Source organism: Brucella sp. JSBI001, assembly GCF_026014005.1.
Classification (GTDB): domain Bacteria; phylum Pseudomonadota; class Alphaproteobacteria; order Rhizobiales; family Rhizobiaceae; genus Brucella; species Brucella anthropi.
The window spans coordinates 2,458,300-2,515,970 of sequence record NZ_CP110339.1 but is presented as its reverse complement, the minus strand read 5'-3'; the positions used below and the strand labels follow the sequence as shown (position 1 = coordinate 2,515,970).

Genomic DNA, 57,671 nt, shown 5'->3' with positions numbered 1-57,671 from the left:
CAGAACGTCCCTCCCTTAGATCCTCTTGCAAAGCTGAAAAGTCAGACAGTCCCGACTGGCTTTCGACAACGATCTCCCCATCAAATATGGCTTCGTTCACGCTCGTACCAACAAGATCTCTGGCAATCTGCTGGCCAAATTTTTCAGTCCAATCCAGTCCCCCACGCGAATAAAGGGCGACCTTGCCCCCCGCAATATGAGCCTGGATGCGATAACCGTCGAACTTGATCTCGTGAAGCCAGCGGTTTCCATCTGGAGCAACTGATACGAGCGTAGCGAGCTCAGGTTTGACGAAACTCGGCATCGGTCGCTTCTTCGCATTTTTGATATTTGCGCCCCCACCATCCCCTTGAGCGTTCGACTTTTTGTTGATCGAACCAGTTTTCGATGACCATCCTGGCGCTTCGTGTTCGACATCGGCGATGGCGCGGCCGGTTTTTACCGATTTCGGCATCTCTACAAGAATGTCAGGTTCACCAGGATTTCTGGAAAATTCGTCCTCCCCCTTGATGAGGAGCCAATTCTCTCGCTTCTCGTCTGGCTTTCCGTGCATCCGGATCAAATGCCAGCGACCTTTGAGTTTTTCCCCTGTGAGCTCGAACTCAAGATGCCCTTTCTTGTATTGCTGATGTGCATCAGCAGTGGATTTCCAACGCCCTGTATCCCAGACGATAACTGTACCACCACCGTACTCGCCTTTAGGGATCGTGCCTTCGAAGTCCGCATATTCAAGCGGATGGTCCTCCACATGCACGGCCAGTCGCTTTTCGCCAGGAACAAGGCTTGGACCTCGCGTCACCGCCCAACTTTTCAGCACGCCATCCATCTCAAGGCGAAAATCATAATGCAGTCTGCGAGCATCATGTTTTTGCACGACAAAGAGCTCGCGTTTTGTGCGCGAAGACTTACCGCGCGGCTCGTTAGTCAGGGTAAAATCGCGTTTCCTGCGATAGGTTTCGAGTGACTGTCCCATGATCAGCCAGCCTTTTTTCTAGACTTTGTTCCAGATGCCGCCCCGGACTTGGCTTTGCCTTTTATTGCTTTGGTCGCCGCCTGCCCGACCCGACCTAGGTTTGCACTCTTGCGAAGAGCCTCCTTGAGATCGATAACCTCGGCAGTCTTCGGCGCAGCCGGCTTCTTGAGCGGCTTCCCCTCAATCTTCGCCTTTATCAAATCTGCCAGTGCTGCATCGTACCGGTCATCGAAGCCTGCGGGGTCGAAACTGCCCATCTTGGTGTCGATAATATGCTGCGCCAGGTCGAGCATTTCTTGATCGAACTTGAAAGTGCCCAAGTCGGCAAATGCCTCCGCTGCCGCTCGTACCTCATATTCGAAATTGAGCGTCGTGGCTATGAGACCATCATCGTCGGCACGGATCAGAACTTGTCGCGCGCGGCGGAAAAGGACAGTCTCGGCAATTGCAGCTACATTTTCAGATTTCATACCCTCGCGAACGAGTACGAAACCATCGCTGTCGCCGACTGGGGCAAGATAATATGGCCGGTCGAGATAGACATCGTCGATTTCGTCGCATTTGACAAATCGGGTGACATTCAGCGTCTTGTCGCTTTCGGGAATGGCCGCGGCGATTTCCGCTTCGTCGAAACTCAAATAGGTGCCCGACGACACTTCATAACCCTTGACCTGATTTTCCCGCGGCACCGATTTGCCCGTGTCACCGTCAACAAATTCCCGGTTGAGGCGGTTTCCGGTCTCGCGATTTATAAGATTGAATGACACACGATCAGACGTTGATGCCGCGGTGAAAAGTGCAACGGGGCACAAAAGCTGATCAATTTTCAGCTGCCCTTTCCAGTTTGCACGGCGTGCCATCGATTTGGCCCTGCTTCCGCTAAGCGCCATCTTCGCCTGGCCTGGTACCACCGGTACGCTTCAGATAGTGTGCATATGCGAAGCCGCTTACGAGAAGCAGTGGCGGTCCCACCAGAACAATCCAAAACAACAACTCACCCATCTCACTCTCCCTATGTTTCGTTGAAGACATAGATTTGCTGCGTGAGACAAACTCGGAGAACGCCGCAATTGTTCCGATATTGCTTAGCGACGCGTAATTATAAATATTCTATCTATAATGATAATTGAAGAATCCATGATGTTATCAGAGTTATCTAGAAAAAGCTCGATCACACCTAGCTTTTCAAAAGGGATGAAATCGATCCTTTTGGCAGATATTGAAAGAGCAAAGCCTTCAAAAAATTACAGCATACGCCAAAATGGCACTTTTGCCATATGTCATACATTTCACTGTACCTGTGCACTACCGGCACTTTTGCCATGTCTTTTACCGAGGATCTTTCCACAGCCGTTCGTATAGTTCGGTCTAACCTTTAATCCCGGCACAATACCGCGCTCGAAATGCGGCGTGGGGGTAACTCCACCGTGGGTTCGAATCCCACCCTCTCCGCCATATGCTTCTATAAGTTTCTGATTTTAAGTGTTTTCTTGCTGGTCATCTTCTTGGCCCATCATTCAGCCCATACTGTTCAATTGGATCTTCTCGGTGTAATTTTTTCACGTCAGCGTGTTTCGCCATGAGAATATTCTGATACGCATAAAAGCACATCCGGTGAAATAGTCCTTAATGGTGCAACATATTTGGGCCCAACTGGACCACCCAAACAGCGCTCTATTTTCGCCCGCGCTGGCGCTCAACGCAGGTCTTTGCATCCTTTCCCGGTGCGCATTCGTCTTCCTCTTTTTTCACGCGGTCCTGCTTCTGTGGCTCGGAATTTAGCGGAACGTGAACCGCATCTGGGTCAGACGGCGGCTGATTAGGAGACGGTGGCGGATTGCCTGGCACCTCCGGTTCTTGCGTGCCTGACTGTGTCGGCATACCGGATTCCTGTGCAACTGCTATATTCGGGGCAATCAGTAGTAGCGCAAAAATGACTAAGTTTTTCATTTTCCTACTCCAAGTTTAAATCATGGAACTGCCTCACATCTTCACTCCGCACCTTACGAAAGAAGGGCCTATTGAACCTCGGAAGAGCCTTGTTCGCCGCTGTTCTGAGGAGACACCCCATAATAATAAGGTGTTGCGAAGATAAATCCCAAGATCACAGCAACGGCTAAAATTAAGAACAATACCGACTTACGCATTCATTTCTCCTGTCCAAGACAGACTAAACGAACCGCCACCATTCGGGTTCCGTCCTCTCGACAAACATCTGAAGCGCACTATTTGCCGAAAGCGAAAATAATCAGGGGATCAGGATGTCCAGTTCGGAAGAGACGGAGCCGACAGCAGACGGGCTGAAGGAAAGGCTTCCATCCAAATCAGCCGCCATCCATGAGCTAATCCGACGTGATGGTGAGAAGGAAATCAACCGAGATGCAATGGCGCTTTTCTGGTCAGCCATTGCAGGCGGAATTTCTATGAGCACATCCATGATCGCTCGGGGAATTTTGGAGACTTACCTTCCAGACAGCGATCTTTTCTTCCTTGTGAGCTCCGCAGGATATACGGTCGGGTTCATCATCGTCATCATCGCCAATCAGCAGCTATTCACGGAGAATACGATCACTCCTGTCTTGCCATTTATGACGGAGCCGACGCTGTCTCATTTCGTGAAAATGATCAGGTTGTGGACCATTGTTCTCTTCGGGAACTTGATTGGCGGTGCAATTGCAGCCTTCGTTATGGTTAACATGCCTATTTTCTCGGACGAAGTGACCAGGACGTTTGTTGACATGGGTAAGCACCTTATGGCCAACAGCAGCAATGAACTATTCAGTAAGGGAATAATGTCAGGCTGGCTTATTGCTACGTTGGTCTGGATGCTTCACAGTACAAAGCAGGGGCACATAGCATTAATATTTCTCATCACCTACCTCATAGCTATCGGCGATTTAACGCACATCGTAGTGGGTTCAATTGAGGTGCTGTTTTTACTTATGATTGGAGAAGTCACCCCGTTTGACAGCATCTTTAAGTTCGGGCTCCCAACTTTGTTCGGGAACGTCGTTGGAGGAACGTTCATCTTCGGACTAATTTCGCACGCACAGGTGCGTGCCGACGAATAGTCAGGCGGTTTAGTCATACTGCGCAGCAAGCAGCACCTTTGTTTTTGGTGAAAGGTGCGCTCAAGCAATCCATAGACATTCTTCAAATTCAGTTCTGGGATTTCCAGGCAGAAGCGAATGGGCTGATAGCCATTCTAACGCATTTGATAATCACCACAATTAATTTGCTATGCCGACCTCATTGAGCGTCGGCGATGACAATTGAGGACCCTCCACATCAAGGCGTCATCAGACCAGGGCTCTTGATCTAGGAAACGCAGCAGAGATTGATGCTTGGCAGAAACCAAGCCCCGGCGATGTCACCGCCGCCAGCGGCTCTACGCTTTCGCGCGCCACTGGGATCATCAACCCAGTACAATAATCCTGAAGGGTTCAGCCCTATCAACATGCCCGATTACTTCGATCAGCGCCTCCAAAAGCGCCTCGAACACACTTTCTTGTCTATTGTGAGTCTTATCCATGCCGACCATCTACGCACGGGGTACATACCGTAGCTGACGTGACGATGTGACGTCCTCTTGCTGCAAGCGATAGGCACACAACGGATGCCGCGGTCAGTTGTCGCGCACGTAAGCGTTGCCTGCGGGATGTCTCGTAGAGTTTGCGGTAAACTGCGGCTTCCGTGCTGCGGCTGTTTGGTCTGGACGTGCTTGCCTTCGCACTGTTGATCAAGAGTCAATTGCTCTTTAATTCGTTGCAAGTATCGAGATCAAACCTTGGCCCCCAGTCAAGAGCGCCACCGGGCGGTCAGCACCAAGAAATCTTCCTTTGGAACAGTTATAGCTTCGATGCGTTCCTTAGGAAGGAACAGTAGGGAGGAGGAATGATGAACAATAACGAGATGAAAGCCTGCATTGATGCATGTTTAGCTTGTTATCAGACATGCATCGGAATGGCGTCCACACACTGCCTCGAAGAAGGTGGGGAACATGTCGAACCCACGCACTTTCGAACCATGCTTACTTGCGCCGAAATATGCAGGAGCTGCGCCCATATCATGCTCTTGCGGACGCCTTTGCACCAAGCGGTATGTCGAGCCTGTGCTGAAATATGCGAGGCCTGCTCCAGGAGCTGCGAGGCACTCGACGGGATGGACGAATGTGTCGCCTCTTGTGATCTATGTGCCGCGACTTGCCGGGAAATGGCCGCTTAGTGGCCAGGCATAATATGCAAAAACTCGAACAACTCCTTACTGTTCGCCGTTTCGGTCCGATAATTTAAAAGGAGAATCTTATGGCATGGACCACCGAAAGCATGCTTTCCGAACAGATCTACGCACTGCGCGGAGAGGTCAGCAGCCTATCCTCCCGCCTGTCAGATCATCTCAGCAATTTATCCAGCACGACTGATGACGCGCTCGCATCAACGAAAGACGCTGTAAATGTTCTCGCCGAAGGTGCACGTGAACGTGGCCAACATGTTGTACAATACGCACGAGAAGTCCCAGGCACCGCTCCGCGTGGGTTTCTGTTGGTCTGGTGGCCTTAGTGGCCTACATGCTCATGAAGGGCAGACGCAGCCGTTAACAGTAAAATACAATCGGCGGGCAGCCTACCGCAATAGGCCTAACCGCCGAAACAGCAGCCGGAGGAGAAACCGCGCTAGGGAAGTTATTCCGGTCGTGAACGGAGGCATAGAACGCCCAGTAAAAAGGCCTGCGCACGGCGTTCCAATTAGTATATGCCTTATTCACCCCGGTGATGACTTGAATGCGCGTTACCGACAATCAGGCTGTTTCTTATTGTTTGTCAAATATGTCCTCATAAAGCCTTCAAGAACAGTCAGGGCAAGACAAACAAGGGCCTTTTTCTGAAATCTCGGCGGCTCGGCTAGAATGCCCATCTTGCTCGCCAATTCCACCTAACGTCTGCCCAAGGGAACAGCATCTTCAACCCGGTCTAGCAGCGCGCCCAAGGCCGAACGCCGCCCATTATCCTACGAGCCCAGGGCTACTCGTTCGCCAGAGCGTGTCTGTGCAATCACAGACATATCCGGCTCGCTACCGATAACTGCTTCGATCTGATGCTTGTCCATGAGGCTGAACGCAGTTGCCCAGGCATCGGCTCGCGCTGCATCACGGGCAAGCACAGTCACCCGGCGATAAAGTGCCGCTGAAAATCCGGTTTTTGGGTTGAGCAAATGGTTAAACCGTCCGGACTCATCGAACTGAAAGCCCGTGAAGCTGGATGTCGCGAGCGCCTGATTGCGAATCTCAATATACTCTTCGGCAGCAGCTCCGGCTTCCAGATCGGCGATGCCAATGCGCCATGCCGTGCCGTCAGCTCTTGAACCGAGAGCGCGATACTCCCCCATATCGATCAGTGCATGTTCGACCCCTGCCCTTTGCAACAATGCCGTCACGCGATCGGTGACATAGCCCTGCGCAATACCATTTAAAGTCAGAGACATAGATGGCTTGGAGAATGCAATGCGGTTATCATCGAATAGAACGTGACCGAACCCTACCTTTGCAAGCGCTTCGTCCCAAAGCTGTCGCGATGGTCCGTCGGGAGAAGGACGTTCTTGCGAGAAATGCTTTTTCAGACAGTTCCAAAGGGGCTGTACTGTCGGATCGAAAAGGCCGTCGCTGGCCTGCCAGCATTCATGGCAGATACGCAATACCTCGACCAGATCAGGCGAAGGCGATGCCAGCGCCCCATTGCGATTAAGTTTGGTGAGTTCTGAATCCGAGCGATAGAGGCTGAAGATGTTCTCCAACCTTTCCGCTTCTTGAGCAGATTCACGTAGCAACCGTTCGGCAGTCGAACGATCAGGATGATAGAGTATGATCTTGGCAGGTGCCCCCATCGCCTGGCCACGCCAGATGATGGGCTCAGGAAGGTCGAGTGAAACTGCGTGTTTTGGAATGGCCCAGAACACTACTCCAGCCGCACCACCCGCAAGTACAAGCCGACGACTGAGACGCTGTCCACCTTCAATGCGCATGGCTTTCGGCTCCATGATCGGAGGGCCGCACCGACTGACCGCCGAGAACGTAATCCTCCGGTATTTCGGTAAAAGTGCTAATACGGCCGCCCTTTTCCGCAACGAACTTCTCCGCTGCTTCTCGTGTCGAAAACGGTACGGCCTCCTGTGCCCCCATTCCACCTACAGCAGCGCTTTCAATCACGAAAAAGGCTTTGCGCGCGTCGACCCAGTTTTCCGCTCCCGGCTCTTCCCAGCTTGGCGCTTTCGCCATATCTGAAACGTAGATCGCCGCGATCCCCTTCGGCTCCTCAGGCAGCATCGTAAAGGCGAGCGTATCACGGGCGGAAGAGAACCATACTGCCTCGTTTGTCGGCTCTAGAATGATTTGCCCCTTGGGGCCGGGGTGCTCCAGAACATTCATTCCGCAATATCGGCCCATTGCGCTTTCCGTCAGCGCAAAAGGAGCCATCACGGCATCATTCTTTTCGTCCGGAGAACATCCTGCAAGCAGAACCAGAAACAGGGGGGCAAGAAACAGAGCGCGTTTCATAATTCTTTCCTCGAAAAAACCAGCATGGAAAGGGACAGTGGCAGCATGACCCAGAGGCCGAGCGCTAGCGTCAGAGCTGGAGCCGAGAGTGTGGCGTTACCGGCTATTCCGCCCATGCCAGTTAAAGATCCGGCCTGTCCGAGACCGAAATTGAGAAGCCGGTAAGAGTCGGCTGGATTGAGAAGAAGCAGACCGTTGAGTATGCCACCGCCAACAATGCGGCCCTGATCGAAAACCAGCAGAGCAAGAACTGCTGCGTCATAGATCAGCACGAAGAACAGCCAGACGCCGATGGCGATACCTGCTGCCGTGCTCCGCTCCCGCACCAAGGTGCTTGCAAGAAAACCGATGGCGATGAACACGGCTCCCAGCAGGACCGACGAGATAATAAGTTTGAACAGCGACAGCCAGCTTCCAGCATCCACGCCGGACCCGGTCACGATCAGCGCCACAGCCGCCGCGCCGTACCCGAGCAATGTCGCGAAGGACAGAATAGCAAGCTGACCAATGAATTTTCCAAGAACCAGCTGAAACCGGCTTATCGGATAGCTCAGAAGCAGCAGCATCGTACCGCGTTCCATTTCCCCGACAATCGCGTCATGCGAAATGAGAAGGGCAATGAGAGGGATGAGAAAGATAGTCAAGCTGGAGAGGCTGACGATCACAACGTCCAGCTTGCTCGCGGCAACCGAACTCCCGGTGGGTGCGCTGCCGAGAAAAGTCATGCTCAGGGCTAATGCCGCAAGCAGCAAGGTGGTAGCCAGAACCCAGCGATTACGCAGACCTTCCTGTATTTCCTTGGAAGCAATGATGAGAATATTGTTCATTCCGCTGCCTCCGCGAGGGCCGCTTCCCCGGCATTGAGGAAGTGGGCGTACAGTTCGTCCAGCGTCGGCGGAACGAGATCGAGTTCCATGAGATTGTCGTTCATGGCCACGATTTCACGGACAAGAGCCATCTTGCCTTCCGTCGGAGCTTCCGTTTCGAAGATATCCGGGCCGAGACGATGCCAGCGCAATGCAGCATTGGCGGTTGTCGAAGGCAGCCGGGAGACGTCTGGCGTTTGCACCCGTATGCGAAGCGGTAATTGTGAAATCCGGCGCAACGCATCGATGGAGCCATCAGCAATGATCTTGCCCTTGTTCGCGATGATGACGCGCCCGACCTTGGTTTCCAGTTCGGTCAAGGCATGGGATGACATGAGGATTGTCGTGCCTTTGCTCCGCAATTCTTCAAGGACTTCATAGAAGCTCTGACGCAAGGCGGGATCGAGACCGGTCGTCGGCTCGTCAAGCAACAGAACGGACGGTTGCCCGAGCAATGCCTGAGCAAGCCCCAGTCGCTGGCGCATCCCCTTCGAATAGGTGCCAACCCGCCTGTTCGCAGCATGGGCGAGGCCGACGCGCTCCAGCAACTCTACATTTTGGGCAACCGGCATTCTCTTGAGCCGCGCATAGAAGCCGAGCGTTTCCGCTCCCGTCAGCGCCAGATTGAAAGAGACGTGCTCAGGCAGATAGCCAAGCCGCAATCTGGCGGCAAAGGCACCGGTCGCTGGATCCTCGCCCAACACGCGAACCGCGCCCTTGGTCGGGCGGATTAGACCGAGCATGAGCTTTATCATCGTCGTTTTTCCAGCACCATTATGGCCGACCAGCGCAATGCTTTCTCCAGCGTGGAGGCGAAAACTCGCATCGCTGATGGCATTGAACCCGCCATAGGACTTTGTGACCTGATCAAGAATGACAGTCTCAGTCATTTGGTTTTCCTTTCGCCGGATCGGCCGGATGCGGCGGCTTCATAAGGGGATAGCTATCGACGACACCGCCCGGCAAAAGCGCCGGGAACTGGGTCTGTGCCCAGCGGATTGTCTCGATTGCCGGACTATTGATGAGAATTTTTGCCTGTGGCGCAGTCCACAAAACCTTGTCGATCAGATCATTGGGCCGGTAAGGACTATCTGCGACACCGTCACCATTGAGATCGAAGGCCGGATTATCGCTCCAGTAATTGCCGCGCCCTTTGACCGACCAGTCGAGGTTGCGCGTGCCGACATATTTCAACTGATTGCGGTTGTTGATGAAGGCGTTGCCGCTCATGGCATTGCCCTCGGAACCGGCAGTAAAGTGAATGCCTATGCTGCAGTTCTCGAAACTGTTTTCGGTGAACTTGTTCTTGTTGGCATTGTAAATGAAGACGCATTTTTCCGGACCGAGCCGCGAGGTTTCGCCCGTCTGGGTTTCCGTCTGGTCGTCCGCAGGAAGACCGTGTTCAGCCTTCTGAACACCGGCATCAAGCCAGCGATCTATCGGTTGCATGCGCCCGATCACGCGATTACCGGAAATGACCGAACTGTTTGCATAATTGAGCAACAAGCCATGATCCCGGTCGCCGTCAGACAGGTTGTCCAGCACCTTGAGACGGTTGGTGTACATGATCGCGAAACCAACCGAATTGTTGCGCGAAACATTGCCGATGACCTGACTGTCATCCGTGTACATGTAATGGACGGCGAACCTGACATTCTCCATCACATTGTCGCGAAAGATATTCTTGCGGCTGGCATTGGTATAGATGCCGTCGCGCCCGTAGCGGATGACGTTGCCGATAACCTGTGCGCCGGGCGCATTCCAGATGGAAACGCCGCTACCGGTTTGGGCCATGCGCACGCCTCGACGGCCAACGATCTCATTGCCGCTCGCGATGGAATTTGCGGCGCCGTGCAAATAAATCCCGTAGAGGTTATTGATTAGTCTATTGTTCTCGACGCGTGCGCCCGTGGCGGTTTTGGCCACGAGAATTCCGGAGTTGAGGTCGGGCATGTTATCGCCCGAACCGCGCACTTCCAGCCCGCGCACGATAGCGTCCGGTGCGTTGACCGTTATGGCATTGCCCGAGCCAAGTCCGTCCACAATGGCGCCTGGTTCGCCAGTCAGTTCAATGGCGCGGTCGATCGTAACCGCGCCATTGTGCTTGCCTTTCAGAAGCCGGACGACATCGCCCGGCTCCGCTTTGTCGATAGCCGCCTGTACGCCTTCGCCTGCTACGACATCGATCTGCCGTGCCTGCAAACCGTCGCAAAGAACGACGGTCAGCAGCATTGCGGCACTGAAGGACTGAAACCGGCGGGGGAACCTCATGGCAGTCAGGCCTTCTTCGGTTCCACGAGCATCCGGCCCTTCATTTCCATGTGCATGGCGTGGCAGAACCACGAGCAGTAATACCACCACACGCCCGGCTTGTTGGCCGTGAAGGTGACAGACGCGGTCGCCTGTGGTCCGATCTCCATGTTGACCCCGTAATTGATGATGGCGAAGCCGTGCGTAAGATCTTCGATCTCGTCGATATTGGTGACATACACCGTCACCTCATCGCCCTGCTGGACGGTGAACTCGGTGAGACCGAAGGCTGGCGCGGCAGACGTCATATAAACGCGCACCTTGTTGCCATCCCGGATCACCTCATTGGCGTCCATCAGGTCGAGGCCATCGGCTTTCGCCTGAGTGACAGCATCGGCGAAGAATGGATCCTCACGGTTCCAGAAGTTGACGGGATTGATCTTGGAACGATGAACAATCGTTGCATCGTGCGGTTCGGCAAAACTTGGCCCGTCATGGACAATCACCATCTTCTCACCGGAAATATCGATGAGCTGGTCATTTTCCGGCTTGAGCGGGCCGACATTGAGATAGCGATCCTTGGAGAACTTGTTGAGCGAGATCAGCCACTGACCGTCGGCTTCCTTGGTTTGCCCCATGGAAGTGTGATTGTGACCGGGCTGATAATGCACATCGAGTTTCTGACGGATCGGATCGACCTTTTCACCCTTGAAGGCTCGCTTGGCGTCCTCGATATTCCATTTGCAGATCTGGCTGTCGATGAAGAGCGTTGTATAGGCGTTGCCCTTGCCATCATAAGCCGTATGCAATGGCCCAAGTCCGAGTTCAGGTTCCGCAACCACAGCATCGCGGGGCTTGATCTTGTCGTCGAAAAGTTCATCGAACTTGCGAACGTCGAACACGGTAACGGTCGGCGACAACTTGCCGTTGGCAACCACATGGATACCGTCTGGCGCAGTGTTGATGCCATGCGGGCTGTTCGGCACAGGAATGTAACGCGTATATTTGGAACCGTGACGTCCATCGATGACCGGCACACCGTTGATTTCCTTGAAATCACCCTTGGCAACCGCCTCTTCGATACGCTTCAGGTTGAAGATGACGATCCAGTCCTGCTCGCTCGACATCATTTCGGCGAGCGTCGTACCCTCTTCCGAATTGTAGCAGGTGGCAAAAGCATATTTGCCCTGATAATCGCAGTCGACATTATCCAGATTACCATCGACCATGATCTGCCAGGCAACCTTCATGGTCTCGCCGTCAACGGCCGTGAAGATCGCGTGATATTGCTTGGTATCGGTCAGATTGCTGCCGTCGTTTGGGATCGGCGCGCGATCTTCACCGTTGCAGAAGACATATCCGGTTTTCGGATATTTCTGCACGCGCAAACCATGCACGGTGTGCTGGTTCGGGAGCTGAATGATCTTGTCGCATTTCATCACATCAAGACGGATGCGGCAGACACGCGTATTGGCCTTGTCGTTGGCATAGAGATAACGCCCGTCATAGGTGCCTTCCGTGAAGGACGGGTGCGGGTGGTGCAAGTCACCATTCAGGAAAATGCCACCGCGATCCTTGAGGAACTCTTGGTCCTGCGGCAGAAGGCCTTCGGTCAGCACCTTAAGGCTTTCATTTGTCTGGCCCCAGCCGGTCGCACTATCGCGATTGAACACTGGAATGCGCATCAGTTCGCGCATTGATGGCAAGCCGACAATACGGACCTCACCGCTCTGACCGCTGGAAAAGAAGACGTAATATTCGTCCAGTTCTCCGGGCTTCACCTCTGCACTGTGGCCAGCACCGCCGGCAGCAGCCATTGCCGGTTCGGTTGAACCTGCAAACAGCGCGCCACCAAGACCACTTGCGCCGGCAGCAGCCACAAAGGCTGACGAGCCGAGCAGCTGTCTTCGACTAAGCTGCGTTTTTTTGGTTTCTTCAGACATGCTTCTCTCCTTTAAAAAAGTCAGACAGCAGGACCGGTATCGGCAACGCCTTCAACCGGTTTTCCTTTGACTGAGATGACGGGTCTGGCCGGTCCACCGCCACGTTCGGCAGCCGCTACGAGGGGGGCATTGCGGGCTGCGAATTTTTCACGCTTCACGCGCACCTGGATCATGTGCGGGCAGCGCTGGTCGTCGTGATAGAGTTCCTGACAATGCATGCAGTAAATGCATTCATTGACATTGATCTGCCCCTCCGGATGGATCGCCTCGACCGGGCATTCCTTGGCACAACGGTGGCAGGGCGAACCGCATTCCGGCCAACGTTTCAGCCATTCGAACATGCGGATGCGTCCGGGGATGGCAAGAGCCGCGCCGAGCGGGCACATATAACGGCAGTAGAAGCGCTCGATGAACAGGCCTGCAGTCAGAAGTGTCAGCGCATAAATGACGAACGGCCACTCACGTGCGAATTTGAGAATTATCGAGGTCTTGAACGGCTCGACTTCTGCAAACACTTCTGCCAGCGCAACCGAATAGAGCGACAACCCAAACAGGCCGAGGAAGATCATGTATTTGAGAGGCCAGAGACGCTCGTGCAGTCCCCATGGAAGCTTGACCTGCGGCACCTTCAGCCATTGGGCGAGATTATTGGTAAGTTCTTGCAGGGCGCCAAACGGGCACAGCCAGCCGCAGAAGGGGCCACGCCCCCAGAACAGCAGCCCCGCCGCCACCGATGCCCACAGAATGAAGATCAGCGGCGATGTCAGGAAAAATTCCCAGTTAAAGCCGGTAATCAGGGAGTTGGTGAAGGTCAGGACGTTGACGACCGACAATTGTGCATTGTTGTAGAAACCAAGCCAGACAAGGATGAACAGAAGATAGCTGCGCCGCAGCCAGGTGAAGAAGCGCGGATGCCTAACCAGACTGTTCTGGAAGAAGAAGATGCCGACAAGAACCGTGATGGCAAAAGCGGTGATGACCACATTGGCACGATTCATCTCCCACATCCGGACCCAGAGCGGATTGCCCTCGCCCAGAATGTCGGCTGCATTGGCTTCGCCGACCGGTTGCGGCTGACGCGGTGCATCTGCAGTCGTTGCTGCAGGCTGCGCGGGAGCTGGTTCCGGCTGCTTCGCCAGATATTTTTCCGGCAAACTGTAGCCGAGATCGTAACTGATATTGGCCTTGTCCCGCGCACCGAAACCGCGCTGTACCAGAAGCTGCAGATCCCACGGTTCTGTCACGTCGAAGCCAAACCCGTCAGGCACCTCGAACAGTGCTATCTCGCGCAGACGCGGTGCGCCTTCGGCCATGATATCGCCGATACGGGTATGGTTCTTGTCGCGGAAACGTACGCCCTGCCCGTCCTGCATCAACTCGATGCGGTCAAAGATACCGCCGCGCACATATCCGGAGCCCTTGAAAGAATAGGCTCCGTCGCCCGCAACCAGGATCGCCTGACGTCCTGGCTTCAGCCGCTTTTGCAAACGTTCGAAGCCATCCTTGCCAAGCAAGCTGATACCGATCGATGGCACCGATACTGGCGCAACATAAAGCTCGATGAATTCGTCTTCGGGATTGGTTGTTTCGGGGTTTTCGGCGGCACGATCATGTTTGGCGTCACGGAATGCCTGTGTAACGTCACCAACCGACAGTTTCAGGCTGCGGACCGAACCGTCACCGATCAGTGCCTGCCAGTCCTGCTCATCACGGATCTCCAGATCAACCGTGCGCTGCGCATCGGCTGCGGCGACCTGCACAGGCGCATTACCGAGCCGCCCACTACGAACGAGCCCGACGGCCGAACGAACGACGCTGTCTCCCATGACGAGCACAGTAACCGTGGCACCGCTGACGATTTCCACCTGCGGAGGCTTGTTCTGGCCAGCCGCGACAGCACTCATGTCACTGTCGACCAGCGAGTTCAGCGCAGCCACAACCTTCGCTTCGGGAATGCCGATCAGCACGATCGGCTCTTTGTGGTCGACCAGTTTTATGCCGCGTATGACGCCTTTGGTATCAATGCCGACGACAATATGGATAGGCTTGCCGGAATAACCGATGGAACTGGTGAAATCAGAATTCAAATAAGCATAACCGATTACCTCACCCCGCTTCATCAGTGGTGCGATTGGCGGCTCGCCCTGCGGCTTGCCGATAGCATCGGCCTCTTTGAAGAGCGCGCTTGCCTCAACCTTGGGAAGGTATTTTTCCAGATCAGCGGCGGATGCTGTGGTCTGCCAGCAGAGCGCCAGAACCATCGCCGCCAACGCGACGACCCTGGCGGCTTCTAGTAAAAATGAAAATGGCTGACTGACACTTGGAAAACCCTGTTCCGGCAGTCGGAAAGCAGGCGCGACCATACGGCCCAATAATGCTATTTTCACGTCCAACCTGCATTTGCTCTGCTATTATTTGCGAGCATGTCTTTCGGTTGGAAATTATCGGATCAGACAGAGAGTTCATTGATTTGGAACAAATACAATAAGAAATCACCCAACAACTCGACAAGCAGAAATCCAAAGTGTTAAAGGCTCGCCGACACAAAGCCGAGCAAAGCATCCGAACGCGGCTTTCTAGAATCCTGCTATGAACCTAAGGTATCTCGCCGCGCAGATGGCTCGACAGGAAGCCCAGATTGTCCTGTCCCCAATAAACTTCATCTTCATAGATGTAGGTTGGAAATCCGAATACGCCCTTTTCGACGGCAATCTCGCGATCATTTCGCCATTTTCCCTGGACGTCCTCGTCCTGCTCCCGTGACAGGAGATAGGCCCCGTCGAAGCCTGCGATGTCAGCCACCGCGCGGCGGACATTCGGTTGCCCTATATCCTTCGCTTCTTCCCAGAAGGCATGTTGCAGCGCCCGCACCAACTGCAACCAGTTCTCGCCGGCAAGATAGGCGGCGATCACCAAAAAGGAAGCAGACGTCGGGTCGCCGAGTGCCGGGCGATTTTCCACCAGCAAAGGTTTACCACGAAACTTCGCCCATCGTTTCAGATCACGCGTGCCGTAGGCACGGCGCGCATCGGGACGGTTTCTGGCGAATATTCCGCCATTCTCCTCGATGACAGTCGCCAGATGAGGCTTGATTTCAACCAGATGTCTTGAGGACAGCTCCTCCAACGTATCCAGCCCGAGATATGACCACGGCGATCCGATGGAGAAGAAATATTCGACAGTTTTGGGCACTTTCGATCCTTCAGTTACAGGGAAACAATATTCGGCTCAGTTGAACTTCGGCAGTCCCGGCGGGTTTGTTTCGGATCGGGGAAGCGCTTCTTCATCCAGCTGCCAGTGCTCGAGAATTCTGGCATAGGCTCCATCCTCAATCAGACCATTGGTAGCCACCGTCAGTGCATCGGCCAGACCGCTCCCCTTGCGGGTTGTGATCGCGACATCGGAACGATCCGGCCAACCTGCGCTCAATGTTCCGACCCGCTTGATATTCTTGTCACGCGCTGCAATGAAAACGAGCTGCGCATGAGGCTGCACAATCACGTCGGCCCGTCCTGACCGGAGCGCAAGCAGGCTTGCGGCTTCATCGTCGTAATATTGCAATTCAATCGGTTTCAGACCGGCGGCAACGTTTTCCTCGCTCCATTTGACGAGAATGCGCTCCTGATTTGTCCCCGCACCTACAATGATGCGCAAACCCGCAGCATCCATCGGTTCCTTAATAGAGGTGACCGGACTGTCCGACTTGACGAAGAACCCGTGCAGACCCTGGCGATAAGTCGAAAAGTCGAATTTTTCCTTGCGTTCCTCGGTCACGCCAACGTTTGAAATGACGGCATCATACTTGCCGGAAGCCAGCCCCAGCGGCCAGTCGATCCACGCCACCGGAACGAGATCCAGCTGCAGGCCCAGACTTTCAGCGATCGCAGAAGCATATTCCGGATCGGCGCCGACGACCGTTCGCGCATCAGTGGCATAAGTCGCCAGAGGCGGGCCACCGGGAGCCACGGCCACGGTAAATTTACCCGGCGCAACGAATTTGAAGTCAGCGGGAATGGCTGTGGCCGCCGTCTCATTCTTCTTCGTATGAATACGACCCGGTTGCTCCGGAGAAAGGTCGAAACCGTCTCCTGCCACGGCCGTCAGAACCGGAAATGCCACCCATGCAAGGGCCGCGATCAACAGAGCTCCTGCTCTCATGTAAATTTTCTCCAGTATCACAGAAATATGCGGGTCAGTTTGCGTCCCCTCGAACCGACCCGCCCCTCAACTTTCAACTCATGAGCCGCTCTTCGGCAGTCCCTGCGGGTTGGTTTTGGCTTCGGTGATTGCTTCCGGTCCAAGATTCCAGGTTTCCAGAACCTTCTGATATGCCCCGCTTGCGATCAAATCATTCAGGACATCGGTCAGCGGCTGGGCAAGGCCACTTCCCTTGCGCGTCGTGACGGCAATTTCAGCCGTAATCGGCCAGCCCCCGCTCACAGTGCCGACCAGCTTCGTCTTGCCGTTAATGCCTGCAGAGTAAGCTTGCGTCGCATTTACGCTGAAAACGGCGTCGGCGCGTCCGCTCTGGACGGCGAGATCCTTGACCGCATCATCATCGTAATACTGCACCTCAACGGCTTTCAGACCGGCAGCTACGTTCTGGCGGTCCCATTCCAGCAGGATTTTTTCCTGATTGGTGCCCGCATCTGTGATGACCTTGAGACCGGCAATATCTTTCGGAGACTTGATCTCGCCGATCTCGCTGTCGGATTTCACATAGAAGCCAAGCTCATCCTTGCGATAGGTGGAGAAATCGAATTTCTCCTTACGTTCTTCCGTCACCGTCACATTCGAAATCACTGCATCGAACTTGCCAGAGGAAAGACCCAGCGGCCAGTCAGCCCATGCGACAGAAACCAGTTCCAGCTGGAGGCCCAGACTATCGGCGATGATCTGCGCCAGATCGACGTCGTAACCGATGACGGTCTTGGAATCCGACGCATAGTCATGCAGTGGCAGATGTCCGCTGGTGCTTATGCCGATAGTCAGAACGCCGTCCTTGACGAACTTGAAGTTCCTGATTTCCTCGACACGCTTGGCGATCTTCTCGACGCGCAGCCGGTTCGGCTGTTCCGGGCTGAGATCGAACTTTCCCTCGCTGCGCGCAGCACCGGAACCAAGCAACCCAATAGCGATAACTCCGGCGGTCCAGTAGCCCGCTTTTCTGATAAATGTCATTTCCCGTCTCCTTGTTGTGTCGGTTCTTCCAGCACCGGTTCAAAGAACCTTGGCCAGAAATTCACGTGTGCGCGGATGCTGCGCGTCGTTGAAAATGCGGGATGGCGGACCGGCCTCTACAATCTGCCCGGCTTCCATAAAGACAACCGTGTCGGCAACTTCACGCGCAAAGCCGGTCTCGTGAGTAACGATCACAAGGGTAGTGCCAGTACGGGCAAGTTCCTTGATGACGTCGAGCACCTCACCGACCAGTTCCGGATCAAGCGCCGAAGTCGGTTCGTCGAACAGGATGACCTTCGGACGAAGCGCCAATGCCCGCGCTATCGCCACGCGCTGCTGCTGCCCTCCGGACAATTGACGCGGATAGGCTTCAACCTTGTCACTGAGGCCGACACGCGCCAGCAGATCAAGCGCCAGCCGGACCGCTGCATCCCGCGCAAGACCGCGTACCTGGATCGGCGCTTCGATGATGTTTTCAAGAACTGTCATGTGCGGAAAGAGATTGAAGTTCTGGAACACCATCGCAATATCGGCACGGCGTTTGAGAATGTCCTTTTCCTTCAACTCATAGAGCGTGTCTCCGTCCTGACGATAACCGACCAGCGCGCCATCAACGGCAATGAAGCCTTCATCCACACGCTCCAGATGATTGATCGAGCGCAGCAGCGTGGACTTACCGGAGCCGGACGGGCCGAGAATTGCCGTCACACTGCCTGCCGGAAGGGACAATTCCACATGGTTCAGCACCGTGTTCGGGCCGAAGCGCTTGGAAATATCGTGGATATGAATAGGTGCGCCTGCAGACACTGTGCCGACATCGCGGAAACCCGCGACCGGAACCGTCTTGTGCACTTGTCCCGACAACTCCGAGGTCAGCGGCAAGGAGCGCTTGTAGCGATTGAAGAATGCCTGGAATGGCAGGGGAACCGGATTGCGAACCGCACCCTTGGCGAAATAACGCTCGATATAATACTGCGCCACCGAAAGCACGGTCATGATGACCAGATACCAGACCGTCGCGACCATGAGCAGTGGAATGACTTCCAGATTGCGCCGGTAGATCACCTGAACTGTGTAGAACAGCTCCGGCAAGGCGAGCACATAGACCATGGAAGTGCCCTTGGCGAGACCGATGATCTCGTTGAAACCCGTCGGAAGGATGGAACGCATGGCCTGTGGCAGAACAATTCGCAAGGCTTGACGGTTGCGCGGCAGGCCAAGCGCGGCAGCAGCTTCATGTTGACCCTGATCGACGGAGAGAATGCCGCCGCGTACGATTTCGGCGAAGAAGGCTGACTGGTTGAGGGTCAGGCCGAGAAAGGCAGCTGCAAACGGTGTCAGCAATTGCACCGTCGGGTAATCGAACAATACGCGATCTGTGAGAGGCACACTCAGCGTGATGTTCGCATAGAGGTAACCGAGATTGTTCAGGATAAGCAGCAATACGATCAGCGGTATGGAACGCAACAACCATATATAACCCCAGGAAAGGCCCGAAAGCAGCGGCGACCTCGATACACGGGCTAAGGCCAGCAGCGTGCCGAGAATGGAACCTGATACAGCCGCGAGTGCTGTCAGCAGCAGCGTCCGCCCGAGGCCGACGAGCACCGGTTCGGCAAAGAACCATTCAGCAAAAACGTTCCAGCCCCACTGCGGATTGGTAAAGATCGAATAGAGCACAAGCCCGATCACGAGGGCCGCGAACACACTACCCACAAAGCGTGCTGGATGCTTTGCCGGAACGATCCTGTAGCGCGAATAGTCCTGCTTGCGCTCCACGGGGCGGGTTGCAATCTGCACGTTTGAGAATTCTGTCGTTACTGCCATCTGGTCATTCCTTGGCCTTCAGCCCTGTGATGATGTTCACTGGCTGGCGATATGTTGTCGGTCCGTGATGTGACGATCGTTGCCGCGCCCGAGCGGAGCGGCCAGATGGCCGATCTCCTTTTCAAAAGGCAGCGTCTTGTAAATTTCAGGATCCGCACCTGTGTCGAAAAGCGCCGTATAGCCGTTGTGAAGATAGAGACCGACGGCTTCAGGCTGACGGAAGCCGGTCGTCAGATAGATGCGGGAATAGCCCTGTCTTGCCGCCTGTTCTTCCAGTTCCACGAGAAGCTTGCGCGCCAGCCCCTGTCGCCGCAGATCCGACCGCGTCCAGATGCGCTTGAACTCCGCAGTACGCGCATCAAAAGCCTTAAAGGCACCGCCGCCGATGGTTTCACCGTCCCGGATCAACAGCACAAAATTACCGCCGGGGGGTGCAAACGCCTCGGGCGGATAGCGGTTCATTTCTGCCGCCGCACCTTCCGCGTTGAAATAAGTGCCGTAACGACTGTCATATTCATACAGAAGCTCATCGATGAGCGGCTTCGCACGTGGATCAAGAGAACTGGTGTACAGAAAGATATCGCTCATCATCATCACCGTCTGTTTTCGTTGAGAAAGGCTTCGGCAAGCTGCACCCAATAGAGGGCAGCTGGCGCGATGATCTGATCGTTGAAGTTGTATTCGGCGCTGTGCAGCGGCGCGCTGTCGCCGTTACCGACGAAGAGATAGCTGCCGGGCTTTGCCTGCAGCATGAAAGCAAAATCCTCGCTGGCAGTGCGTGGCGCAAATGCGCTGTCTAGAGCGTCATCGCCGAAGGCGTCGACTGCAACCTTGCAGGCGAATGCGGTCTCCTCAACCGGATTGATGACAGAAGGAAAGCCCAACCTATAGTCGACCTCCGCAACGGCACCAAAACTTTCAGCCTGCGCGCGAGCAAGCGCCGGGATGCGTATCTGCAATCCGCGCCGCACCTCTTCGCTGTAGGAACGGATCGTCAGTTGCAGTTCCACCGAACCAGGAATGACGTTCGAAGCTTCACCGCCATGAATGGAGCCGACCGTGACAACCGCCATTTCACGTGGATCGACATTGCGCGAAACGATGCTCTGCAAGGCGGTAATGAGAGACGCAGCGGCGACAATAGGATCGACAGCATTGTGCGGTTCAGCCCCGTGACCACCCTTGCCGACGATCTTGATGACAGCCTTGTCTACAGATGCCATCGCCGGTCCGGCGACAAACCCGAAACGTCCTGCGGTGACACCCGGCCAGTTGTGCAATCCGAACACCGCATCGGCGGGAAACCGTTCGAAAAGCCCTTCGCTTATCATCTTGCGTGCTCCGGCACCGATTTCTTCTGCCGGTTGAAAAACAAGATCGAGCGTACCGCTGAAATTCCCCGCCTCGGCCAGATATCGCGCAGCCGTAAGCAGGATCGTCGTGTGCCCGTCATGACCGCAAGCGTGCATCACACCTTTGTTTCGGCTGGCATAGGGAAGCCCCGTTGCCTCTTCTATCGGTAGAGCGTCCATATCTGCCCGGATCGCGAGACGGCGCCGATCTTCCCCTCGCACCAAGGTTGCAACCACGCCGGTTCCCGCAACTCCCGTCGTGACGTCATAGCCCCAGGAGGCGAGTTTTGAAGCAATGAGGCAGCTCGTGCGATGCTCGTTGAAGGCAAGCTCCGGATGCTGATGAATGTCATGGCGAAGCGCTATGAATTCATCGAGATGCGCGGCAATGCCTTCTCTGGCGGCATCAAGCCTGTTGCGGGATCGGGAGGTAACATCCATGAAACCGGCTCCTCAGGCTCGCGCAACCTTGTTTACCGGTTGTTCGGCCGCCGACGAATAACGGCTTTCGCGGAACGGCAGCCCCAGATGATCGCGTAGCGTTTCACCTCTCAGTTCCGGGTTGAAATAGCCACGCTCTTCCAGAATCGGCAGTACATGTTGGATGAAATCATCGAGACCTTCCGCAATGACGGGAAAGCCGAGAATGAAACCATCGGCGGCTTCGCTTTCCACCCAATCGATCAGTTCATCGGCAATGGCTTTCGCCGTTCCAATAAAGGCGGTGCGGGGTGTCGCGACGTCGAGTGCGATCTCGCGTAATGTGGCACCGGTTTCCCTTGCCGTCTTCTTGATGCGATCTGTTGTGGCGCGGAAACTGTTCTTGCCGATCTCGCCGAGTTTAGGGAAAGGCTCGTCGAGCGGATAGATGCTGAAATCGTGATGATCGAAGAAGCGACCGAGATAAAGCAGCGCCTCTTCGACCGACACCAGATTACGGATCGCCTGATACTTCGCGTCGGCTTCCTCCTGCGTCCGCCCGACGATCGGGCCAATACCGGGGAAAATTCCTACATCGGAAGAACTGCGCCCCTGTGCAACGGCACTTTGCTTTACCTGCCTGTAGAAAGATCGCACGTCCTCAATCTTGGCACCGTTCGTAAACACCGCATCGGCATGTTTACCGGCAAGCCGGATGCCCGAATCCGACGATCCGGCCTGAAATACCACTGGCTGCCCCTGCCTGGAACGGCTGATATTCAGCGGTCCTTCGACATTGAAAAACCGCCCTTTGTGATTAATGCGACGTAACTTGTTTTTATCGACATAGACGCCGTTTTCGCGATCGCGGACGAAAGCATCGTCATCCCAGGAATCCCAGAGCCCTTTGATGACGTCGAGATATTCGTCCGCGATTTCATAGCGTAGTTCGTGTTCCGGATGCGGGCGCCCGTAATTACGGCCTGACCCCTCCAGCGGGGAGGTGACAGCATTCCATCCGGCGCGTCCGCCAGAAATAAGATCCAGCGAAGCGAACTGGCGCGCGATGGTGAAGGGGTCACTGTAGGACGTCGATACCGTACCTACCAAACCAATTTTTGAGGTGGAAGCCGCGAGTGCCGAAAGGATCGAGATCGGTTCAAAACGATTGAGGAAATGCGGTATCGACTGTTCATTGACGTAAAGTCCGTCAGCAACAAAGGCGAAGGCGATCCCCGCTGCCTCTGCCTTGCGCGCGGCATTGACGAAGAACTCGAAATTGGTGCTTGCATCGGCGGGTCCACTTGGGTGCTTCCATGCGTTCATATGGCCACCGGCCCCCTGCAGCATGACGCCAAACGTGATTTGTTTTCGTTCACTCATGTCTTTTCTCCAAGGAAGAGTTCGACGCCATGCGTCTATCTTGCAGTTCCGGTCGCGCTGCATCCGCACCGAGCAGCTAGACGTTTTCCATGGGGAGCAGCGTAAGCACCCGTCGGCCTGCCGATAAGAAAAGTAATTCTATAATTTTTATATACTTTAAAATTGCAATGCAGCATAAAGCGGCACAATACAGAATATGCCATAGAGTCAATTAGATAGCGTGATTATGACGTCATTCATTCTTGTCCGTGACAAGCTCAAAAGAAAAATCTGACTGAAAAGAGGTGGATTTGGAGACGTCTGTTCCTTGAGGAAGAATGTTTGGTGGCCCACCATTCAAACATGGATACGAGCTATACCTATATCATCATCGCCCTGCTCCCGTTTCTGCTTTGGAGCGCGATTATCTTCGTATTGTCGGAAGCCGACATCCAAGCCGATTGCCGGGACTCCGAGGATATGAATGACGATCGCCCGACCGACGATCAGATGGCCGATATCGTGACCATTCCCTACGGTCTAATTTTCCCGCTTTATTATCATACACCGACCGCATCGCGCGAAATCGGTTAAAACAGCCACTATACTGCGACACTCGGCCAGCCACGGTAAGCTATTAATTCTCTCGATTTCATGCAAAGCATTCCGGCGAAACATCGGCGGAGTGGTTATGCTTACGAAGAAGGGCAAATACGGTCTGAAGGCTCTGGCTCATCTCGCCGCACTTGAACCGGGAGAAAGTGCGTTCGTCGCCGATATTGCCACCCAGAATAATATCTCCAAGAAATTTCTCGACGCAATCCTGCTGGAATTGCGCAATGACGGCATTCTGCGGTCGAAGAAAGGTCCCGGTGGCGGTTATAGCCTTTCCAAGCCTGCGTCGGAAATTACCATTGGTCAGGTCGTCCGTGTTCTCGACGGACCACTGGCACCAATCCGTTGCGCCAGCCGCACAGCGTACGAGCCGTGCAACGACTGCGCGGATCATCGCGCCTGTCAGGTGCGCCGGTCCATGCTGCTGGTGCGCGAAGCAATAGCAGGTGTTCTCGATAGGATGACGCTGGAACAGTTTACCCGCAACGGTGGGTTGGAAGACGACCGCTCTGCGCCCGCTTGGGCGCAGTTAAGCGCCTGATATAGCGTCCAGAAGGCGATAGCCGCCATTGTGATATAGAAGCGGTTCACCGGAACCCGTAACGATTTTCAGAACGCGACCGATCACGATTGCATGTGTATGGCGTTCGATCACGTCTTCCACGGCGCAATCAACGGAAGCCAATGCGCCAGCAAGTGCTAGTGCACCGCTTTCTAGTGCATACCATTCAGCATCCGCGTAACGTTCAACGCCCTTGATGCCACCCTTGCCAGCAAAACGATCGGCAACGGACTGATGGTCGGAGGACAGCACATTCACGCAGAAATGGTTATGGCGACTAATCGCCGACCAGACCGATGAACCGCGATTGATATTTACGATAATCGTTGGCGGCTCAACCGAAAGCGCTGTGGCTGACGTCACTGTCGCCCCGGTGCGCCCTTCATCGAAACCCGCCGTGACAACGCTCACGCCACCTGCAAGCTGTCTCATGGCTGCTTTGAGTTCGCCTGGAGAAACCTCAATATCTTCAGGCTCTTCAACATATTGCGGAATACTCTCGCGGAGATATGTTACCGTTGATCCCATCTCTGTTTATTACTCCAGATTTATCAATCTGCCATACGGTAGCAGCGCTCGGCAAATTGGCCGAGAATGCCATTTCTATAATCGACTGATTTTGTAGAAAATTAGAACCCGCCTCTAAAACGGAAGTAGATGTGCGGCGGTGTCACTATGTGCCACTGATTAATGCTCGCAGCAGTTACGCTGAAAGACCCAAATTACTTACAATTTTGGTTCATTAGAACCGTCTCGAAACATACTCAGAAACAGATCTTGAAATTTGTTTCATGACTTTATTCCAATCGTAATTGAATTGATCGGAGGGCTAACCTGCCCAAACGACACTGAGTTCTGGTTTCCTTGTGCCAGATGCGGGAAGCAACCGCCCAAAGTCCGTGAGGATTTGCGCATAATCCTCTGCGTGGAATTCATAGGGAAGCTCCAGGCGGAATTCAGACACAAGCGGCAGAACCGGGTCGACTGCCAGCTTTTCGAGAATTTCTTCCGTCGTCCCGACAATATCAGGCAAGAACAGCGTACGGCGTGGACCATGAGAAAGCCTCGTCCGCTTATCACGTTCAGCCGCAAATTCCGCATAACGACGACGCGCGTCCGGGCTGGCGCCATCTGTTGGCAATATCACACGCCCAAGTGCGACGCGTGGCGCACGTTCATGCGCCCATTCCTGACGGAAACGTTCAATCAATGCTTTCTGCGCAGTCAGAAAACTGTCGGTGTTTTCACCGCTGACAATATTTCCAGTCAAAAGATTAAAGCCGGCTTGTCCCGCCCATTTGGCAGAATTTTGCGAACCCCCGCCATACCACAGGCGTTCGGTCAGCCCTTCCGCAAACGGTCTCAAACGCGGGATTTGGGCACCAGCGGCATTGCCTGCCTCCGTCTTGCCGGACAGTGGCTCTGAACGTAGGGCACGCGCCAGCTTTTCAGCCCGTGAATGACTATATTCTGCAATTGGAACGGCATCGACAAAGTCCGCGATCAGATGAGCGAAGGGCGGTTCGCCGACTGAAACACCAACATTCAGCCTGCCATTCGAAAGCAGATCGACCGTCGCCAGATCCTCAGCCAGACGAAACGGATTTTCATAGCCAAGCTGAATAACCGCGGTGCCAAGACCGATCCGTTTTGTCCGCTGCGAAGCTGCTGCGAGAAAGGTGGCGGCGGATGAAATACCGCGCTCCAGATGGCGCTGCCGCACCCATGCACTGTCGTATCCCAGCCGCTCTCCATGCTCGAAAAGCTGCAATGTATCCTCTAAACCCTGCGCGGGATCATTTTCGCGATGACTGCCAGGAATGAGAAAGGCAAAATGTCCAATGTGTGAAAGGGGCATGGTTTGTTTCCCTGTTCATGCAGCGGCTTCGCGATAGCTTTGAAGCCGCGCCAGAATATTTGCTTCCTGCACCGTCTTGCGCTCCTGCACACGCTGGGTTGCTTCTTCAAAGGAGGCTGATGCTGGATAAAGTGGCGAGGAGATCTGTTGGCCCAATTTGGTGCCAATGTGCTTTTCAAAGGGCAGTGAGCGATATTGCAGAACATCGACGGATGTATCGAAAAGCGGACGATAGCCGAGTGCGATGTAGAGCGCAGTTGCTTCTGGTTGGCGGAAGCCCGTAGACAGATAAGCGCGCGTATAGCCCAGATTGCCCGCACTTTCTTCGAGCGCCAGCACAATGCGGCGAGCCAGCCCCTGCCTGCGCAAATGCGACGCGGTCCAGATACGTTTGAGCTCCACGGTTTCATCGTCGTGGCTCATATAGGCGCCACCGGCAATGGTTTCCCCATCGCGTTGAAGCAACAGGAATCCGCCAAGCGGCGGCGCAAATGCGTCCGTGGGGTAACGCAGAATTTCTGCGCGCGCGCCACCGGATCGGTCCAGATCGGCATAACGAAGATCATATTCGTGAGCCAGGCCATCGATAAGGGGCTGCGATGCCGGATTCAAAAGAGAGGACTGTACAATAATATCAACCATGGAAAGCCTCCGCTGAAACAAATGCTGCCCGACTTTGTTGAGTGGGAGCAAAAAGCCGCCGTCGAACAGTATCTTCCTTTAACGGTGCCTCTTTGCTTGCACGTTTGCACGGCATGAACGTTTAATGAGCGTGCAAATATTGGAAGATCGTTGCTCGATTAATATTCTACAAAAAACATAGATTACTCCTCATCAAATTGTTGATGAGGATGAAATGCCCTACGCGCTCAGTTTTCTCGATAAAAGTCCCATTCATGACGGCGAAGCGGCTCAAACGGCACTGGCCCGCACGATAAAGCTTGCGCAGAAAGCAGAAACCGCAGGTTTTCATCGCTTCTGGGTGGCTGAACATCACAACTCACCAGAGCTCGCCAGTTCATCACCGGAAGTGTTGATCAGCTTTTTGCTGGCACATACCAAACATATCCGAATTGGTTCAGGCGGCGTTATGTTGCAGCATTACAGCACCTACAAGGTCGCAGAAAATTTCAATCTCCTGTCTTCACTGGCGCCCGGACGTGTCGATCTGGGTGTGGGCAAAGCCCCTGGGGGACTGCCGCTTTCAACCCGTGCCTTGCAGGGCGCCTATGCCCCTGATCGGAAACCATCCTTCAATGAGCAACTGATTGAGTTAGATAAATTTCTCGACCAAAGCCCGGAAAATACCGCCGACCGGAACGGCCTTGCCGCTTATCCGGTTCCGCCACAAAAACCTGAACGTTTCCTGCTGGGTGCGAGCGTCGAAAGTGCTGAGCTTGCCGCACGTCTCAACTGGAACTTCGTCTATGCGGCTCATATTCAGGGTGACCCGACAGCCATAAAGGAAGCCGTTGACGCCTATCAGGCAATCACAAACCGTCCTGCCATTTTAGCTGTCGGCGTAATCGTTGCGGAAAGCGATGCCGAGGCAGAGAGGCTTGCAGTTGATATTCGGCGCTTCCGTGTTGCAGCCGAAGGTTTGCAGCCGGTCAACGTCGGCAGCCACGAACAAGCGCTCGAATATGTAAGGCAGGCAGGCGCCACGCAATACACGATTGAAGAACGCACGCCACGTGTAATCCGTGGCACGGCCGCCCATGTTCACACTGAGCTTCAACGCCTGCACCGTGAGTTTGGCATCGCTGAGTTTGTCATCGACTGCCCGGTTTCCGAAGGAAGCCATCGGCTCAAAACGATCGAACTTCTCGCCGAAGCGCGCCCGGCCATAGCGGCATAACTCTGCCACTTTCCCGACACCGGATGATGGTTACACATCGGTTGACGCTATGGGAGAATAGGCAGCGAGTTCACCAAAATCTGCTTGTTTGCTCATTCATTATCGGGCATGCCGTTCTGCTTGAGGTCGGCAAACTTGATAGCCATCGTTGGGTTACCGCGCGTGAGCCGCTTGACTGTCAGGTCCTCTGCCTTGTCGTTAGCAAGCCGCAAGTTGTTGGCCGACTTGTGAAGCGCTTCCTTCGTTTTCTCCAGATCCTTGATAGCTTCATCGATGCGTTTGACTGCTTCCTCAAAGCCATCTGAAGCCAGACGCCAGTTGCGCCCGAATGCGGCTTTAAAGTCATCAAGCTGGGATTCGAAGTTTGTTATGTCGACATTTTGCGCCTTCACCAGTGCCAGCTCATTCTTGTAGTGGAGCGAGTTCATCGCCGCATTGCGCAGCAGCGTGATGATCGGGATGAAAAACTGCGGTCGGACGACGTACATTTTCGGATAGCGGTGGGATACGTCAATGATCCCGGTGTTGTAGAGCTCATTCTCGGGCTCAAGCAACGAGACCAGAACGGCATATTCACAGCCTTTCGCGCTCCGGTCCTTGTCTAATTCTTTGAGAAAGTCTTCGTTCTTCTTCTTGGTAGCCGTCTCGTCATTTTCGTTCTTCATCTCGAACATGATCGAGACGATTTCAGAACCTGCATCGTCCATGTCGCGGAAGATGAAGTCGCCCTTGCTACCGTTGCGCGCGTCGTTATCCTTCTCAAAATACGCACGGGGGAAAGCCGTCGCACGAATGCGGTCAAACTCGATTGAGCAGTGCTGTTCCAGCGTCTCGCCGATCATTTTTGTCGATAGTTTCGCTTTCATATCCCTCAGACGCTCGATTGCATCGTTGCGATCCTTCAGCTGCGTTTCGTACTTGTCCCTGAGTGCAGTTTCAGCAAGCTGTTTTTCGAGCGTGATCCGAGCAAGCCCATTCTTCAGTTCGTCACGCTCTTTCTCAACCGTATTGACGGCTTCGGTGACCGCGAGCTTCTGCGAAAGCTCCCCTGCATCGAGCTTGGCCTTCAGGCTCTGGATCTCCGCGTCTTTAGTGGTGGCTGCTTTCTGTAGTTCGGCAATAAGCTTCGCCTCGGCCAGTTTTGATGCAGCCTCCTGCTCCCGTCTTGCTTTCTCAAGCTCATGCAAAAGAGTATCGCGTTGTTTTTCGACAGCACTCAGCGCCTCAGCAACTGCGAGTTTCTGCGCGACTTCACCGGATTCAAGTCTTGCCCTCAGTTCCTGGATTTCAGAATCCTTGGCTGCGGCAGTCTTCTGCAATTCATTGGCAACTTTAGCCTGTGCAAGCTCAACAGCGTTACGCTTGTCCTGATCAGCCAACTCCAAGCGCTCATGCAGCTGCTTCTCGAAATCACTGTCACGCACCTGCTTCAGGATATCGGCATAGCCCGTCTCATCGATCTTGAATGCCTTGTTGCAATGCGGGCAGATGATTTCATGCATGATTATTTCCATTAGCCTTGGCCAGACGCTCTTGGAGAAACTCCTGGAGCTGCTATTGATCCGTCATCTTGTGAACGATCACTGTCTACGCGGTCAAGGTCATTTACGGTTGCTTAACCAGGCCTGCGGTCTAGCGAACCGAAGAACCCGGCTGAAATCAGCCACGCTACAACATGAAGCAGTGCTCGCCGACTGACAGCACAGATGACCGATTGATGGTCAAACGGCTGTACCAACGAATGGATAGCGCATCCGGCTTGCTTGTAATTTTAGCTATCGGCTTTAAACCAATAAATACGTCGTGGCCTGCGGGTCGAAGCCAACAATACGCTTACCTTCGTTGAAGGCAGTCAGCAGCTGTTCGCGAAGCGACAACCTTGCATTCATTGCCGCCGCCGGATCAACTGCAAGCAGGTGATCGATATCGCCCGGTATTTTCACGCGTCGAGCATCTGCGGGAAACTCAAGTTTCTGGCCTCGAGATCGAGCTTCTACACGCAGATCGTCCAATTGCCAGTCAGCCACGATCCGGTCCGAAGGCAACCCAGAATTGATGCCGACCATAGGGCCGTAATAGTCGATATGATAAGTGGACGATGTGGCCCCGAGGCTCGCAATGTTCAGACTGGCATTGACCGCCCGGATCGGATCATAGGTCCAGCGCACATGCGTAATGCCTCTCGCAAGGCACCAATCGCGCTGGAACCACTTCATCCGCGCGCCAAGTTTCAAGCCTCTTGCTTCCGGAAGAACCGCCAGACGGTGAGAATGCTGAACGCCCGGCGTTGCGCTTGGGAAACCAAAGATGAAGCCTATCATCTTCCCGCCATCGAACGCTCCGGCGACAAGGCCGCCTTCGTGCTGGATCGCAAGCAATAAGTCTGAGGCATCGACAGGATCGTCCTCTCCCCACACCAGCCGCTGCACGTTCTCCGAATCCTTCATCTCGTCGAGAGAGGCGAGCTCGCGGACCAATATTTCGCTCATGCGACGAAATCCTCGCGATGGCTGGTGACCGTATCGAGAAATGCATAATCCAAGGTCACACCGATACCCGGACCGTTCTTGGGAACGGCCATTCGTCCATTTTCGGCTTCCAGCGGCTCGTTGACAATATCGCGCGGGAAGTAGCGGCTGGCGGACGATGTGTCCCCCGGTTTGGTGAAATTTGGCAGTGTGGACAGGTGAATATTGTGCGCCCGACCAATGCCTGCTTCAAGCATCCCACCGCACCATACAGGCACATCAAAGGCTGCGCAGACATCGTGAATTGCGCGTGATGCACTATGTCCACCGACTCGACCCACCTTGATATTGATGACACGGCAAGCTCTTGCGACAAGCGCCTTGCGCGCATCCACCGAAGACCGGATGCTCTCATCCAGGCAGATGGCAGTCAGCAGCTTTTCCTGCACATGGACATGATCGGTAATATCATCGAAAGCCAGCGGCTGTTCGATGTAATCGAGTGCGAAAGCATCCATCGCTTTCAGAAGCGGCAAGTCGGAAAGCCGGTAGTCTGTATTGGCATCAACCGTCAGCTTGGCTTCCGGGAAGCACTCACGCACCGCCTGAATCATAGCGAGATCATGACCGCGCTTGATCTTCAGCTTAACGCGCTTGTAACCGGCATCGAGCGAGGCAGCGACCCGGTCAATCGTCGTTGGAATATCGGCAATGCCAAGGCTGACACCCACGTCGATAGCATCGCGAACGCCACCAAGCGCAACGCTCAATGGTAGGTTCAGTGCTTTTGCCCACAGGTCCCATATCGCCATCTCAACCATGGCCTTGCTCATTCTGTGTCCGCGCCATGGATCGAGAATGGCTGCAAGATCGGCGGGGCCGTTAAAGCGTTTGCCAACAATCTGGGACAACAGCACATCGCGCAGGAAAGAGAGCGAACCGGAGATGGTCTCCTCCAGATAATCCGGCAACGGATCCATCACACCTTCGGCATAACCTTCCAGGCCTTCAGCCCGCAAGGTGAGGATCGGAATGATCTTTTCAGTCATTGTTCCGGTGGAAATCACGAAAGGCACGAGCAGCGGCAAACGTATGACCCGTATTTCAGCCGCCTCGATTTTTAACCCGGCGAAGATTGGCGCTACGTGCATCGGACACTCCATCCGTGAGTACAAATGATCAATCTGGTCCAGGAGTTCCACGGTGACGAAACGTCATCCTAATTGTTCCCCTCGACCGAATTAAATTCCCTGTTCGCTGTCAAAAGTCCAATAGTTTCGTCAGCACTCTTACTGATGCTGATCCGACAGTGTGTCCAGGGGGAAAACCGGACGCCGCAGGCAAGCGTAGACCCGTCTCGACAGGTCCGGTGAGCTCAGACCACCAGCATCGGTAACAATGATCTGTGTTGCAATCGGGCCGAACGCCCCTTTGAAATGCTGCATTGATTTGACCGCCAGAACGGATTTTTCCTTCGGCTCGACGCCGACGATACGGAAAATGTTCTGATCAAGCATCTGCATGCGTTCCGACACGATCATAATATCGATCCCCTCCACACGCAGGCACACGGCTTTTCCGGTCGTTCCAGGCAAACCTGTAAACATCGGCCCTTCAAAGACGAAGGTACCGTCGCTGACCGACATGACACGGCCTGTCACAGTCAAAGGACCGCCACCAACAGATGGATCGGATTTGCCGCCAATCGTCACCGTAACAGTCTCGCCTATCGCCTTGGCTGCAATCTCTGCCACCGCTTCAGGGTCGAGAAGCGCGCCTGCGGCGGCATTGGTCACACCCGCCTGAAGCATCGCCGCAATGAGCGCAGTACAATCGCTATAGGCCCCCGAGCCGGGATTGTCGGAGAAATCAGCGACGACAATCGTGCCTTCAGCACCCCGGGCCTCCTTCAATTGCCGGATACATTCATCGAGAGGCATCGGCTGCGACCACTGATCCTTATAGGCCCAGATTTCGTCGCACATCTTGTCCGCGACATCGCTAGCGGTTTGTCGGCTAACGCATTTACGATCGAAGGTCACGATCACACTCGGCCCAGCCGCCCAGACATCAGCATCGGTAAATCCGGCATTGACCGCCACATTCAGGATTCCCGGTTGTTGCATCTCACGGCCTGCACTTTCGAGCAGGCGGCACATCGGACCGTTATCTGTCGTGCGACCATCATCACAACCGAGAAGCATTGGTGGGCGCCCAATGGCCAGCGCAGGTTCGATTTCCCCTTTCATCGCTTGATCCAGCAACGAACAGGCCTCAACTCCGACCTCACTCATATCGATATGAGGATAAGTCCGGAATGAAACGGCGATCTGCGCCAGATCAGCCAGTTCATCAAAAATATTCGCGTGAAGGTCTAGGGTGATGGCGATCGGAACATCGTATCCGACCACGGACCGGATCTCCCGCAGGAACTGGCTGTCGCCATCCTGATCGGTCTCCGTCACCATGGCACCATGCAGGGCAACAAATATACCGTTAAAAGGTCCGGCTTCCTTCAGCCGTCGCAAGCACTCGCCGGTGATTTCCTGACGCGCAGTTTCAAGCACCGGTCCGTTCGGCTCCGCATGGGCTGCGGTGATATAAACAGGCGTCCAGCCCTTTTCATCCGCGACCTTTATCGCGCCACCGACCTCAGAGCCGGTACCTCGGAAATTGGCTGGAATCTCATCGCCCTTGAAATAATGCGACGCCCGAAAATCGCTGATGCTCGTGCGATTTTGCGTGAAGGTATTACTTTCATTGATGAGTTCGATGATCGCAACACGATAGGACACGGATCGACCTTTCTTTTGTCGGCGAAGACCACTCTGTGTTGGTCGAAACGAAATGGCTGAGGCCTGACTATGCCACACGCAGTGAGCACCTGATCTGATGTGGTGTCTCAAATCAGGCACTCTGTATGTGAGGGTGGAGCGAACTACTTCGCGAAGATTTCGCTCGCGAATTTCGGCTTTTCCCTGATGTCGAAATCAAAGTACTTGGCACTGATCTTGTCGTAGCTACCGTCCTGGATGATCTCCGCAAGCGCCTTGTTGACGCGCGTGCGCAGTTCTTCGTCATCCTTGCGGAAGGCCATTCCGGCACCCAGAGTTCCATCTAGAAGGAATTCGTTGCCGACAAATTCGCAGCAATCCGCACCCTTCTTAATCCAGTCGCTGAGCGCGAATTTGGATTCCAGCAAGAGGTCAATGCGGCCGTTCTCGATATCCAGGAAGGCTTCTTCCAGTGTCGGATAGAGCTTCAACTCATTATCCGGGAAAAAGCGCTGCAAAGCATCAACTGCGATGGAGCCCGTCTGGGTGCCTATGACCTTGCCCTTGGCACTTTCAGGCGTCACATCCTTCAGGCCAAGCTCCTTCAAAGCGACAAACCGCATGGTGTTGTAGTAATACGGATCGGAGAAGCTGACCTGCTGCATACGCGATTCAGTAATAGCCATCGAAGAAGCCATGATGTCGAACTTCTTTGACTGAAGCGCCGGAATAATTCCGCTCCACTCGTTGGCGCTCCATACGCAATCAGCTTTCAGTTTTTCACAGATCGCATTGCCGACGTCGATATCAAAGCCTTTGAGCTGCCCGCTAGGGTCCAGATAATTGAAGGGCGCATAGGCACCTTCGGCTCCCATGCGGATTTCCTCAGCATGGGCTGGAAGGGCACCGCATACAGCGACAAGAGCGGCAATAATTCCCATTTTAGCTTGCTTAAGCACGTTTCGTTCTCCTGTTATATGCCCTTACCGGGTTCGTCGCCTGCGCGCGCCGTCATCCATGATCAGGAACAGCAGAGCCCAAACACCCAGGGGCGTTTTTTTGTTTATTGACGCTTATGCTTGTGCCGAGGGTCGATCAATGCAAAAGATCTATTCAATGGTATTAGAAAAATTCATAATGTTATGACGTCAAGGGCGAAGCGGCGAAAACTCCCAAGCTTGAGAGCCTTAAGGGCTTTTGAAGCCGTTTCGCATTGTCAAAGCTTCACTGCCGCCGCAGAAGAGCTTGCAGTCAGTCAGGGTGCTGTGAGCCATCAAGTCAAGCTTCTGGAACAGGCTTTGGGTTGTCAGTTGCTTATTCGCGGCTCGCGCGGTGTATCCGTTACCGCAGAAGGTGCGCTGCTGCTGGAGGTTTGCGCTCGGGCATTTGATGAAATCGGCGCGGTTACGACGCTGATCGGACAGGACAACAAGACCCAAATTCTCAGGGTTCGCGCCGGTCCTTTTTTCGCAATGGAAGTGATCGCAAGCAGGATTGCTGGCTTCTTGAAGCAAAATCCAGGCATCCAGCTTCACCTGAATAATCTCGATATAGATTCCATCGCTCAGGATAGAGAAGACGCACAGATAAAGTATTGTCTGCATCCGCCTGCAGGCATGTACAACATCGAACTTCTAAAAGAAAAACTGGTGCCTGTCTGCAGCCCCTCACTTCTGGCCAATGTGACAAATCCAGAAGATCTTCTCGTGAACCCTGACATTCCTCGCTTGCATTATCGGGACGTAAACGACTGGAAAAGATGGATATCCCACCACGGATTTGATGATCTAACCGCCAATTCAAACCTCTTTTTTGACGACCAACACACATTGTTGGCGGCTGCTCGTTCCGGACAGGGCATTGGTTTTTCTCATCGGCCTCTGGTCGAAAACGACGTGCAGCGCAGAAGCCTTTGCATCGTGTCCGAGCGATATTTCGAGCCCAAAGAATCCTACAAATTTATATGCAGCCACGAAAACATTGCCTCCAACCCGGCGTTGCAGCTCTTCCGCGACTGGCTTGTCAAAGAGGTTTCGACCATCAGTTAGGTTCAGACAATTATTCCAGATGGAGGAGGTAGCGGATTCACGCTTGTCCAGCGGCAGTCGTTTACGATCTGCTGACGCAGATATGCATCCCGAACCGCTGCTCGTTTGCAATTGCAAGGCTGCCGCCACTATGCGTGGCGGCCGTTTGGTCATGCTCAGAGGTTTTCCTTGTAGAATGGAATCAGCTTCGCCAATGCCTTTCGAACCGGCTCCGGCTAATAATCAGAACCCGGCAATGCGCAACCAAGAAGGTCAACGCCATACCAAGTTCTGCCATCTTTTCCTTCAGATAGTGAAGGCCTGATCAGCTGATAAAGAGCCGGAAGACCAGAGTCTTGGTCATGGGCAGAACTTTATCAGCCACTCCTTGGTCTTCTTATGTGTTTGCCGAAACGAAAGCCGACATGCTGGTGATCAGCAGCATACCGACAGTTGCGCCTGCATCCTGAAGACCGATGGTCTTTTCCTGAAAAGCTGCGGCCTTGCCGTGCTGGGCAACCATCGTTTTGGTTGCTTCAAGCGCATCTTCTGCAGCTTTGGCTGCGGCTGCAAGCGCATCAGTAAGTGAGGCACCCGCTGATGCTTGTGCTTCAAGCGTTACGGCGATTGGATCAAGCACATCGAGAAGTGTCTTGTCGCCAACCTTTGCCTTGCCGCGCTCGGCGATACCATCGCTATAGGCACGCCAGAAGGCGGCAATCTCTGCAGTGCCCAACTCGTCGATACCATCGCAGGCCTTGCTTGCACGCAGGAAGCCCGTTGCGGTCAGCGTACCCATGGTCGATGGCGCAACGCGCGCCATGGTGGCGCCAGCTGTGCGCAGAAGCTTCGCGATGCCTGCAGCTTCACCTTCCACATGGACAGCCTCTGCCGCTGCTGCAAAGGCCTTGCTCATGGTGATGCCGAGATCGCTGTCGCCAACCTTACCGTCCAGCGCGATAAGGAATTCGCGCTGTTCTGCAAAAAGCTGCTTCCAGCTGTCGAAGAGATTGATCAGATCAGATGCTGTAATGACGTTCATGACTGCACCTCAACCCGCAAAATGCTTGAAGAATGGGGTGTTGGCGGAAGCGGCAACCAGCGGTTCCAATTCGTCATCGAGATGCAACACGGAAACTGACGCGCCAGCCATTTCCATGGAAGTGGCAAACTCGCCGATCCAGACATGCTTGACCTTGACGCCACGCTCATCAAACAGCTGGGAAACCCGGCGGAACATGATGTAAAGCTCTTCAAGCGGCGTGCCGCCAAGACCATTGACCAGCACGGCTACTTCATCGCCCTTGGCATAGGCCTGCTCGGCGAAAATACGTTCCATCAGTTCGTCGATGACGGCGTCGGCACTGGCAAGCTTCTTGCGGCTGATGCCAGGTTCGCCATGGATGCCCATGCCGATTTCCATTTCATCTTCTCCGATGGAGAAGGTTGCGTGACCGATTTCCGGTACAACGCAGCTGGAGAGAGCAACGCCCATGGTGCGGGTGCGCAGACGTGCCTTATCGGCAAGACGCGTCACTTCATCAAGCGACAGGCCGTTGGCTGCAGCTGCACCGGCTGCCTTGTAGACAAAGAAGATGCCGGCGACGCCGCGACGCTTGTGTTCTTCACCGACAACCGAGGACGCCACATCATCATTGCCGACAACCTGTTTGACGGTAATACCATCAAGATCGGCAAGTTCTGCAGCCATATCGAAATTGATGATGTCGCCGCTGTAGTTGCCGTAGATGTAGAGAACGCCTGCGCCCTGATCGATAGCCTTGGTGACCTGATACATTTGCTCTGAGCTTGGCGATTGGAAGACGCCGCCGACAGCCGCGCCATCGATCATGCCTTCGCCGATATAGCCCAGGAACAGCGGCAGGTGGCCGGAGCCGCCGCCTGTTGCAATGCCGACCTTGCCGGATTTGGTATTGGCTGTGACCATGCAACGCTTGTCGTTGTCGACAAAGGTAAGCTCGGGATGCGCCCGATAGATGCCTTCGAGCATCTCATCCACGAAATTGACGGGATCGTTCAGGAATTTCTTCATGATTTCCTCTTGAGAGTATCGGGTTATTTCTTGCGTTGGCGGGTGACGAAGAAGGCGGCAGCCAGCAGGATGAAGCAGCCGACGACGAGACGCTGCCATGTGCTGGGGATGCCGACGAGCACCAGAACACTGTTGATGACGGTGATGAGCAGCACACCGAGAAGGGTGCCGAAGACGGTGCCGGTGCCGCCGGTGATGCGTGCACCACCGAGAACCACAGCGGCGATAACGGCAATTTCGGTTCCGACAAAATCGAAAGGGCTCGACTGGCGATTGGCGCAGACATGGATGATGCCTGCAAGTCCGGCCAGACCACCTGCATAGCCGAACAGGAAGATATGGATGGTGCGTAGATTATAGCCGAGGCGGCTTGCGATCTGGCTGTTACCACCCATCGCAAAAATCGCGCGGCCCATCAAAGTGCGGTTCAATATCCACCAGGTCAGGATTGCGGCCGCAGGCAGCACCAGAAAGTAGAATGGCATGGTGATGGTGGCACCGGTCGCCGATTCAAACTGGAACAGCGGCAGGCGACCGAAAGCCCCCATTGTCGGCGGCAGGGACATGATCCAGACCGTGCCGACAAAGGCCAGCAAGAAGCCACGGAAAAGATACTGCGTGCCGATGGTGACGATCAGTGACGGTACATTGAGGTAATGCACCAGAAGACCATTGAGGACGCCGAGGAAAATACCGCCAGCAATCGCCATCAGAATGATGAAGATGATCGGCAGTTCCGGCATATAGGCCTGCACCAGAAGCGTCAGCGAATAGACTGTCGTGGCAGCAATTGCCGTGAAGGAAACATCAATGCCGCCAGCGGCGAGAATGATGAAGACGCCAAGCGCAAACAGGCCCATCACCACACTGGCACGGCCAATATCGATCAGCGTAGAGGCTTGCAGGAATGCCGGATTGATGATCGAGACAATCGTGCAGATTGCCACGAGCAGGAAAAAAGTGATCGATTCCGGGCGCCTGCGAATGAAGTCACCCAGTTTGAAGGATTGGGCTCGACCTAGATCCTGTTGATACTGCGACGCACTCATTAGGCAACTTCCTTCTGCGACGACATCATGGCTTGATAGAGCTGATCTTCATTGGCCTGTGCAGCATCCAGTTCGGCAACGATGCTGCCTGAGTTCATGACGAGAATGCGGTCTGCATTCTGCAGAAGCTCCGGCAGATCATCGCTGACGATGATGAGGCCCATGCCAGCTTCGGCCAGCGCCTGAATTGCGCGGTAAATTGTGTCTTTCGATCCCACATCAACGCCGACTGTCGGGCCGTGCAGCACCAGAAGCTTCGGGCCAATGCTCAGCCAGCGACCGATCAAAACGCGCTGCTGATTGCCGCCTGAAAGCGCGCCAACCGGCAGGTCCAGATTGGTTGTATTAAGCCGCATCTCTTTCATCAGCGAGGCGGCGATGTTGCGGCCCTGTTTCTGATCGACGATGCCAAGGCTGTTGCAGAGCTTTCTGAAGATCAGAGCGATCTCGTTTTGAAAGATCGATTTATCGAGGAAAAGGCCTTCTGCAAGGCGGTCTTCCGGCACATAGCCAATGCCATGCTCGATGGCTTCCGCCGGGCTTTTAACTTCGGTCTTCTGACCTTCGAGGCGGATTGAACCTCTATCAGCAGGTACAACGCCGGTGATTGCCATGGCCAGCTCGTTGCGTCCGGAATCTGCAAGGCCGGTAATGCCGAGGATTTCACCCTTACGAAGGGTAAAGCCAATGTCCTTGAAGCCCGATGCGGTAAGGCCGTCGAGTTTAAGCAGTTCGGCATCGCCGGGCTGTGCCGTGCGATAACGTTCGGCGTCGATTTCCCGGCCGATCATCAACTCGGACAGCTGCTTCTTGGTGTAGTTTTCGATTGGGCCTTGCGCCACGCACTGGCCATCGCGGAAGACAACCGCATTGCCGCCGATGCGATAGCATTCATCTAGCTTGTGGGTGACGAACAGCACCGCGACACGCTCAGCGCGCAGGCGTTCAACGACTTCAATCAGATTGTCCACTTCGCGACGGGTCAGCGATGTGGTCGGCTCATCCATAATGACGAGCTTGGCGCGGGTTGCGATTGCGCGCGAGATGGCAACCAGCTGGCGCATGGCAAGCGGCAGCTCGGAAACGATTGTATTCAGAAAGGCTTTGTCGGTTGGCAGGCCAACCGTGCTCAATGCCCGTTCTGCAGTCTCGCGGAGCTGCGAAAGCTTGACGCTGCGGAACAGTCGGCCATTGCCTTCAACGAGCTGCTCATTCAGCGCTACGTTTTCAGCGACGGTCAGATTGGGAATAAGCGACAGATCCTGATAGACGGTCTCGATACCGGCTGCCAGCGACTGGATCGGGTTCAGCGAAGTATAGGTTTTGCCATCGAGAATGATCTCGCCTTCGCTGGGTGCATGTGCGCCGGACATGATCTTGATGACCGTGCTCTTGCCGCAGCCATTTTCACCCAACAGGTGATAGGCCTGGCCAAGATCGATTGTCAGATCAATGCCGCGCAGCGCGTGAACGCCGCCAAACCGCTTATGGATGTTGCGCAGTTCGAGAAAACGATCCGGAGACCGGTCGCTGCTCGTCCCATTCTTCGTCGTAGTTGACACGTTAAATTCCTTTGTCGCCGCACTGCTCGCCAAAGCGATTGGGCTGGCTGTAGGACCGTTGGCTTTCGTTCGCCACGCGCTAATGTCTTGATTTTAGATAGTTTGTTTGGTTCAGGCGCCCGGATGCAACGGGGCATCCGGGCTTTTGACACCATCGCATGCGGCTGAACGATGTCCGCACACGATAGTCAGTCAGCCCGTGCGAAACGCCTAGAACAGGTGTTCCTTGTAAGTCGCCTTGTCAGCAATAACCATGCCGTTGCCGATCACGAGCAGGCCTTCACCGGCACCCTTTTTGACGCTGACCTTGTTATAGCCTTCAACGCCGAGGTCGGTGCCTTCCTTGACTTCCTTCTTTTCGAGCAGAAGCTTGGCAACCGCATTCATCGCCATACCGGCCTTCTGCGGATCCCAGAAGCCGATTGCCGTGATGGCGCCGGATTCAAGAAGATCTGCCGACGGGTTCGGAAGGCCGGTGCCAACCAGGCAAACCTTGCCGCTCAGGCCAGCTTCGTCGATCGCACGGCCAACGCCGAGAACGTCGTTACCGGCAGAGGTCTGGAAGCCCTTCAGGTCAGGATGCTTGCGCAGGATTTCCTTGGCCTTTTCATAGGTGCCGTTGGCATCGTCGAAGGATTCGTTGTTCGGATCGACGAGCTGCATGTCAGGATACTTCTTGGCGTTTTCTTCGCCCGAACCAACCCACTGCATGTGCGTGCGGCTGCCGAGCGAGCCAACAAAGGTGGTCCACTTGCCACTCTTGCCCATGCATTCTGCGAGACGTTCATTGAGGGCCGTGCCGTAATCGGCATTATCGAAAGCTTCGACGTCGGCCATGGTGTTGACCTGGTTGTCGGCTTCATGCGTCACAACAATGATGCCGCGTTCCATGGCGCGCTTGAAGGTACCTTCGAGAACAGCCGGATCCATTGGGACGACTGCAAGCGCGTTAACGCCCTTGGCAACGAGATCCTGCACGATCTGAAGCTGCTGTGCTGCGTCTGCCGTTGCCGGTCCGCTCTGTGTTGCAACCACGTCCGGGTTGGCCTTCTGATAGGCTTCAACACCGGTGTTCATGCGGTCGAACCAAGGAATACCGCTGATCTTGACGACAGTTGCGATAACCGGCTTTTCCTGTGCGACGAGCGTGCCCGCGCTGCCCGCGACGATCGCTGCACCAATGATGGTTCCGGTGAGCAGTTTTTTCGTTGTTGCTTTCATCATTTCCTCCACACTTACCATCCCCCAAAGTCTATGTTCGGGTGCCTGAGGGTTGAGCACCGATGTTTCCCTTTTGGCGATTGCCGAGGGTAAAGAATCCCGCGATGTCGTATTTGCCGATTGCAAGGAAGGCGAGCAGCAGCAGGCCCCAGGCGAAGTCGCGGACGAAGTTGGAAAGGCCGCCGAAGTTGAGCAGGCTGGACATAAGCTGCAAAGCAATAGCGCTCAGCACCACGCAGATGACACGGCCATAACCACCTTCAGGCTTCACGCCCGCCATGACGGCGATGAGAATGGCGACCAGCAGATACGAGCTGCCATAGTCGAACTTCACGTTGACGTTGCGTGCTGCAATGATGATGCCTGCAATCGCTGCCAGAAATCCGCTCGTTGCATAGGTCGCAATCAGCACGCCATTGCGCGGGAAACCAGCGAAGACAGCGGCTTTCGGATTGGTGCCCATCAGCATCAGCCAGTAGCCGTATGGGGTAAAGCGCACGACCGCTGCGATCAGCAGGGCAACCGCTATGAAAATCAGGAAGCTGATTGGCACGGCGAGGAACATGTCATTGCCGATGCGCGACAGAAGATCGGGGCTGCCGACCATGACAGCGCGACCGCCAGAGACAACAACGGCAAGACCCGTAAACGCCATCTGCGTGCCAAGCGTGCAGAGGATTGGCGTGATGTTGAAGCGCGCAATCAGCATTCCATTGACGATGCCGCCCGCAAGACCGATCACCAGTGCCAGTCCAATGAAGGCAAGGCTGAAGCCAAGCTGGTTTTCGGCGCTTGAGATGAACATCGAAACGATGACGGCTGAAAGCACACCAGAAAGGTTGGCCAGCGCAATACCCGAAAGATCGATCCCGCCATTGCCAGCGCACATAGCCAGCATGACGCCGATTGCCAGAAGCCCGATTTCAGGCACCTGACCTGCCATGGACTGCAGATTGAACAGGGATAGGAAAGATCCTCCCGAAATATACGCGCCAAGCGCGAGCAATCCGAGATTGATGACAACAAGCATAGCAAGCTGATTGCTTGTCTTCTGCATGGTCTCCTCCTACCACGTTTAGTAAACAAAACTGTTATTCACTAAATAAATGACGAGATGGCATACAGCTGTCAAGCGCAATATCGGCAAATTTCCGTTGCCTGTGGATCGATTTTACCCTAATCGGTTTAATTATCGCTCATATTGTTTACTAAACATATGATTCATATCAGGATGCAAAATCGAACGTTTGCCGTTGAAAAGATGGGGCCTGTTAATTCTTGATCTGAGACCAAAACCGGCAACATATTGAATCTGGTGCCAATTGCGGATTTGAAGTTCCCGAGAGCAGATGCCATACAAATGGCAGATATTCTCGTTCCCGGAGCCTATGTCCTTAACCGAATTCCTATAATCGTGCGGAGCATATGAAAAAGAAAAAGTCTTTTACGATCAGAGACATCGCAGAGACTGCCGGCGTTTCTCCGGCTACGGTTTCGCTTGTGCTCAACGGTAAGGGCGAAATTTCGGGCGAAACGCGTGCACGTGTCCTCGAAGCCGTTTCCAGACTGAACTATGTTCCACGCGCGTCAAAAACTGCGCCAAGCACCGGGGAGACGATCCGCTTTCTCAAGATTGCCAAGCATGGCGAGACGGTCAACCGCGATCACAGTGTTTTTGTCTCGGATTATATTGACGGCATGTCCTCGGAAGCGACGCGCCGAAACTATACGCTGGAAGTGGTAAGTTTCGACGGGCAGCCGATAAGTGCAGTAGCGGAATCGCTTGCCGGTGCGCCAGTGCGCGGTGTGATCGCGCTTGGGACCGAGCTTTCGGCGGCAGATATCCACATGATACAGGGGCTCGGCCTGCCCACAGTCTTCATCGATACCTTTTATGAGGTCATTGAAGCCAATTTCGTCGACATGAACAATGAGGACGCCGTCTTCAAGGTTCTGTCGCGCTTCAAGCAGCTTGGTTTTTCGCGGATCGGTTTTGTCGCCAGTCATACGGAAACGACAAACTTCCGTCTTCGTCGCGATGCGTTTTTCAAGAATATGCAGCGTCTGGACCTGAAGGTTCAGGAGCGCGATATCCTTTCGGTTGAATCGACCTATGAAGGCGCCCATCGCGATACTTGCGCGATGCTGCATTCAGGACTCGATCTGGCCGAGTGCTATTTCTGCACGAACGATATCATCGCCTATGGCTTCATCCGCGCACTGAAGGGCAAGGGTCTTCGTATTCCTGACGATGTTTCGGTGATTGGCTTCGATAATCTGCCGCAAAGCGCCACCATGGAACCGGGTCTCACAACGGTTGACGTATCCAAACGGAAAATCGGAAATCTCGCAGTTACCGTTCTCGACGACCTGATCAATACAGCGGAACCGCAACCGCCGGTAAAGATACTGGTTGGGGCAAACCTGATCCTGCGGGCGAGTGAGACTGCACTTACCCCGAAAGCCGCCAGAAGCCGTGAATTTGGCTAGCGTAAGGAAATGTGCCCGATAGAGCTGGAAAATCATATTATGAAACCGGTGAGTAGCTGGTAAGCAATCCGGGTCCGACAGACCAACTTCAGAAAGACAAAAAATTGTCCAGAAACCCTCCTCGCAATCAGGCCGGTTTTGCAACACGTGCGATCCATGTCGGTCAGGAACCTGACCCTTTGACCGGAGCCGTGATCCCTCCGATCTATCATGCGACGACCTACGTGCAGGATGGCATAGGAGCGAGCAAGGGGTACGACTATACCCGCAGCGGCAATCCGACCAGAAACGGTCTTGAACGCTGTCTTGCCGATCTCGAGGGCGCGGCAGCAGCTTTCGTTTTCCCGAGCGGGCTTGCCGCGGCCGCAACATTGCTGGAGGCGCTTCCGGCCGGTTCGTCGATATTGGCCCATAACGATCTCTACGGTGGTGTCTACCGACTGCTGGCCGATGTCAGACCAGTCACCGCCGCGCACAATGTGAATTTCGTGGATTTTTCCGACGAAGTTGCACTGCGCCAGGCTGTCCTCGACCATAAGCCAGCTCTGCTTTGGTTTGAGACCCCGTCCAATCCAACGCTTCGCATTGTCGATCTGTCGCTGGTTGCTGAACTTGGCAAACAGGCCGGTGCAATTACGGTTTGTGACAGCACCTTCTCATCGCCGGCAGGCCAGCGTCCAATCGATCATGGAATTCATGTGGTTGTACATTCGGCAACGAAGATGCTGAACGGGCATTCGGATCTTTTGGGGGGCGTGGTCGCGGTTTCTGCAAACGCACCCGCCAAGCTTGCCGAACGGGTTGGTTATCTGCAGAACGCCCTCGGCTCGGTCATGTCACCGACAGATTGCGCTCTTCTGCACCGTTCGCTGAAAACCCTGGAAATCCGCAGCATAAGGCAATCGGAAACGGCACTGAAGCTGGCGACCAGTCTCGAAAAAAGAGCTGAAGAACTGGGACTGACCAAGGTTGTATATCCTGGCCTTGCCAGCCATCCGCAGCATAAACTGGCCGCTGAACAAATGATCAATTTCGGCTGCGTCATTTCTATCGAGGTTTCCGGGGACTTGACACGCGTCGAACGTATTCTGACTTCGACCCGTTATTTCCACTTTGCAGTCAGCCTCGGAAGCGTGGAAAGTCTCATTCAGCATCCATATTCCCTGACCCACGCGGTTGTGCCTGAAGACCAGAAAAACCACCTGGGAATTGGCGCTCAGCTCATTCGCATCTCGATCGGTCTGGAAGATCCGGAAGATCTGGAAACCGATCTGGTGCAGGCACTCTCAAGCAACCGGTGATCGGCCCCATCTTGAACTTTTGCAACTGAGCCACTGCGCCGGGTGGCTCACACGCTTTTCGATCGCAAGGAAAATTCCCACCTTCTTTGAGATACAACAAATCCGGTTTGTGACTGTCACTCTAGAATGGCTCGAATGATGATGCGGCTGTCATCATCATGCTTCGAAGCCTGACAGCCACGGAACAATCAGATGTCGGCAGAACCTGTCTCACTATCCCCCGTAATTGATGTTCGCACCATACCGCCCATTTCGCGACATGCGACGATCTTCTCGATGATCGATTCGCTTGAACCCGGCGAAGCGCTGGAAATCATCAATGATCACGATCCGGTGCCACTGCGCCACCAGCTTGAAACCCGCAATCCGGGTGCATTCTCGTGGGTCTACAAGGAAACCGGTCCATTATGGCGGGTCGAAATCGGTCGCCGAAAAGGCCATCATGGTGCTGACCATGAGTGCACCTGCGGCAATCACTGAAGTCTTGTAGGCACAACGTCCAGGACGAACTGAGATGATCGGCGCGACGCTTTCCCGTTGGACCCTATCCTACTTTACCGCTTCGCTGGCTTTCCTTGTCTTTGGACTTGCCTTGATGGCAGGCGGTTTCGGCTTTCCGGGTCATGGAATTCGCGCTGCGGAAACACTGATAGTTGTGCACGCCATCGCTATTGGATGGCTTGCACTACTCATGAGCGGCGCACTCCTGCAATTTGTGCCGGTTCTCGTGAACAAATCCCTGTGGGGAAGCCGGGCAAGCCTCCCGGCTTTGCTTCTGCTCGTGACAGGCTTGTCCGGCCTGCTCATTGGTTTTGCGGGCATGGCTGGGCTGACGGAGAGCCCGGCATGGTTGCTTCCGGTCTCTGGCATCCTGTTGACCTGCGGATTTTCCACCATTTTCGCCATACTGGGCATGACGCTCTGGCTCGCTCGCCCAATCGCCTTGCCCGCGCGGTTTGTTGCGGCAGGCATCTGCTGCCTTATGACAACAGCTCTGCTTGGCAGTGTTTTCACCTTCGCGCTCTCCGGCTTTACGGAGCAAGCCGTTCTGCTCGATATTGCGGGAGCGGCATTGCCGGTTCACGCAGCGCTTGGTCTCGGTGGCTGGATGACTTTCACAGCTATGGGTGTAAGCTACAGACTACTGACAATGTTCATGTTGTCCCCTGATGCTGCGCGGCAAACAACCAGAATTATCTGGTGGGAAGGCGCTGCTGCCCTGACCATCCTCGCTGTCGGAATTGTCGTTGTCGCCTTGGAAAGGGGATCGGTCGAAATTGCCGTCACGGCGGCTCTCATTCCCGGAATCGCCTGCATTGCGCTCTATATCGTCGATATTCAGACGATCTACCGGCAGCGCAAGCGCAAGACGATAGAATTGAACAGTGCCGCCAGTATTCCAGCCTTCATCGCGCTAGGGCTCTCGCTTCTTCTGGCAATTGCCCTGTTCTGGACAGGCACTACCGATGCGATGATTGCAGCCCTCGTCTATCTGTTCGCCTTCGGTTGGCTGACCGGCCTCAGCCTTGCCCAGCTATACAAGATCGTGCCGTTCCTGACCTGGCTCGAATGTTATGGTCCTGTCATGGGCAGGGCACCGACGCCGCGTGTGCAGGATATGGTCAGCGAGCGCCGCGCACGTCAGTGGTTCTCTCTTTATTATACTGGCGTTGCCGTCGCGACGCTGGCTTTGATTGCCGAATATCCAACCGTGTTTCGTTTGGCCATTACGTTGAATCTCATGGCGATCCTTGCATTGATCGTGCACTTCTTCCGCGCCCGGCGGCTTCTCGATGTACCGCACGGCCTACGCCTGCCAAAAGGGGCAACCCTGCCACATCTCATCTATGCCGGTGAACCAATTCTCAGGAGATCGAAATGACACTCTCAGTTCAGGACATCACGCATCATGTGCTGGACGTGCGCCCTCTGATCAAGGGCGGCGTGGAACCGTTCAATGCCATCATGGAAGCAGTCGACAGTCTTTTGCCGGGACAAAGCCTCCTGCTGATCGCCCCGTTCAAACCGGCACCGCTTTTCAGTGTCATGGAGCGCAAAGGCTTTTCCGCAAAAGCGGAGCCGCTGGAGGATGGCGACTGGCAAGTCCTGTTCAGTCCGGCGATGGACGCCGCGCCTGAACTGCGGTTCTCGGACAATGTCGGTTCACCGGATGTCTGGCCTGAACCATCACGCTATCTCGATTGTTCGGACATGCAGCCGCCGGAACCAATGGTGCGCATTCTTGCGGAAGTGGAAGAGATGCCTGCAGGCGCGGTTCTGTTCGCCCTGCTGCACCGCGAACCTTTATTCCTCTTTCCCGAACTCGAAAACCGTGGTCACGAATGGGTCGGCAATTTCGATGAGACCGGCACCGCCTATCGTATAATGATCCGTGTTGGAGATGCGAGGTAGTCGTCATGCAACACACGGTACATGACCAGCTGGAGAGGCAGATCATCGAACATCTGCGTCTGGTGCTCGATCCCGAACTTGGGTTCAACCTCGTTGACCTTGGCATGATCTACAGTATCGACATTGGTGATGGCGGAACTGTCGATATCAGTATGACGACGACAACGCCCGGTTGCCCGGCTGCGGGTTATCTGACTGATGCCGTTCGTGCGAGCGCCGAATCTGTCGAAGGGGTTCATGCAGTCAATGTCGAACTGACCTACGAGCCGGAGTGGATTCCGGAGATGGCGATGCCTGAAGTACAAGCGCGATTTGGAGATTAATCTCCCGACGCATATCCGCATCATCGAAACCAGCGAACAGAGCCAATCTGTTCGCTGGTTTCACTTTTGGCCAAACCCCTTCGGCTGAGCCTTTGTTCCAGCGCAAATAAAGCGGGACAGACGTCAATCAGCCAGCTTAAGTCATTGATATTAAATATCTAATATTACCCAATTTTTGTATCACCTTGATCGCAGTCAAGGAACATCGAAGTGCCTCTTCCTATAGTTGGCATGACAGAGCAGGAAATGCTCGGTCCTATCGTAAAGGAGAGTATCGATGGCCGAACAGATGCAAATCAGTCGCCGCACCATATTGGCAGGAGCCGCCCTGGCTGGGGCGCTTGCGCCGGTTCTGGCAACCACATCCGCCTGGGGACAAGGCGCGGTGCGGAAGGCAACTGCGGCAGAAATAGCAGCACTTCCACGCCAGAAGGTGGAGCTTGTGGACCCTCCCTTCGTGCATGCCCATAGTCAGGTTGCAGAAGGCGGACCCAAGGTGGTCGAATTCACCATGGTGATCGAGGAAAAGAAGATCGTCATTGATGATGCGGGAACCGAAGTTCACGCCATGGCATTCAACGGCACCGTACCAGGACCGCTGATGGTCGTGCATCAGGACGATTATCTCGAACTGACACTTATCAACCCTGAAACCAACACTCTGATGCACAATATCGATTTCCATGCGGCAACCGGTGCATTGGGCGGCGGCGGGCTGACCGAAATCAATCCGGGAGAAAAGACCATCCTGCGCTTCAAGGCGACCAAGCCCGGCGTCTTCGTCTACCACTGCGCACCTCCCGGAATGGTTCCCTGGCATGTCGTATCGGGCATGAATGGTGCGATCATGGTGCTGCCGCGCGAGGGTCTGCATGACGGCAAAGGCAAAGCACTGACCTACGACAAGATTTATTATGTCGGCGAACAGGATTTCTATGTACCGCGCGACGAGAACGGCAAATACAAGAAATACGAGGCGCCCGGCGACGCTTATGAAGACACCGTCAAGGTCATGCGCACCCTCACTCCCACCCATGTGGTGTTCAACGGCGCTGTGGGCGCACTGACTGGCGACAAGGCCATGACGGCGGCGGTTGGCGAGAAAGTCCTGATCGTCCACTCGCAGGCCAACCGCGATACGAGACCACATCTGATCGGGGGGCATGGGGATTATGTCTGGGCGACCGGCAAGTTCAATACGCCGCCCGACGTCGATCAGGAAACCTGGTTCATTCCGGGTGGTGCCGCCGGAGCAGCCTTCTACACGTTCCAGCAGCCCGGCATCTACGCCTATGTGAACCACAATCTGATCGAGGCTTTTGAACTCGGCGCTGCCGCCCACTTCAAGGTCACGGGTGAATGGAACGACGATCTGATGACGTCGGTTCTCGCACCATCTGGCACGTAAAGCGAATGTATGAAGGCGCTTCGCCTCCCAGAGCGCCTTTGGCAAACCTGGAGCGGCTCCAGTCAAAACGGAATCGGAACCGCTCTCTCCCTCTGCACGCATTATCCACGCGAAACCGCTTCGCACATTCGCTGGAAATGCTCTGGCCATGCTTTAGGATGAAAGGCTCGGGACTGCATCCATCTGCCTCCCGGACGGATGCGGTCCCCTGATATCCGATGAACGAAGGCAAAGGAAAAAAGTGTCTGCGCGAGCTTGCCGTGGCCGTTCCGGCGGTTCTGCTGGCAGTCATCGCGGGATTGATCGTCGTTGATGTCGTCGGACGTCCGGACCGCACAATGCCGGACGCGTCGGCCGTTGGTCCGGAAATGATCGTTATCGCTCCTCGTACCATGACGTATCGGGCCGATGGCGACTTTCAGAAGAACAATTACCCCGTTGACGCCCCATTGACGACCCGCAAGCTGCAGCGGGCATTCGAGATCATGAAGTATCAGGTCAGCACATCTGACTATGAGCGCTGCGTCGCCGACGGCGACTGCCAGTCTGCCGAGGCCCTGCCGCACAATCACGACGCATCCGATGCAGAGGGTCCGATCGTTGGCGTCAGCTATGATGATGCGCAAAATTATGCCGACTGGCTTTCACGCAAAACCGGCGAAATCTGGCATCTGCCGACAGACGAGCAATGGGCATTCGCTGCTGGCTCGCGCTTTCCCGACGACGCCCTTGGCATTGAGGACGATGCTGCGGCCAATCCGGCAATCCGCTGGCTGAGAGACTACGAAAAACAAAGCGCTCGCAAGCTGGACAGGAGCCCGACCAGACGCCCCGCCGGCGCTTTCGGTATCAACGAGCTGGGCGTGGCCGATATCGCAGGCAATGTGTGGGAATGGACGCAGACCTGCCACCGCCGCGTCAATATCGATGCCTACGGCAAGCAGGCCGCGGAAGTGCCATCGTGCGGCGTTTATGTCGTCAATGGCAAGCACCGCGCTGCGATGAGCTCTTTCATTCGCAACCCGAAAACCGGAGGATGCAGCGTCGGCGTTCCACCCGACAATCTCGGTTTCCGGCTGGTCCGAGACAACCGCTGGTATGCTGTGGTATGGAAGCGCATCCAGAACATCGGCGCATGAGGGATTAATTGTGAATGCCCGATCCCCGGCTCCGAAAACAATTCCAAGCCCGCCTTGCTGTGCTAAGGTAGATACAGGGTCTTGGAGTGTGAGAAACGCAATGTCCTTGATAGATCGCGGACTAGTCAGGAAACTGTCCTTGTTCGCCAAAATGAGTGATGGCGAACTCGATAAGCTTGTTTCGTATGCAACTACAAAGCGCGTTCCTCCGGGAGAGGCGATTTTCGAGCAAGGCGACGATGCCGTTCTTTTCTACCTCCTCCTGCACGGGCGGTTGAAGGTCAATCAGATCACCCCGGACGGACAGCAGATCATCGTCCGCATGGTGCATCCGGGGGACCTTTTCGGCTTTGCCCGAGCCTTGCAGAGAAGCGATTATCCCGGCACAGCGATTGCCGTGGCGGAAAGCATCGTACTGGCCTGGCCAACCGAGCTTTGGGATTATTTTGTCGAGCAGAATCCCGGTCTGGCAATGAATGCGATCCAGACAATCGGCAAAAGGCTGGAAGAAGCCCACACGCGTATCCGTGAGATGTCGACGGAAGAAGTGGAACGGCGTGTCGCGCACACCGTTCTGCGCCTCGCCCGTCAGGCTGGCCGGAAAGAAGATGACGGCATCCGGATCGATTTTCCAATCACCAAACAGGATATCGCCGAGATGACCGGAACGACACTGCATACAGTGTCGCGCATTCTCACCGGCTGGGAAGCGCAAGGATTTGTTCGGGGCGGCCGCCAGAAACTGACCGTACTCAATATGTCAGGTGTGAGACGGCTTGCCGACGGCGAACGGTAGAACAGCCGGAAACACGGTATGCCGAACGAAAGACGCCCGGCATATCGCCTTCGTCTCATCCAAAAACTTCCCGCTCCTCGGATTTCGCTGCCAGCAGCGCCTCTATCATCAGTTTTTCCGACAGGATGTGGCGGCGTACGCTCTCCATAAAGCCACGCACCATGTATGAAATGGTGTCGGAAGCAAGACGGCAACGACCGTCTGCAATTGCCATCAAAGTCTGTGACAATTCCTCGGCGGCCAGCCGGTCACAACGATGTTCCGCCTTCAGGCGTTCAATGATGGCGTTGGCGAAATGGGAATGAGCCTGCCGACTGAAATCTGGAAACAGAACTTCTTCTTCAAGCGCATGGGTTTCACCAACAAGACGCGGAATGAGCGTTGATATCCGCCGGTACTCCTGCACAGAGGTGCCGGTCTCGAGATCCTCAGCGATTTCCTCCAACCGCAGACACAGTTCCAGCAGATCATGATGGTGGGCCTCGAGGCGGCTGATATCGGTCGCGTGCAAGACTGACGGCGCGTCCATAATTCTTCCCTCTACCTACTGACCAAGGAAAAGAACGGCTGCAATCACGATGGAAGCCGCAACGGCGGAGAGCGTGCCCGCGCCCTGTAAAGCGCCCATACGATAAAGAACCAGTGAAAAGCCGATGATCGCCGGTGTTGCGACCATGAGCCCGATCTGTGCATCCGTCATTGAAATTTCCTTTTCTATGGCGAGGATACAATGTCGTCGTCAGTGCATTTCTTCTTTGCCAAAACGCAAAGAAGGCCTGAACTGCGGGCGCTAGGCATGTTCCATGTCTGGAACCGAAGATTTGGCCATAACTGCAATCAACGCGGAGGATCGCGCGGAAGATGATCTTCTGCTCTGGATCCTCGTGTGGAGCGAACTCGTTGCCTTCGCAATCCTGCTGATTGCGTTCATGGTGATGTCGGCCATCAATGTGGAAGGCGTTGCGCAGTTGCGCGCGCATCTCAGCCCCGGCCTCGCTGCAGCCAACACCGTTGTGCTGCTGATGAGCGGCTGGCAGGCGGCAATTGCCGTGCGCAGACGTCACAATGCTAGTCAGGCTCGCCGTCCGCTTTTATATGCCGCCCTTTTCGGCCTCGTTTTTGTAGCAATCAAGCTCGTCGAATATTCGCATGAAATCCAGTTTGCTGGTGATGAAGCAACTGGTTCGTTCTTCGAGCTTTATTTTCTCCTGACCGGTTTTCACCTCATGCATGTGCTGTTCGGATCGATCATTCTGGCGCTGGTCGCATGGCGACCATCTGCTTCCAATGTTCTGCTGATCACGACGCTCTGGCACGCGATTGATCTCGTCTGGCTGGTGATGTTTCCTGTCCTTTATCTTGCCTGAGGCCCGCAGTGTCCGATCGTGACCATTCATCCCTGACCCGTACATTCGTCGTTCTGATCATTCTCGCTATGAGCGGTGCATTTATCGCAGGCACCAGCGCCGGGATGCTCGCAGCTATCGTCATTGTACTGATCCTCGCTTTTGCCAAAGGCTGGTTCGTCATCCTCGACTTCATGGAAATGCGCGGAACCGACGGCACATTGAAGCCTGCCTTGCTGGCTTGGCCCGCCGTTCTGCTCACACTGGCACTGGTGCGTTCTGTCGCAGTGCGCTTCCTCCTCTGAGCAGCACGCTATCTCTTTGTTTTTACGTATTATCCGACGCAAAGCCGCTTCGCACTTTCGGCTCGGAAATGCTCCGGTCTTTGCCAAATCGCAAAGAAGGCTTTCCTCCGACCGATAGAACAGTCCTGTCCCGTGATGCTGGCGAGGGGATTGACCAGCCGCACTATCGACGGGGGATTTGATGCCGAGGCTCCGCCTTCGGCCAATGAAAGGACGAAGGGGATGGCAGAACGCCTAACCAAGACCGGCGCACGAAACGTCTTCTACGGCGGGTCTATTTTCTTTTTCGCGATCTTCGTGGGGCTGACGGCGCACAGCCATTACTACATGAAAACCACCTCCACGGATGAATCGACGCTGACCGATGCGGTCGCGCGCGGCAAGCACATCTGGGAGAAAAACTCCTGCATCAATTGCCACACACTGCTTGGCGAAGGCGCATATTTTGCACCCGAGCTTGGCAATGTCTGGAAGCGCTGGGGTGGCGAAGAAGATCCGGAAGGCGCACGCGAGACGATGAAAGCCTGGATGCAGGCGCAGCCCACGGGGATAGAAGGGCGTCGCCAGATGCCCCAGTTCAACCTGAGCGAACAGGAACTCAACGATCTGGCTGATTTCCTCGAATGGACGAGTCGCATCAAGACGCAGAACTGGCCGCCCAACGAGGCAGGCTGAGCGCGGGATGAACGGAGTTTTATGATATGAAATATGAAAGCCAAAAGGTCGCGATGCTCTATTTTTATGGAGCGCTCGTGCTGTTCATCGCGCAGGTCGCATTCGGTGTTCTCGCCGGTACGATCTATGTTCTGCCCAATACGCTGTCAGAGCTGTTGCCCTTCAACATCGTTCGCATGATCCACACCAATGCACTGGTCGTCTGGCTGCTGATGGGCTTCATGGGTTCGACCTATTATCTTCTGCCGGAAGAAACGGAAACCGAGCTTTACAGCACCAAACTCGCCGTCATCCAGTTCTGGCTGTTCTTCGTGGCGGCCGGTGTCGCCGTTGTCGGCTATCTGTTCCATATTCACGAGGGGCGTGAATTTCTCGAACAGCCATTCATCATCAAGGTCGGCATCGTCGTCGTCTGCCTGATCTTCCTGTTCAATATCACGTTGACGGCGCTCAAGGGCCGCAAGACGACCGTGACCAACATCCTTCTGTTCGGTCTGTGGGGCCTTGCCCTGTTCTTCCTGTTCGCCTTCTACAATCCGATCAATCTCGCACTCGACAAGCTCTACTGGTGGTATGTCATCCATTTGTGGGTTGAAGGCGTGTGGGAACTCATCATGGCGTCGATCCTCGCCTTCCTGATGATCAAGCTGAACGGCATCGACCGTGAAGTCGTCGAAAAATGGCTCTATGTCATCGTCGGTCTGGCGCTGTTCTCCGGCATTCTCGGAACAGGTCACCACTATTACTGGATCGGTGCGCCGGGCTACTGGCAGTGGATCGGTTCGCTGTTCTCGACACTGGAAGTCGCTCCGTTCTTCACCATGGTCATCTTCACCTTCGTGATGACATGGAAGGCCGGTCGCAAACATCCAAACCGTGCAGCCCTTCTCTGGTCCATCGGTTGCTCGGTGATGGCCTTCTTCGGTGCGGGCGTATGGGGCTTCCTGCACACGCTGTCGTCGGTCAACTATTACACCCACGGCACGCAGCTTACCGCCGCCCACGGACACCTCGCCTTCTTCGGTGCCTATGTCATGCTCAATCTCGCAGTCATGGCCTATGCGATCCCGGAACTGCGCGGACGGGCGCCATACAATCAGATGCTCTCCATGGTGAGCTTCTGGGCCATGTGCACGGCCATGTCCGTGATGACCTTTGCACTGACCTTCGCAGGTGTTGTCCAGACCCACCTGCAGCGTGTTCTGGGTGAAAGCTTCATGGTCGTGCAGGACCAGCTGGCGCTGTTCTACTGGATCCGTCTCGGCTCAGGCGTCGTCGTGGTGATCTCGGCCTTCATGTTCATCTGGGCCGTCTTGGTTCCGGGCAAGGAACGCCGCGAAAATACCTCCGGCTTCGTACAACCCGCTGAATGATCGACACCAAGCCCCGCCATCAGGCGGGGCTTCATTGCCTGATACAAAGGAAAACGGCCATGAACCCCATTCTCAGAAATGTAGAAAATGCCAATGTCTCGATCCCACCATACAGCCCGTCCGGCAATGAATGCACGCTCTTCGAAATGGCCTGGACGCGCAAGCTGCCACTGCTTCTCAAAGGACCGACCGGCTGCGGCAAGACGCGGTTTGTAAGCCATATGGCCGCAAAACTCGGCCTGCCGCTTTCTACGGTTTCCTGCCATGACGATCTGGCGGCTGCTGATCTGACCGGGCGCTATCTGCTGAAAGGTGGCGATACAATATGGGTCGACGGTCCGCTGACCCGCGCAGTGCGTGAAGGCGGTATCTGCTATCTCGATGAGATTGTCGAGGCGCGCAAGGATGTGGCCGTGGTTCTGCACCCACTGACTGACGACCGCCGTCTTCTTCCATTGGAACGTACCGGCGAGTTGCTTGAAGCACCAGACCGCTTCATGCTCGTCGTATCTTATAATCCGGGTTACCAGAACCTGTTGAAATCACTGAAGCCGAGCACGCGCCAGCGCTTCGTCGCCATTGAATTCGACTTCCTGCCCAAGGAACAGGAAATCGCGGTAGTGAGCGAAGAGAGCGGCCTCGCGGCTCAAAAGGTTGCGCCACTGGTGGCGTTGGCTCACCGGCTGCGCGGGCTGAAAGGCCATGATCTGGAAGAAGGCGTTTCAACCCGTCTGCTGGTCTACTGCGCCACGCTGATCGACGCCGGCATGTCGCAACGCGAAGCGGCGCGTGCCGCGATGATCGAGCCGCTGACCGATGAACCTGACGTGAAAGCCGCTTTGATTGAAGTTGCCGATGCAATGCTGAAATAGGCGGGCATATCATGCTGGATTTTCTGGAACTGGAGGAAACCGTTGGCCGGGCCTGGCACCGCCTGATCGGCAAGACCGGATCGTGGTCGCATTATCCCCAGCACGCCGTGCAGCTTGGCGATATTCGCCAGAAGCTCGCCATCTGCTTTCGTGGTTTTGGTGGCGATGTTGCCGTACAGATTGCCCCGGCCCGTGCGCGAACCTCAGGGCACAGGCTGGGCTTGCGGCAGCGCATGGCTCTGGGCGAAGAGAAACTTAGTCAGCCGTTGCGGGATGAAGCGACATTGATGCTGCCGCCCGAAATTGCGCTCTTTCCAGATCAAACGCTCAATTACGATCTCTATGTCTGGCTCACGGGCTATATGGCGGTTATGCCGACTGAAGTGGGCGAGCTTCCGCATGACCCATTGCGCCGTAATCTTGCAGCGCTTGCAGTGGCATCGGATACGGTTGCGAAGACTTGCCGGATATTTCCGGGCCTGCAGAAACGTTATGCGCGATTGTGCGAAGCGGTGTTGGCTGTGCGCCCCAAACGTCCGCTCTATGGTCTGGAGCAACAAGTGGAGGAGCGCATTCTGGCGCTTCTGAAACAAGGCGCAGGACTGCCGGACGACAGTCTCCCTACGATCTTTCCGCATTGCGCACCCGCGAGCTATCTGCCCGCCCTGCCCGTCCCGCTCTGGCCGGAGTTGATCAGACGCGAAGAGACCGCGCCGCGCGATAACGATGACCAGCCAGTGCTGAACAGCAAGGCGGACGGTGTCGAAACCGGACGGCAGATTGCCAACCGCGAGAAGCAGAATCCGAGGCTGGCCGACAGAAGCCCGTTCATTCTCAATCGCTTTGAGAAAATCCTTGCCATGGCGGAGATGGTGAGCGTCGACAGGCCAACGGACGATAGCGACGAGCAGAATGCAAAATCTGCAGACGAGCTTGACGATCTTACATTGGGCGAACGCAAGGGCAGACCTGCGGCCCGTTTCCGTTTCGATCTCGATCTGCCGCCAGAAGCGGTCGATCGAACGGCTCTCGCCGCCAAACTGACCTATCCGGAATGGGATTACCGCAAGGCAACCTATCTTCCCGACCATTGCAGTGTTCTGGCAGCACCAGCGCAGGACCGTGAAGAAGCGCTGGAACTGGATGATGAAGCGCAAAGCCTTGTGCGCCGGGTTCGCCGCCAGTTCGAGATCCTGCGGCCAGGCCGCGAATTGATGCGTGCGCAGCGCGATGGCAACGATCTCGATCTCGATGCCGTGGTCCGTTCACGATGCGATTTTGCCGCCGGAGGACAGGGCAGCGACCACGTGCACCTGATGAGCCGACCCAAGGCAAACGACCTTGCCGTCACCATTCTGGTCGATGTGTCGCTATCCACCGATGCGTGGATCGATAATCGGCGTGTGCTGGATGTGGAAAAGGAGGCGCTTCTGGTTCTGGCCAATGGCATTGCTGCCTGTGGCGACCGCTGTTCCATCCAGACCTTTACCTCGCGCCGTCGTTCATGGGTGCGGGTCGAAACGGTAAAGGACTTCGACGAAACTTTCGGTTCTGCCGTAGAACACCGGATTGCGGCGTTGAAGCCCGGTTTCTACACGCGCATGGGAGCCGCCATCCGTCACGCAACAGCAAAACTTGCCGAACAGCCCAACAGAAAGAAGCTTCTGCTGGTCCTGACGGACGGCAAACCGAACGATGTTGACCATTATGAAGGCCGGTTCGCACTCGAAGACAGTCGCAGGGCCGTTGCTGAAGCACGCACAACAGGCGTCAACGTCTTTGCCGTGACCGTTGATCGGGAGGCGAATGCATACCTTCCCACGCTTTTCGGCCGTAGAAACTACGCTCTTGTCGCCAAACTGTCGAAACTGCCTGTCGCTCTACCGGCAATCTATCGAATGATGACCGGATGAGTAATCGTCACGGACAGCATTTCAAGTCAGTGAACAGGGCATGTAACTTGCCGGTGTCTTTGACACCTTGAGTACCGAAGCAGGCCAACCCGCCGCCAGTGATCAATGGCGACGGGTCCGAGAAGCGATTAAAGAGACGTCGCCTACAGGCTGTTCACCAGACGGTGCGAGACGTTTTTCACGACCGTATAATGATGCAGTCCTTCGGCGCCGCCTTCGCGGCCAAGTCCGCTATCCTTGACACCACCAAATGGCGTCTCGGCAACAGAAGCCTCAAGCGTGTTGATGGAGACGTTTCCAGCTTCCAGCCCCGTCATCAGACGGTCCACATTTTCCGCTGAGTTTGCGAAACCATATGCCGCCAGACCAAACGGAAGCGAATTCGCCTTTTCAATAGCCGCATCAAGAGAGGCAACCGGATTGATCAGCGCCAGCGGACCAAATGGCTCCTCCGACATCGCGCGGGCATCGTCCGGCAGTTCAGCCAGAGCCGTTGGCGGGAAGAAATAGCCATTGTTCTTCAGGCGACGACCACCGAAAAGCAGTTT

The 57,671-nt window shown here is 55.0% G+C and carries 56 protein-coding genes (2 of these 56 only partly in view); 21 read left to right on the top strand and 35 right to left on the bottom strand.

Translation table 11 applies throughout. The features are described 5' to 3' along the window. From ligD to LJ361_RS11795, 4 genes are all read right to left on the bottom strand, one after another. Positions 1-973, bottom strand: partial view of a DNA ligase D gene (gene ligD / locus LJ361_RS11810; RefSeq protein ID WP_264811581.1) — the 5' portion only. Its footprint begins 1,532 nt before the window's first position; 973 of the gene's 2,505 nt are visible here — the first part of the coding sequence; the start codon lies at positions 971-973; its stop codon lies beyond the left edge, outside the window. A 2-nt stretch (positions 974-975) separates the two neighbouring features. Continuing rightward, complete coding sequence (locus LJ361_RS11805) at positions 976-1,833, bottom strand: Ku protein (protein ID WP_036588067.1); 858 nt, start codon at positions 1,831-1,833, stop codon at positions 976-978. A gap of 814 nt (positions 1,834-2,647) precedes the next feature. Next, the gene (locus LJ361_RS11800; protein WP_036588070.1) at positions 2,648-2,923 is read right to left on the bottom strand and encodes a hypothetical protein; all 276 of its coding nucleotides are present in this window, start codon (positions 2,921-2,923) and stop codon (positions 2,648-2,650) included. 68 nt (positions 2,924-2,991) lie between these two features. After that, positions 2,992-3,120 carry a hypothetical protein gene (locus LJ361_RS11795; RefSeq protein WP_255354098.1) on the bottom strand — a complete coding sequence of 43 codons (129 nt, stop codon included), beginning with the start codon at positions 3,118-3,120 and terminating at the stop codon, positions 2,992-2,994. A 114-nt stretch (positions 3,121-3,234) separates the two neighbouring features. On the opposite strand from LJ361_RS11795, the gene LJ361_RS11790 reads away from it, so the two are divergent. Next, positions 3,235-4,044 carry a formate/nitrite transporter family protein gene (locus LJ361_RS11790; protein WP_043061980.1) on the top strand — a complete coding sequence of 270 codons (810 nt, stop codon included), beginning with the start codon at positions 3,235-3,237 and terminating at the stop codon, positions 4,042-4,044. A gap of 826 nt (positions 4,045-4,870) precedes the next feature. After that, the gene (locus LJ361_RS11785) at positions 4,871-5,197 is read left to right on the top strand and encodes a four-helix bundle copper-binding protein (protein ID WP_080692090.1); all 327 of its coding nucleotides are present in this window, start codon (positions 4,871-4,873) and stop codon (positions 5,195-5,197) included. 782 nt (positions 5,198-5,979) lie between these two features. Here the strand turns inward: LJ361_RS11785 and LJ361_RS11780 are convergent. From LJ361_RS11780 to LJ361_RS11710, 14 genes are all read right to left on the bottom strand, one after another. Beyond that, a complete protein-coding gene (locus LJ361_RS11780) occupies positions 5,980-6,990 on the bottom strand; it encodes an FAD:protein FMN transferase (RefSeq protein WP_151665138.1) in 1,011 nt (336 codons plus the stop codon). Further along, positions 6,980-7,522: a nitrous oxide reductase accessory protein NosL gene (locus LJ361_RS11775; RefSeq protein ID WP_166942347.1), complete on the bottom strand. Its 543-nt coding sequence runs from the start codon at positions 7,520-7,522 to the stop codon at positions 6,980-6,982. The genes LJ361_RS11780 and LJ361_RS11775 overlap by 11 nt, the downstream gene beginning before the upstream one ends. Continuing rightward, a complete protein-coding gene (locus LJ361_RS11770) occupies positions 7,519-8,349 on the bottom strand; it encodes an ABC transporter permease subunit (protein WP_151665139.1) in 831 nt (276 codons plus the stop codon). Before LJ361_RS11770 ends, LJ361_RS11775 begins: the two co-directional genes overlap by 4 nt. Then, complete coding sequence (locus tag LJ361_RS11765; protein WP_036588257.1) at positions 8,346-9,278, bottom strand: ABC transporter ATP-binding protein; 933 nt, start codon at positions 9,276-9,278, stop codon at positions 8,346-8,348. Before LJ361_RS11765 ends, LJ361_RS11770 begins: the two co-directional genes overlap by 4 nt. Then, entirely contained in the window at positions 9,271-10,659 is a 1,389-nt protein-coding gene (locus LJ361_RS11760) for a nitrous oxide reductase family maturation protein NosD (RefSeq protein WP_264811579.1), read from the bottom strand. Before LJ361_RS11760 ends, LJ361_RS11765 begins: the two co-directional genes overlap by 8 nt. Before the next feature lie 5 nt (positions 10,660-10,664). Next, the gene (gene nosZ, locus LJ361_RS11755) at positions 10,665-12,581 is read right to left on the bottom strand and encodes a TAT-dependent nitrous-oxide reductase (RefSeq protein ID WP_036588251.1); all 1,917 of its coding nucleotides are present in this window, start codon (positions 12,579-12,581) and stop codon (positions 10,665-10,667) included. 20 nt (positions 12,582-12,601) lie between these two features. After that, positions 12,602-14,842: a regulatory protein NosR gene (locus LJ361_RS11750; protein ID WP_036588276.1), complete on the bottom strand. Its 2,241-nt coding sequence runs from the start codon at positions 14,840-14,842 to the stop codon at positions 12,602-12,604. A gap of 334 nt (positions 14,843-15,176) precedes the next feature. Continuing rightward, a complete protein-coding gene (locus tag LJ361_RS11745) occupies positions 15,177-15,773 on the bottom strand; it encodes a 2-hydroxychromene-2-carboxylate isomerase (protein ID WP_029928802.1) in 597 nt (198 codons plus the stop codon). Between the two features lie 36 nt (positions 15,774-15,809). Further along, positions 15,810-16,739, bottom strand: coding sequence for an ABC transporter substrate-binding protein (locus tag LJ361_RS11740; protein ID WP_264811578.1), 930 nt, complete (start codon positions 16,737-16,739; stop codon positions 15,810-15,812). A gap of 78 nt (positions 16,740-16,817) precedes the next feature. Then, positions 16,818-17,762 carry an ABC transporter substrate-binding protein gene (locus tag LJ361_RS11735; protein ID WP_010660646.1) on the bottom strand — a complete coding sequence of 315 codons (945 nt, stop codon included), beginning with the start codon at positions 17,760-17,762 and terminating at the stop codon, positions 16,818-16,820. A gap of 39 nt (positions 17,763-17,801) precedes the next feature. Then, on the bottom strand, positions 17,802-19,589 hold the full coding sequence (locus LJ361_RS23495; RefSeq protein ID WP_320109268.1) for an amino acid ABC transporter permease/ATP-binding protein: 1,788 nt from the start codon (positions 19,587-19,589) through the stop codon (positions 17,802-17,804). Between the two features lie 36 nt (positions 19,590-19,625). Next, on the bottom strand, positions 19,626-20,177 hold the full coding sequence (locus tag LJ361_RS11720) for a GNAT family N-acetyltransferase (RefSeq protein ID WP_036588272.1): 552 nt from the start codon (positions 20,175-20,177) through the stop codon (positions 19,626-19,628). A gap of 5 nt (positions 20,178-20,182) precedes the next feature. Then, positions 20,183-21,382: a M20 aminoacylase family protein gene (locus tag LJ361_RS11715; protein WP_264811576.1), complete on the bottom strand. Its 1,200-nt coding sequence runs from the start codon at positions 21,380-21,382 to the stop codon at positions 20,183-20,185. Between the two features lie 12 nt (positions 21,383-21,394). Continuing rightward, positions 21,395-22,744, bottom strand: coding sequence for an LLM class flavin-dependent oxidoreductase (locus tag LJ361_RS11710; protein WP_264811575.1), 1,350 nt, complete (start codon positions 22,742-22,744; stop codon positions 21,395-21,397). Between the two features lie 324 nt (positions 22,745-23,068). Between LJ361_RS11710 and LJ361_RS11705 the strand changes: the two genes are divergently transcribed. Both LJ361_RS11705 and LJ361_RS11700 read left to right on the top strand, forming a co-directional pair. After that, a complete protein-coding gene (locus LJ361_RS11705) occupies positions 23,069-23,317 on the top strand; it encodes a hypothetical protein (RefSeq protein WP_010660641.1) in 249 nt (82 codons plus the stop codon). A 97-nt stretch (positions 23,318-23,414) separates the two neighbouring features. Beyond that, positions 23,415-23,879: an RrF2 family transcriptional regulator gene (locus tag LJ361_RS11700; RefSeq protein ID WP_010660640.1), complete on the top strand. Its 465-nt coding sequence runs from the start codon at positions 23,415-23,417 to the stop codon at positions 23,877-23,879. Here the strand turns inward: LJ361_RS11700 and LJ361_RS11695 are convergent. The 3 genes from LJ361_RS11695 to LJ361_RS11685 all read right to left on the bottom strand — a co-directional run bounded on the left by LJ361_RS11695 (position 23,868) and on the right by LJ361_RS11685 (position 26,400). Next, the gene (locus tag LJ361_RS11695) at positions 23,868-24,428 is read right to left on the bottom strand and encodes a flavin reductase family protein (protein ID WP_166942367.1); all 561 of its coding nucleotides are present in this window, start codon (positions 24,426-24,428) and stop codon (positions 23,868-23,870) included. The genes LJ361_RS11700 and LJ361_RS11695 overlap by 12 nt on opposite strands. A 301-nt stretch (positions 24,429-24,729) precedes the next feature. Then, positions 24,730-25,758: an LLM class flavin-dependent oxidoreductase gene (locus LJ361_RS11690; protein WP_264811572.1), complete on the bottom strand. Its 1,029-nt coding sequence runs from the start codon at positions 25,756-25,758 to the stop codon at positions 24,730-24,732. Between the two features lie 15 nt (positions 25,759-25,773). Continuing rightward, positions 25,774-26,400, bottom strand: coding sequence for a GNAT family N-acetyltransferase (locus LJ361_RS11685; RefSeq protein WP_264811571.1), 627 nt, complete (start codon positions 26,398-26,400; stop codon positions 25,774-25,776). Positions 26,401-26,614: 214 nt separating this feature from the next. Between LJ361_RS11685 and LJ361_RS11680 the strand changes: the two genes are divergently transcribed. Next, a complete protein-coding gene (locus tag LJ361_RS11680; protein WP_264811570.1) occupies positions 26,615-27,616 on the top strand; it encodes an LLM class flavin-dependent oxidoreductase in 1,002 nt (333 codons plus the stop codon). A gap of 92 nt (positions 27,617-27,708) precedes the next feature. Here the strand turns inward: LJ361_RS11680 and LJ361_RS11675 are convergent, their stop codons facing one another. The 5 genes from LJ361_RS11675 to LJ361_RS11655 form a co-directional block, all read right to left on the bottom strand. Then, a complete protein-coding gene (locus LJ361_RS11675; protein WP_264811569.1) occupies positions 27,709-29,118 on the bottom strand; it encodes a DUF2130 domain-containing protein in 1,410 nt (469 codons plus the stop codon). 282 nt (positions 29,119-29,400) lie between these two features. After that, on the bottom strand, positions 29,401-30,105 hold the full coding sequence (locus LJ361_RS11670; RefSeq protein WP_029928784.1) for a GNAT family N-acetyltransferase: 705 nt from the start codon (positions 30,103-30,105) through the stop codon (positions 29,401-29,403). Further along, the gene (gene menC / locus LJ361_RS11665) at positions 30,102-31,235 is read right to left on the bottom strand and encodes an o-succinylbenzoate synthase (RefSeq protein ID WP_264811568.1); all 1,134 of its coding nucleotides are present in this window, start codon (positions 31,233-31,235) and stop codon (positions 30,102-30,104) included. Before menC ends, LJ361_RS11670 begins: the two co-directional genes overlap by 4 nt. A gap of 138 nt (positions 31,236-31,373) precedes the next feature. After that, positions 31,374-32,879, bottom strand: a complete 1,506-nt coding sequence (locus LJ361_RS11660) for a M81 family metallopeptidase (RefSeq protein ID WP_029928779.1) — start codon at positions 32,877-32,879, stop codon at positions 31,374-31,376. 143 nt (positions 32,880-33,022) lie between these two features. Beyond that, positions 33,023-33,817, bottom strand: a complete 795-nt coding sequence (locus tag LJ361_RS11655; RefSeq protein ID WP_264811567.1) for an ABC transporter substrate-binding protein — start codon at positions 33,815-33,817, stop codon at positions 33,023-33,025. 219 nt (positions 33,818-34,036) lie between these two features. On the opposite strand from LJ361_RS11655, the gene LJ361_RS11650 reads away from it, so the two are divergent. Next, positions 34,037-34,906 carry a LysR family transcriptional regulator gene (locus LJ361_RS11650; protein ID WP_235823031.1) on the top strand — a complete coding sequence of 290 codons (870 nt, stop codon included), beginning with the start codon at positions 34,037-34,039 and terminating at the stop codon, positions 34,904-34,906. A gap of 376 nt (positions 34,907-35,282) precedes the next feature. Here the strand turns inward: LJ361_RS11650 and LJ361_RS11645 are convergent, their stop codons facing one another. The 6 genes from LJ361_RS11645 to LJ361_RS11620 form a co-directional block, all read right to left on the bottom strand. Beyond that, a complete protein-coding gene (locus tag LJ361_RS11645) occupies positions 35,283-35,927 on the bottom strand; it encodes a dihydroxyacetone kinase family protein (RefSeq protein WP_264811566.1) in 645 nt (214 codons plus the stop codon). A 9-nt stretch (positions 35,928-35,936) separates the two neighbouring features. Next, positions 35,937-36,938, bottom strand: coding sequence for a dihydroxyacetone kinase subunit DhaK (locus tag LJ361_RS11640; protein WP_264811565.1), 1,002 nt, complete (start codon positions 36,936-36,938; stop codon positions 35,937-35,939). A gap of 23 nt (positions 36,939-36,961) precedes the next feature. Further along, on the bottom strand, positions 36,962-37,987 hold the full coding sequence (locus tag LJ361_RS11635; protein WP_264811564.1) for an ABC transporter permease: 1,026 nt from the start codon (positions 37,985-37,987) through the stop codon (positions 36,962-36,964). Further along, on the bottom strand, positions 37,987-39,549 hold the full coding sequence (locus LJ361_RS11630) for a sugar ABC transporter ATP-binding protein (protein WP_264811561.1): 1,563 nt from the start codon (positions 39,547-39,549) through the stop codon (positions 37,987-37,989). The genes LJ361_RS11635 and LJ361_RS11630 overlap by 1 nt, the downstream gene beginning before the upstream one ends. A 210-nt stretch (positions 39,550-39,759) precedes the next feature. Further along, the gene (locus LJ361_RS11625) at positions 39,760-40,770 is read right to left on the bottom strand and encodes a substrate-binding domain-containing protein (RefSeq protein WP_012093653.1); all 1,011 of its coding nucleotides are present in this window, start codon (positions 40,768-40,770) and stop codon (positions 39,760-39,762) included. A gap of 31 nt (positions 40,771-40,801) precedes the next feature. Further along, entirely contained in the window at positions 40,802-41,827 is a 1,026-nt protein-coding gene (locus LJ361_RS11620) for an ABC transporter permease (protein ID WP_264811560.1), read from the bottom strand. A gap of 368 nt (positions 41,828-42,195) precedes the next feature. Between LJ361_RS11620 and LJ361_RS11615 the strand changes: the two genes are divergently transcribed. The 9 genes from LJ361_RS11615 to LJ361_RS11575 all read left to right on the top strand — a co-directional run bounded on the left by LJ361_RS11615 (position 42,196) and on the right by LJ361_RS11575 (position 50,639). Further along, a complete protein-coding gene (locus tag LJ361_RS11615) occupies positions 42,196-43,260 on the top strand; it encodes a LacI family DNA-binding transcriptional regulator (protein ID WP_012093655.1) in 1,065 nt (354 codons plus the stop codon). Positions 43,261-43,364: 104 nt separating this feature from the next. Then, positions 43,365-44,561, top strand: coding sequence for a trans-sulfuration enzyme family protein (locus LJ361_RS11610; RefSeq protein WP_258124675.1), 1,197 nt, complete (start codon positions 43,365-43,367; stop codon positions 44,559-44,561). 192 nt (positions 44,562-44,753) lie between these two features. After that, a complete protein-coding gene (locus tag LJ361_RS11605; RefSeq protein ID WP_010660618.1) occupies positions 44,754-45,041 on the top strand; it encodes a DUF2249 domain-containing protein in 288 nt (95 codons plus the stop codon). A gap of 34 nt (positions 45,042-45,075) precedes the next feature. Further along, complete coding sequence (locus tag LJ361_RS11600) at positions 45,076-46,443, top strand: hypothetical protein (RefSeq protein ID WP_036588197.1); 1,368 nt, start codon at positions 45,076-45,078, stop codon at positions 46,441-46,443. After that, positions 46,440-46,973 (top strand): DUF2249 domain-containing protein, encoded by a 534-nt coding sequence (locus LJ361_RS11595; RefSeq protein WP_036588195.1) that lies wholly within the window; start codon positions 46,440-46,442, stop codon positions 46,971-46,973. The genes LJ361_RS11600 and LJ361_RS11595 overlap by 4 nt, the downstream gene beginning before the upstream one ends. A 5-nt stretch (positions 46,974-46,978) precedes the next feature. Beyond that, the gene (locus tag LJ361_RS11590) at positions 46,979-47,296 is read left to right on the top strand and encodes a metal-sulfur cluster assembly factor (protein ID WP_010660615.1); all 318 of its coding nucleotides are present in this window, start codon (positions 46,979-46,981) and stop codon (positions 47,294-47,296) included. A gap of 277 nt (positions 47,297-47,573) precedes the next feature. After that, positions 47,574-48,704 carry a copper-containing nitrite reductase gene (gene nirK, locus LJ361_RS11585; RefSeq protein ID WP_010660614.1) on the top strand — a complete coding sequence of 377 codons (1,131 nt, stop codon included), beginning with the start codon at positions 47,574-47,576 and terminating at the stop codon, positions 48,702-48,704. Between the two features lie 218 nt (positions 48,705-48,922). Further along, positions 48,923-49,843, top strand: coding sequence for a formylglycine-generating enzyme family protein (locus tag LJ361_RS11580; RefSeq protein WP_264811559.1), 921 nt, complete (start codon positions 48,923-48,925; stop codon positions 49,841-49,843). A gap of 100 nt (positions 49,844-49,943) precedes the next feature. Next, a complete protein-coding gene (locus LJ361_RS11575) occupies positions 49,944-50,639 on the top strand; it encodes a Crp/Fnr family transcriptional regulator (RefSeq protein WP_010660612.1) in 696 nt (231 codons plus the stop codon). A gap of 55 nt (positions 50,640-50,694) precedes the next feature. On the opposite strand, the gene LJ361_RS11570 is transcribed toward LJ361_RS11575, so the two are convergent. After that, entirely contained in the window at positions 50,695-51,168 is a 474-nt protein-coding gene (locus LJ361_RS11570; RefSeq protein WP_151607381.1) for a hemerythrin domain-containing protein, read from the bottom strand. Between the two features lie 15 nt (positions 51,169-51,183). Next, entirely contained in the window at positions 51,184-51,339 is a 156-nt protein-coding gene (locus tag LJ361_RS11565; RefSeq protein ID WP_010660610.1) for a hypothetical protein, read from the bottom strand. 103 nt (positions 51,340-51,442) lie between these two features. Between LJ361_RS11565 and LJ361_RS11560 the strand changes: the two genes are divergently transcribed. The 6 genes from LJ361_RS11560 (at position 51,443) to LJ361_RS11535 (ending at position 57,123) form a co-directional block, all read left to right on the top strand. Next, entirely contained in the window at positions 51,443-52,006 is a 564-nt protein-coding gene (locus tag LJ361_RS11560; RefSeq protein WP_010660609.1) for a cytochrome c oxidase subunit 3 family protein, read from the top strand. 68 nt (positions 52,007-52,074) lie between these two features. After that, positions 52,075-52,290, top strand: a complete 216-nt coding sequence (locus LJ361_RS11555) for a cytochrome C oxidase subunit IV family protein (protein WP_413775056.1) — start codon at positions 52,075-52,077, stop codon at positions 52,288-52,290. Between the two features lie 222 nt (positions 52,291-52,512). Then, positions 52,513-52,965: a c-type cytochrome gene (locus LJ361_RS11550; protein ID WP_010660607.1), complete on the top strand. Its 453-nt coding sequence runs from the start codon at positions 52,513-52,515 to the stop codon at positions 52,963-52,965. 26 nt (positions 52,966-52,991) lie between these two features. Continuing rightward, a complete protein-coding gene (locus LJ361_RS11545) occupies positions 52,992-54,338 on the top strand; it encodes a nitric-oxide reductase large subunit (protein ID WP_010660606.1) in 1,347 nt (448 codons plus the stop codon). Positions 54,339-54,397: 59 nt separating this feature from the next. Next, positions 54,398-55,210, top strand: a complete 813-nt coding sequence (locus LJ361_RS11540) for a CbbQ/NirQ/NorQ/GpvN family protein (protein WP_010660605.1) — start codon at positions 54,398-54,400, stop codon at positions 55,208-55,210. 11 nt (positions 55,211-55,221) lie between these two features. Further along, positions 55,222-57,123, top strand: a complete 1,902-nt coding sequence (locus LJ361_RS11535) for a nitric oxide reductase activation protein NorD (protein ID WP_264811556.1) — start codon at positions 55,222-55,224, stop codon at positions 57,121-57,123. A gap of 143 nt (positions 57,124-57,266) precedes the next feature. On the opposite strand, the gene LJ361_RS11530 is transcribed toward LJ361_RS11535, so the two are convergent. Continuing rightward, positions 57,267-57,671 carry the 3' end of an NAD-dependent succinate-semialdehyde dehydrogenase gene (locus LJ361_RS11530; RefSeq protein WP_151576772.1) on the bottom strand. Its footprint extends 1,032 nt past the window's final position, so 405 of the gene's 1,437 nt are visible here — the last part of the coding sequence; its start codon lies beyond the right edge, outside the window; its stop codon occupies positions 57,267-57,269.

Excerpts from the sequence above, each read along its gene's own strand:
- menC (WP_264811568.1), bottom strand. The coding sequence starts at position 31,235 with ATGCACGTAGCGCCAATCTTCGCCGGGTTAAAAATCGAGGCGGCTGAA.
- LJ361_RS11645 (WP_264811566.1), bottom strand. The coding sequence starts at position 35,927 with ATGAACGTCATTACAGCATCTGATCTGATCAATCTCTTCGACAGCTGG.
- LJ361_RS11715 (WP_264811576.1), bottom strand. The coding sequence starts at position 21,382 with ATGGATGTTACCTCCCGATCCCGCAACAGGCTTGATGCCGCCAGAGAA.
- LJ361_RS11575 (WP_010660612.1), top strand. The coding sequence starts at position 49,944 with ATGTCCTTGATAGATCGCGGACTAGTCAGGAAACTGTCCTTGTTCGCC.
- LJ361_RS11545 (WP_010660606.1), top strand. The coding sequence starts at position 52,992 with ATGAAATATGAAAGCCAAAAGGTCGCGATGCTCTATTTTTATGGAGCG.
- LJ361_RS11570 (WP_151607381.1), bottom strand. The coding sequence starts at position 51,168 with ATGGACGCGCCGTCAGTCTTGCACGCGACCGATATCAGCCGCCTCGAG.
- LJ361_RS11795 (WP_255354098.1), bottom strand. The coding sequence starts at position 3,120 with ATGCGTAAGTCGGTATTGTTCTTAATTTTAGCCGTTGCTGTGATCTTG.
- LJ361_RS11805 (WP_036588067.1), bottom strand. The coding sequence starts at position 1,833 with ATGGCACGCCGTGCAAACTGGAAAGGGCAGCTGAAAATTGATCAGCTT.
- LJ361_RS11605 (WP_010660618.1), top strand. The coding sequence starts at position 44,754 with ATGTCGGCAGAACCTGTCTCACTATCCCCCGTAATTGATGTTCGCACC.
- LJ361_RS11750 (WP_036588276.1), bottom strand. The coding sequence starts at position 14,842 with ATGGTTCTGGCGCTCTGCTGGCAGACCACAGCATCCGCCGCTGATCTG.
- LJ361_RS11680 (WP_264811570.1), top strand. The coding sequence starts at position 26,615 with ATGCCCTACGCGCTCAGTTTTCTCGATAAAAGTCCCATTCATGACGGC.
- LJ361_RS11550 (WP_010660607.1), top strand. The coding sequence starts at position 52,513 with ATGGCAGAACGCCTAACCAAGACCGGCGCACGAAACGTCTTCTACGGC.
- LJ361_RS11760 (WP_264811579.1), bottom strand. The coding sequence starts at position 10,659 with ATGAGGTTCCCCCGCCGGTTTCAGTCCTTCAGTGCCGCAATGCTGCTG.
- LJ361_RS11565 (WP_010660610.1), bottom strand. The coding sequence starts at position 51,339 with ATGACGGATGCACAGATCGGGCTCATGGTCGCAACACCGGCGATCATC.
- LJ361_RS11710 (WP_264811575.1), bottom strand. The coding sequence starts at position 22,744 with ATGAGTGAACGAAAACAAATCACGTTTGGCGTCATGCTGCAGGGGGCC.
- LJ361_RS11770 (WP_151665139.1), bottom strand. The coding sequence starts at position 8,349 with ATGAACAATATTCTCATCATTGCTTCCAAGGAAATACAGGAAGGTCTG.
- nirK (WP_010660614.1), top strand. The coding sequence starts at position 47,574 with ATGGCCGAACAGATGCAAATCAGTCGCCGCACCATATTGGCAGGAGCC.
- LJ361_RS11800 (WP_036588070.1), bottom strand. The coding sequence starts at position 2,923 with ATGAAAAACTTAGTCATTTTTGCGCTACTACTGATTGCCCCGAATATA.
- LJ361_RS11615 (WP_012093655.1), top strand. The coding sequence starts at position 42,196 with ATGAAAAAGAAAAAGTCTTTTACGATCAGAGACATCGCAGAGACTGCC.
- LJ361_RS11600 (WP_036588197.1), top strand. The coding sequence starts at position 45,076 with ATGATCGGCGCGACGCTTTCCCGTTGGACCCTATCCTACTTTACCGCT.
- LJ361_RS11535 (WP_264811556.1), top strand. The coding sequence starts at position 55,222 with ATGCTGGATTTTCTGGAACTGGAGGAAACCGTTGGCCGGGCCTGGCAC.
- LJ361_RS11780 (WP_151665138.1), bottom strand. The coding sequence starts at position 6,990 with ATGCGCATTGAAGGTGGACAGCGTCTCAGTCGTCGGCTTGTACTTGCG.
- LJ361_RS11695 (WP_166942367.1), bottom strand. The coding sequence starts at position 24,428 with ATGGGATCAACGGTAACATATCTCCGCGAGAGTATTCCGCAATATGTT.
- LJ361_RS11640 (WP_264811565.1), bottom strand. The coding sequence starts at position 36,938 with ATGAAGAAATTCCTGAACGATCCCGTCAATTTCGTGGATGAGATGCTC.
- LJ361_RS11540 (WP_010660605.1), top strand. The coding sequence starts at position 54,398 with ATGAACCCCATTCTCAGAAATGTAGAAAATGCCAATGTCTCGATCCCA.
- LJ361_RS11555 (WP_413775056.1), top strand. The coding sequence starts at position 52,075 with ATGAGCGGTGCATTTATCGCAGGCACCAGCGCCGGGATGCTCGCAGCT.
- LJ361_RS11740 (WP_264811578.1), bottom strand. The coding sequence starts at position 16,739 with ATGAGAGCAGGAGCTCTGTTGATCGCGGCCCTTGCATGGGTGGCATTT.
- LJ361_RS11675 (WP_264811569.1), bottom strand. The coding sequence starts at position 29,118 with ATGCATGAAATCATCTGCCCGCATTGCAACAAGGCATTCAAGATCGAT.
- LJ361_RS11765 (WP_036588257.1), bottom strand. The coding sequence starts at position 9,278 with ATGACTGAGACTGTCATTCTTGATCAGGTCACAAAGTCCTATGGCGGG.
- LJ361_RS11790 (WP_043061980.1), top strand. The coding sequence starts at position 3,235 with ATGTCCAGTTCGGAAGAGACGGAGCCGACAGCAGACGGGCTGAAGGAA.
- LJ361_RS23495 (WP_320109268.1), bottom strand. The coding sequence starts at position 19,589 with ATGGCAGTAACGACAGAATTCTCAAACGTGCAGATTGCAACCCGCCCC.
- LJ361_RS11560 (WP_010660609.1), top strand. The coding sequence starts at position 51,443 with ATGTCTGGAACCGAAGATTTGGCCATAACTGCAATCAACGCGGAGGAT.
- LJ361_RS11595 (WP_036588195.1), top strand. The coding sequence starts at position 46,440 with ATGACACTCTCAGTTCAGGACATCACGCATCATGTGCTGGACGTGCGC.
- LJ361_RS11700 (WP_010660640.1), top strand. The coding sequence starts at position 23,415 with ATGCTTACGAAGAAGGGCAAATACGGTCTGAAGGCTCTGGCTCATCTC.
- LJ361_RS11620 (WP_264811560.1), bottom strand. The coding sequence starts at position 41,827 with ATGCAGAAGACAAGCAATCAGCTTGCTATGCTTGTTGTCATCAATCTC.
- LJ361_RS11785 (WP_080692090.1), top strand. The coding sequence starts at position 4,871 with ATGAACAATAACGAGATGAAAGCCTGCATTGATGCATGTTTAGCTTGT.
- LJ361_RS11690 (WP_264811572.1), bottom strand. The coding sequence starts at position 25,758 with ATGCCCCTTTCACACATTGGACATTTTGCCTTTCTCATTCCTGGCAGT.
- LJ361_RS11685 (WP_264811571.1), bottom strand. The coding sequence starts at position 26,400 with ATGGTTGATATTATTGTACAGTCCTCTCTTTTGAATCCGGCATCGCAG.
- LJ361_RS11625 (WP_012093653.1), bottom strand. The coding sequence starts at position 40,770 with ATGAAAGCAACAACGAAAAAACTGCTCACCGGAACCATCATTGGTGCA.
- LJ361_RS11775 (WP_166942347.1), bottom strand. The coding sequence starts at position 7,522 with ATGAAACGCGCTCTGTTTCTTGCCCCCCTGTTTCTGGTTCTGCTTGCA.
- LJ361_RS11720 (WP_036588272.1), bottom strand. The coding sequence starts at position 20,177 with ATGAGCGATATCTTTCTGTACACCAGTTCTCTTGATCCACGTGCGAAG.
- LJ361_RS11670 (WP_029928784.1), bottom strand. The coding sequence starts at position 30,105 with ATGAGCGAAATATTGGTCCGCGAGCTCGCCTCTCTCGACGAGATGAAG.
- nosZ (WP_036588251.1), bottom strand. The coding sequence starts at position 12,581 with ATGTCTGAAGAAACCAAAAAAACGCAGCTTAGTCGAAGACAGCTGCTC.
- LJ361_RS11580 (WP_264811559.1), top strand. The coding sequence starts at position 48,923 with ATGAACGAAGGCAAAGGAAAAAAGTGTCTGCGCGAGCTTGCCGTGGCC.
- LJ361_RS11590 (WP_010660615.1), top strand. The coding sequence starts at position 46,979 with ATGCAACACACGGTACATGACCAGCTGGAGAGGCAGATCATCGAACAT.
- LJ361_RS11635 (WP_264811564.1), bottom strand. The coding sequence starts at position 37,987 with ATGAGTGCGTCGCAGTATCAACAGGATCTAGGTCGAGCCCAATCCTTC.
- LJ361_RS11735 (WP_010660646.1), bottom strand. The coding sequence starts at position 17,762 with ATGACATTTATCAGAAAAGCGGGCTACTGGACCGCCGGAGTTATCGCT.